We start from the raw sequence: 57,671 nt of genomic DNA on the forward strand, positions 1-57,671 counted from the left end.
CAGGAATAATCAACGCAACAGCATTCAAAAACTGCTATTCGGTGAGCTTGTTTACTAAGCAAAGTGAAATCGAAGCCCTGGTTGATGCCATCCGGCAAGGCACGGCCTTGGTCTGGCAACCCATCGATAGGCAAGGAAAATATAGTTTCAATAAACTACTCAGGAAATAAATTATCCCGCTTCAACCTGGAGGCCATTAGTCTAAAAGTGCCTGTTAAATACGCTGTTTTCATTTTGACCGCGTCCCGGCCGCGCTGGCAGACCGGGAGAATCGCAGGGTGGTCCCGTATTGCCTTACAGACTTACAACGAAGTTTACGAAATTCACAGTTAACTTTGTTGTCTACTTAAACGGCTATTTCTTTCATGATGGGAGAGCTCGACAAACTATATAGCAATATAAATTCCAAAGTCCCTATCAGTCTAGAAGACTTTCAAGACCTAGCAACTTATTTCAAGCCATTAACCGTAAAAAAAAAGAGCACCCTTATTCAGGAAGGCGAGTATAATGATCGATTGTTTTTTGTTGAAAAGGGATTGCTGTATTTGTACAAAGTACTGCAAGATGGCGACATTCAGGTAATTCAATTTGCTAAAGAAGATTACTGGGTTTCGGATTTATGCAGCTTCTTTTCGGGTTCGAGGACCTTATTTTCCGTCCAGGCATTAGAAGATTCCACGCTTTACAGCTTAAGTAAAAACGATTTTGATGCGATATGCCTGGACTTTCCAGGCATGGAAACCTTTTTTCGCTTAAGTTTTCAGTCGGCCTACATTACTACCTTGATTCGTCTGTCTGATGCTTATTCACAGGATACTGAAACCAAGTATAGTAGAATCAGCGATGAAAGTGCGGACTTGCTACAACGCGTTCCTCAGTATTTGATCGCTTCTTATTTGGGTGTTTTACCTTCTTCCCTCAGTAGAATCAGGACTAAAAAATAGCTTGGGTTTATTTGTTTGCATAGGCGAACGAGATTTCTTAGCATAGGCGAATCAGTTGAGGGTAACGAAGCACTGACCTTTGCACGGTCATTCACCTCACGACCACTATAACCCAAGCGCCATGAGCAACAAAGAACTAGTAAAAACCGCCATGACGGCCCTGTTCGCCAACCGCGACCTATCGGCCATCGAGAAGTACTGGGGCACTGAGTACATCCAGCACAATCCCCACATTGCCAGCGGGCACGAAGCGATAAGAAGCATCATCGCCGGCTTAGGGTCCGACTTCAAGTATGAGCCGGGCCTGGTGCTGGAAGACGGTGACTTTGTGGTCATTCACGGCCGTTACACCGGTTGGGCCGCTAAGCCCATGCTGGCCGCCGATTATTTTAAGGTGAAAGACGGCAAGCTGGTGGAACACTGGGACGTGATGCAGGAAGAAGTGCCCCTTGAGCAGACGGCCGCCAAAACGGCTATGTTCCCGATAGCATAGCCTGCCGGGCCTGTGAGCCGCTTGGAAGCCCGTTGCCGACGGCAACGGGCTTCCAAGCGGTAAGCCCCTCCTGCCTGGCCTGAATCAAGCCCGAAAGCCGACTCTGTCGACTGGACTGCGCTCGCCGAATTTTCTACAAAAACCATCCCTTACCGCTGCCATGCTGACCCTTCCTGCTCTAAAAACCCTAGCCGATAGCCTGCCCGAGCAGGACATACAGATGCCCGTCCTCTTCATCGGGCACGGCTCGCCGATGAATGCCATCGAGGACAACGAGTTCTCCGAGCGCTGGCGCCGCCTGGGCCAAGAGATTCCGGCCCCGAAAGCCGTGCTGTGCGTCTCGGCGCACTGGCTCACGCGCGGTACCTTCGTCACGGCCATGAACCGCCCCCGCACCATCCACGACTTCGGGGGCTTTCCACGAGCGTTGTTCGACGTGGAGTACCCGGCCCCCGGAGCGCCCGAGCTGGCCCACGAGCTTCAGGCCGCCCTGGCCCCCGCGCCCGTGGGCCTCGACCACGACTGGGGCCTCGACCACGGCACCTGGAGCGTCGTCCGGCAGATGTACCCGCAGGCCACCATCCCCGTGCTGCAGCTGAGCCTAGACTATACCCGGCCCGCCGCGTGGCACTACGACCTGGGCAAGCAGCTGGCCGGGCTGCGCAAAAAAGGCGTGCTCGTCATCGGCTCGGGCAACATGGTGCACAACCTGCGCCTGTTGGTCCTGCCCCCGGACGGCCACGCCAACGGTGCCTACGGTCACGACTGGGCCCTGGAGATGAACGACATTTTCAAGCGCAACATCCTGGTCGGCGACCACCAGGCGCTAATTCAGTACAAAAGCCTGGGGCCAGCCGCCACGCTCGCTGTGCCGTCGATAGACCATTACTTCCCGCTGCTCTACGCCCTAGCGCTGCAAGAGAAAAACGAAGCGCCCCTGATGTTCAACGACAAAGTCGTGGCCGGCTCGCTGACCATGACATCCGTCAAATTTGGGTAAGATGCTATCCAAATAAGCGGTCATGTTGCGCTTGTCGAAGCATGTCTACCCCGCATGTTGTGGCCCTAGTGAAGCGGTAGTGATGCTTCACTGTGTTCAGCAGGAAATTCTTATATTTTGCCTATTCGGATAGGCTATAGGCTCTAAGCGCCTTATTCTCTCATCCCCTCCGCTCAAAAAAATTTATATAAAAAATGAGCAAAGCAATAATTATTTCAGGTAACAGAGTCGTAAAAACTACTATTGAAAATGCCTATCAAAGCCTGATAGACCCAGCTAAGCAAGTAAAATGGAACACACTTTATTTAGAGGCAACAATTGAGCCCAAAGGCGAAATAAAGGATGGCTCCGTGATGCCAGGAAATTTTAAAGGTTCGGGAAAAGCAAGTGTTACTTTTCAAAATGTGCAACCAACTAAGGAGTTTACGCATTTTTCAAAAATAAAAATGTTTAACTTCTTTAATATTGGTGAGTTTCATCATACTTACAAGGTAGAAGACAAAAGTGGACAGACAGAGATTACGCAAACCGTTTCTTTTGAACCTAAAAGTTTGGGGTTAATTTTGAAAAGTGTGATTGTAAATAACTTCAAGAAAAGATTACCCGAAAGTTTTGACGAATTCCAAAAATATGTGGAAGTTTCTAATTCGTAAAAGAGACACTGCACAGAAAATAAAAAAGGGCAGTAGCTGACAAGTGTTTGGCATAATGTGGGCGTAACCGACCTTCAAGGGCTTTTGTCTTATAAAGTCGAGGCGGCGAAGATACGCGATCGTAGTTTTGTGAGACCAACGAATAAAACATTTTCCTAGCAACTTATTAAGTCTTCGCACCGAAAGTTGGGGTTACGTAGAAACGGTCGTTTTCCGAGATGCCCCGCCCACCAGGAATTCAGGTGAACCTAAACCTGGTCGACCAACTCGCCCTACCGTTGTTTTCCGTTCCTACTATTTTACGACCCCTTTTTCTATTCCCCGATGAACCAGCTAACCACCTTTGCCCAGCAGCTGCAGACTCTAGCTGTGCTTTACCTGCCACGCGTGCTGATTGCGGTCCCGGCCCTGCTAATTGGCTGGTGGCTGATTGGCCGCGCCAGCCAACTGCTGGGCTGGACCACGGCCCACCTCGATGTTTCGCTGAGCTCGTTTCTGCGCAGTCTGGTCAACATCGTGCTCAAGGTATTGCTGCTGGTTTCGGTAGCCGGCATAGTGGGGTTTGAAACTACTTCGTTCGTGGCCGTGCTGGGGGCGGCGGGGCTGGCAGTGGGTCTGGCTTTGCAGGGCACGCTGGCCAATTTCGCTGGCGGGGTACTTATTCTGATGCTCAAGCCTTACGTGGTGGGCGACACCATTGAGGCCCAGGGCAAAAGCGGGGAAGTGGTCGAAATTCTGATTTTCAACACCATCCTCGTTACCCCGCAGGGCGACGCCGTGATTCTGCCCAATGGGGCCACATCGAACAACGTCATCGTAAATAAAACGGTCCAAAACCGCTCGTTGGTCGACATCGCCACCGAGCTCGAAAGTCCCACCGACCTGGCTGCCCTGCGCGCCTGGGCCGGGCCGCTTCTGGCCGCCGATGCCGATGTGCTGCCCGTGCCAGCCCCGCAGGTGGTAGTTACGGCGCTGCGGCCGGGCAGCCTAGCGGTGTCGTTCCGGGCCTATACCATTGCCGGGCGCAGCGTGCCGGCGCAGGATCGCCTCACCGAGGCGCTGCAGCTGGCGTTCGCGCAGCACGACTTGCGCGGACCGGTGCCTGTATCGCACAGCTACGTGGGCCCGCTTCCGGGGTAAGCAATTGATTGTCTTGTCCTAGAAATAAACCGACGTTTTTCTGAACGGTAGTCGGGTAGGGGGGAAGGGCTGGAAATGGCCCTTTTTGCGTTCAATAAATCCGTTCAGTTTAATAGTCCAGCGTTTCGAATAGGATTGAGGTTTTTCTGAACGGTTTTTGATCAAAACACACCATCATTCACTAACCTGTGAATGATGGTGTGTAAAAAAGGACTGCGAAAAATATATTGAAGGTCAATCGCATAAAATGACCTTACTATCCATTTACTCAACTACAATCTTAGTTTTTGAAAGAGCTTTTGCCAAAAGTTTAAAACAGGTTTTTGTTCAACATGTGAAACCTCACTTTTTACAGAAACCTCTGAAAACTCATCTTCATCCCTTAAATGGAGTTGTTTTGTAATTTGGTCTTTTCGCCTTCCTGCCTCAATTTCTTCTTGAGACCACTGTCCAGCCCATTGTATTTTACTACGCTTTATCCAGTAATGCGATCGGCAGTCGAAGCTCCAGTTACCAATCGATGGACTTAGCGAGATTGTCTCCCCATTAAATGAAAGTTCCCAATCCGTAGGCGTGAAGGGCGTAACCACTTTATTGCCACAGCCACACACGCAATTGTGTATGGCTGTGCAATAATCGATGGAGATGTAAATAATGCCGTCCTCCAACGATTCGGGTATGAACTTGACAAAACTAGGCTGCAAGATCCTGGTCTTCATTGAACAGCTCAGCTAAATTGACCGAATACACACTGTGGTACTCTCTTTCAGAATCCTGATAGAAACCACATAGCTTCTTCCATTTAATCACCGCCAGTACGGCATTGAGCATGTTCAATTCAGCAATCTGAATATTCGAAGCATACTCATTGTCGCCCTGCTCTCCAGCTGGTAGCCTAAGTTGCAAGTGATCATATTTGGCCTTTGTCGAAGAGGTTACTCGAATCTGGCCAACTAAACCATCGCCTGATATATTTACCCCTAAGCCAACATCAATAAATGAACGTTGCTCTTTGCGCAGGTAATCCGCAATACTGATTCGAGCGTTATTATTATCGACAGAAACAAAAGCGAAACCCATCTCGCCCAATTCATGGACATTTTCATCAGTTATGTAATACGGATGAGGTATGATTCGCTTATGCATGTTCGAATAAATGGCCGTATAATAGTCAACTTTCATCGGCTGCTGATTCAGTTGGTTAATCGAAGCCGCTCCTGGAGATCGAAAGGCGTTATGTGTTTGTAATACATCACCATCAAATAGGTGGATCTCCTGAACAGGAGTCTTCGCCAAAGCGTCGAGAATATAAGCCCCCGTGCCCCCTAAGCCAATTATAGCGATCTTTTGCCCGGCCAGTTTTGCATTGATCGGATAAATATTCGCCCGACTCGTGTTCGTATCGACATACTGAAAGGTTGATTCGTCAGCTTCAGTTGCAATAACCTTGAAGGTCTTCTCGGTTACATTGTCATAGCGTGATTTCGCAGGTGCCGATATAATGTCGGCATACCTGGAAATCTTATGATAATAATCTGTGTAACCATTAGGGGGCTTGTTCGAGAACGAATAATTCAACGTGACATCAGGAAATAACGCCTGGTTTAAAGTAGCATGTTGAATAGACGTAATCAGTTGGCCTTCCTTGGTACATGGATATTCACCCATGAAATGAATCACATGATAGCTTGGTTTAGCGGTTCTATCTCCGCTCAGGGTGAGATCGGTAATTAATGTACCGAATAGGAGTTCCCCTTTCGCATTCAAGTAGGGGATTTGGTGGATAAGTAAATATCCACCTTTAATCTCTAATGCGTAGCCTTCGTCGGCAAGGCGTTTTAGATCGGAGCTATGATTTATCAGTTGGTGTAGCATCGAATTTCATCTCGTTTTTTACGTGAACACTATCTCCCTTTACCATAACACCCTTTGGCTTCTGCTTTGGTCCATTTGTGAACGTAACCGTATAGGCTCTATTCACATCATCGGAGTAGCTGCCAAAGGCCAGAATAATGACCTGCTCAAACGAAATAGTCGACTGTTTCCACGATTTCAACTGCGCATTGATGATCAAGTTATAAGCCGACGGTGGCTTCGAAATGAAGGCCTCTTTCCCAGGTCTGGCTAAATCAACGGTCGCTCCTTTGGCGATTAACTCGTCTTCAAAAGGCGGTTTGATTTTCAAGTAAACCTCATCGTCCTCATTGATTTTACCCAACGCCTTAATTTCTGGCTCAGTGATATATTGTTTATACCAGATGAAAGGCGCACCATTAATCGTAAAGGGCAGCTTTTTCTTGACATAGAAATATTCAAGACCAGGACGGGCTAGATCAACTTTTGTATGATTTTCAATTAGTTCATCCGTCCAGGGCTGAACAATTGAGAGATACAGATCTGTATCCAACGGAATGCCTGCCTTTTGCTTAAGCTCTTGACCTGTGATATACTGCTGAAAGCTCTGAAGCGTCTGGCCTTCGATAACAAATTCTAAAAATGGAGGTTTTTGGCCCGCTGAGGCAGCAACATTGTGATTTGATAACATTGTGTTAAATTTTAAATTTGACTAATAGAATTCCTTGGGCATACAGTCTGTCACTGAAGCCGTTATGGCACGTAGCCACGTTACTGAAAATTCCTTTTAGCAGTGTTTCGAAAATTTAGTGAACAATGCAGGCCCAGGCATGATAGGACTATCATACTCAGTTTGAAACCACGGGAAGACTTGGAGAATATAAAAGGAGGATGTAACTTTGAAGTGCGAAGTCAATGTTACCCAGGAGCTTGCTACGCTTTTGGTCTCTTTTATAATTCTCTAAGCCAGGTAGTTTCTGCCTGGTTTTTTTATAGCAACTCTTTTACGAGTTCCAAATCAAGTTGTACACCCCGTACACCAATTTCGTGTACGAGATCCGTTAATAACCATTCTTTGTTATGCGCTCGGATTTGAAAATCCTGTGAAGCCACTTCTCTTAATAAGCCATCCTCACTAATTAGTCTAAATCCTGTTTTTTCTGCCAAAACCAGTGCCGATACTGATTTCGCTAGGAATTTGGGCTTGTACTTTACTAGAAGCTCTTGATGACGAATCATTTGAGCTTCGTTCAGTTCTGCTATTATCAGCATGCCCTGCTCGTTCATACGTTTAGCAAATCCCCGATCATGGATATTTCGATCATTTAGTTTATACTTATAATAGTAACAGAAATCAGGTATGTGGAATTGAAGTTCGGTCCGATCAAAGTACCTCAACAAACCACTACGAAGTAGCTTAGTCGGTAGGCTGATCTCAGTTACAATTATATTTTTCATGGTCAACTACAACTGCTGGTAATAAACCTGTCTTAACTCGGTCTCGTCTATATCTGCGAGTTGAGCTGCCTTTTCAAACCCTATTTTCTTCTCACTCAAGCAGCGATAGAGCATCTGCAAAAACTTTTGTGGCTCTTCAGCACCCGCATACTGACCAAAATCTCGATCGGACAGATCCCCCGTTTTCCAGTTTTGAAAAGCATCAAACGAGATTAAATTGGTCATTCTAGCTCGAACCATAATAGCCGCAATCGAAATGCCATACAGTTCTTTGATTCGTCTTAGCTCAGGCATCGATATCATCGTTCGATTTCTACCAAATTCCTGCATTAAAATTTCCGCTGGCAACAAAACGGCACCCGCAAAGGCATCACACAATCGTTCAATCAAATCCATATCGAGATCATCTGGCATCACTAACAGCAGGTGCCCCAGTTCGTGCAGCAGCGTAAATCGTATACGAGAGACATCATGCTGTCTGGCATGGAGAACAATCACCGGTATTTTCCTATTTTCAGCCCAGCCCGAAAGCCCTTCATGGGTGTAATTGAATCCGAAGTCGATCTTTATGATTCGAATACCCTTCTTTTCCAATAAATCGGAAATGTTATGAATTGCTCCGTCTCCCAATTTCCACTTCTTACGAAGTTGCTTAGCCGCTTTTTCAGCATCTGAAGTGTTTGCGATTGGGACATCTTCAATTGGATTGATAAACTCGATGTACTCTTTTGCAATCGTTTCCAGTTCCAAATATTCACTGAGCCTTAAGCTTGTCAGTTCTTCCACATCACTTCGTTGTTTTGAATTTAGAAGCAGACCTTCACGATAGTTTACATTGTGCATACTAAATGCTACGTTACAATCCGTGTAGAAGTAATCCAAATCTTGGCCTACTGCCTCAGCAATGGCTAAAAGGGTTTTACTGTCGGGATGCCTGATTCCATTTTCATAGTGACTAATTGCCTGTTTCGAACAGCTAATCGCACCTGCCAATTCTTCCATTGTTAATCCCCGAAGCTGCCGAGCCCGAGTGATATTGGTGGCAATTGTGGTTGTCATCTGCTACCTCCTCTTTTGATGTATACAAAATTAACAATTTACATTTTGTATACAAGGATTTGCGCATATTTTATTTTAACTTATTATGAAGACCCAGATAAAAGACTGGCCTTAAACGAATTAACCGTGACTTGTTCCCAGGTAGTAAAGGCAGCTGGATCCTGCCAGAAAATCGACCAAGCTTGATTTAACATAACCGCAATTGATCCTTGTTTGCCTGGTTCGGCTAAGCGACAGGGAAGGAGATTGACCGCATTGTAAGCTGATACAGCTATTTGTTCCAACAGTAGATCTGGAACTGCATAATCATATTCCGCTTGCTTAGTGAACTGCATCGTTGTTTTAAATTCGGTCCACTTCTCTTGTATCTGTGCATTATCTTCTGGATAACCTAGCAATTGCAACGCATGAAACAAAACCTGCATTCTAGCTTCGTCCGGCGGATGTGAAGTAACCACATACTGAGGTACGTCATACACATCGGTAGATGTCTTCAGGCATAAGTGTAAATTAGACCAGGCGTAAGCAGGTCCCAGAGTATAAACCCCAAATAGATCGCAAAAAAACTCAACTGACCACTTTTCAATCCAACAGTCCCGCCACAGATAAAGCATTTCGATCATGTCTTTTCGGCTCGTGTTCTGTGTAAAGTGGGCTATCTCATCTCTATAATGTCGTTTTACAAACACATTGAATTTGCCCAATTCTAATTGAAACAGTTCCAGTTTTGGATTGTCTAACTGAATCAATGGATGACATAGCTCATGATAAATGTCAGCGATATGTAACAAAAAATCAGACTCTAATAAGGGCATACATAGTAGCCCATACCCCGAATAGATGTGGTAGTAACTTTGCGATAGACACGACGCGACTGGTTTCTGTATTGGATAGTCGATTTCTCGGCAGATACCCCGCACTAACCGATTCACGTAAGCGTCATCCGAATGGCTTCTGGCAATAGCCGCTACGACTACATTTTCCAAAATTGACAGTGAGCCAACTATTTGCCGATACAATAAAATCTTTTGTTTCAGGTTGGCGGGAATACGATAAACCGGATCTTGATCTAAAGTCATTAATTGACTTATGGCCGCATCTATTTCGCTATTGGCCCGTGTTGCCAGGGCTTCAAAGTCAATTAACAGCGTTGACCCAGGGATTTTCGCTTTTAGTGTACGGGCTTTAATCAATGCTTCAGCAATGGCACCATCTAGGTATTCCAGCATTATTACTCTCCTTTAATTTTAGCTAGGGCTTCGGTGTGTTTAGTATCTAAAGCGCTAACAACTACTTCTAACTCGTGAAGTGTTTCTTCCGAGTTGTCTCCTTTCGCTAAGTCATCTATTAGCTTACGAAAGAATTGCCTGGGTTGCTTACGCTGTTGCCTTAGATCACGTTCGATAATAACAGATAACAATTGAATAGGTGGCTCCATATTCTGGTCGTCGGCAATTCGACTGAAGAGAGAAACAACCTCGTCCTGTTTCCGGGTGTCGATGGGTGCAACCTGACTCCGGCGGCTGACGATGTACTCATTGATAAGATTCATGTATTTCCCCGTCACCTGAAATATATTGGTATTTACGCCGATTTTGCTCATGCTTCATCTAGGTTTAGCTCTTTTAGTAAATTGAAATTTTCGTTATCATACTTCCCACCGAATTCATTAATCCGGCGGTCGGTCATTTTGATTGTTAGCGGGTCACGCGAACAGTCATCAGGTTTAGCATAAGCGAGCGTTGATAGGTAGTAGATGTCCTGCAAAACGACTTGTAATGGCATATTGCCATGAGCTACTTTCACGTAAAGCGGCAGACTCGTTCCCTTATGTTTAAACTCTCGTCCTGTTGTGCAGACAAATCCTTCTCGCTCATTAAATGGTACCCAAGAGCCAACTTGTGGATTCAGTAATAAACGATTTTCCGTTTCCGTTTTCAGCACGTCGTAAGGAGACAATTCCTCAAATATTCGAAAGGTAGTCGTTGACTGTTTGGGTAATTCAACCACTGTGAATGTTACGTCTGAAGGCAAATGCCCTGTACTTTTTAGATCCTCAATAGCCTGCTTGATCCCATCCAGTTCTGGACGAAATAACCGGCCATCTCGATGGATTACGATAGAATGGAAGTCCTGATACTCCGCTAGTTTCCGAATTTGCTTAATCAGTACGGTTTTAATTTGCAGAGTGGAAAGTTGCTCTTTTCGCTTGGTCTCCTCACGAACTGGTTTAATAGTTTTAGCAAACTGGGTTATGAAGGTAAAACCCGCCAGTGAATGTTTTACGTCTATACCGATGTACAAGTCCGCACTCAACAGTGTTTTCAAAATGAATGGCCACCGTTCGTTATTGAGAATGACCTTATTTAAGGCTACACCTTGAATATAGCCGAAGTAAAGCCCTTTCTTATCTTGTCGAATGAAGTAGCCACTTTGTGGTTTATAATCATAGCACTCAGACAATATGTCTGTATGCATAATAGATACTTCTAAGTTGAACATCTTCTGGCCTTCTACTATGCAGAGCGTCGCTAAATCATCCTGTACACGTTTTTTTCGGCCTACTGTCGGAATCATAATGAGAGCATAACCTCCAGTCCTTTGGTTTATTGACTTTTGCAGTTGTTCTATAATTTCAAAACCTAACTGCAAACTATTTTTGTTGTTGCGATCATTATAGGTAATGATCTCTGGCTTCCAGCCACTTCTCGTTGGGTGCATCCGGTCGACCTCTTGCTGAAGATGTTTCAAGAGTTGCGTTCGGCCAAAAGAGTTGGCGATACTTTCAGGAAGTACGAAATACTGTCTTTCAAACGGACGGTTGACAAAGCACCCTCCCTCTGGACTACGAAGAAGTTGTTTGCGAGTCCGCCCAACCTCTGTCATGGCGACAGGTATAATACCCGATTTACCTGTCACTGATAGAATAGACCCATTGCCAAATTCCTGATCAGGGAAATCAAAAACATCTTTTTTGACACGGATTGGCGTTTGTGCTATCTCTAACTCAACCCCACCATTGCGTAGTCGATTTAAGTAATTTCGACGAACAACAAAAGCCTTACGTCTTCGCAAAAAAGGAGGGATTATCGATAGTTCGTGCAACTTACCGACTAATGGGTCATCAGTGTCCAAAACGCGATAGCATAGGCCGGCTGGAATCCTACGTTCCTCATTTCGGTTGTTGCTATACATTAACAAAGCCACATCATCTGGTAGACGTGCCACTTCTGGAGGCATACTATTACCTGATTGTCGATGTAAATCACCAATAACTGTCATCAATTCACCCCCTGTTTCACGCCGAAACTTATAGTTTGCAGCATTTAAATCGCTCCACTCTTGTGGATGCACTTCGTACCATTGGCGGCCATAATGGTAAATGAAATGGCTATCCTTGAGTTGATTAAACTCATCGCGTGTTATATAATTAGGTAAGGGTGTGGTTTCAACGTATTTATTAGTAAGCTCAATTGAAATTCCCCAGCCTCCACCAGGCAATTCGACGACACGAGGAAGAAACCCATTATAAACGGTCACTTGATGATTCCCATCGATAGCTTTTCTACTAAAAAACGGTTGTCCTGCTCGAGGTTGCCAGAGATCTTTATGCCTCTGAATCTCACTATTAAGATCAAATTGTAGGAATCGGCGGCATATTTCCTTCGTGGATTCATCATAATTTAAAAAATCTAATTCAAAAACTTGGTCCGTTGAACGGAAGAATATCGAATCCCGCTTTTTTACCATAAACTCTTCTGGAATTTTGTCTAACACCGCGGAGTCATTCTTGACGACCAAAAATAATTTCTGGCCTACTGGCTGAGTTTTTGAGATAACGGTAATAGGCTGCCCTAACTGATAGCTCAATGTTTTAATGATATACTGAATATTGCTATCATATTCTTCGCTCGTTTCACTCAAACCAATTATTTCATATAATCGGTATTGGGCTTTTAGCTTATCAAGATTTTCAATTTTGAAGATGTTGGTGTCGTAGAAGCTCATAATTCAGTGTTGTTTACAAAGTTTATTGAATGAACAGGTTGTGCAAATCTCTGGGTTATCGGTCGTAGCGTAATCGTCTACACAGCTTTGCGCATAAGGCCGGTGGGCACCAGCTAAATACATGGATAGCAGGCTATCAGCAATAAATGATTCCGTTCCTTCTAACTTAGAAGTGGTAACCGTATACTGGCGTTTATGACCAGTTGTGTGAGTAATCAGCTGTACTTCCGTTAGACGTGTCGATTCAGGTAGGTGACCTACTAGATAGTCGCTAAAGTCAGACTGTGGACTACCTTTAGCGAGTGCCAGTGCATAGACTAAGAGTTGTTGTTCGTAAGTGAGTGTACCATAAAAATGTACCTTCCAATCATATATAATTGGTGGCTTATTACGCCAAAACGCTATTAAATCAGGGAATCCTTGGCCCGAAAAGTTACCTACCTTGAACCACATCGCTCGTTGTTCGACTAAATAATCTGCCGACATAAGCTCAAACAATAAATCTTGATCTTGCAGAAAATTAGTCAGAGCAGTTTCAATTTCATGCCAAGCCTGTTCTAGATCGTCTGAATCAACGAAGCCTTTTGCTTCTATATCTAAAAGGCCAATTTCTAACTTTTGGCCGGAGTAGAGAGGTAAAGAGGCCAATTGTAATTGCTTATCAAAAATAGATCGGGCAACTGTTAGGACCTTACTAAGCACAGGTATCTGCTTCATCCGCAGTTGAGGAATGATGTAAACCGTAATAACCTGGTCAACAACTAAACCTCGCCAAGCTGCCACTGTTACCAGTTTGGATAACCGAGTAGCCTCAATTCGGACTGGATCTTTCTTTACCCGCCCATCGGCCATCACATTTTTGTAGAACCACTGTCTCCGACAGCGTTTAAATTGCTTATGAGCGGATAAGGACCAGATCATTTTTTTCGATTGCGCATAAATTTTAAATACTCTAACAATTCGACCTCTTCAGCTGGGGAAATACGTCCGAATTTGGATGCAAATGCAGGAAGAGCCTGTGTTGCCGAAGGATCAGCTGCTGTTGGGACAGGATACCCTACTTTCTCCATAAGCAGCTCATACCTTACCCCATAGAATTGCGCTAGTTTGTGCAAATTAATGGGAGATGGTTGCTTAATCTTACCGGACTCTAACTGACTCAGGTATGCGTTAGATACATCTGTTTCCTTTTCTACACCCCTCAAAGTGAGCCCTTTGGCTTCTCGTAACGCTTTAAAATACTCTCCGTAATTTTCCATAAAACTATAGCGTTGCTAAAAATATTAAGCAAATATATCTGGCGTTGCTAAGTTTGTCAAGCAAAATGAGAAAAATTTTTCCTTGACAGTAGTCCTTGTAGTAGTTCTTAGGGAAATTATATTCTAAAGCATCAAACTGTTGTGGAAACAAACAACAATAAAATTGCTTAAATAAATGTCACTAGTACGTGTTTGTCTGATAATGTATACTAATGCTATTTGTGAGGTTTAAGTAGATAAGAATATTCTAATTATCTTTAACAGAATCAGAACTTTACTTTTCTGAAAGTCAGAGAGATACGGTCACTTCTGTCAAATTTGAGGTTTTTAAATGTATCGGTTTTGCGCCCCTGAATACCATGTGTCCATTGATAGCGAGCTGCTCCACTTAATATAACAAGACTGCAAGGCTCTAATAAAATAGACACTTTTACTTTACTCTCCTTGTTGATAAGATCCATTACACAAGCGGATCCTAAACTCAACGAAGCAATTGTGTTTCCAAAACATGGTTCACAATCCACATGATTTGCAATACCTTGTCCGGGTTTATATTCATTTACAATCAGCTGATCTGGTTCTTCAACCATAAAACCCGATCTATGTAATCGTTGTGCAACTGTTAAAGACCATTGGGGTAAACAACCAAGTTTCATACTGTAGTCAATAAATCTTGACTTATAATCATACTTATAACCGTAATGCTGAACACGTCTTTTAAGATCATCTAACCATATCTCCTCATTGATAAACTGCCAGATAGAACTGCTCTCAGCTAATGTGATAAAATTTGGAATGTATATGAGCCCATCAACTTTATTCAATTCTTCATAGTCATTTTGACCACCTTTTTGATAAAATGAGGTTAACGGTACAATATTCGTATCAAAAAGACTTAATTGGCTCATTATCAAATTATTTCAATTTCAAAACTTCGAGAAATACCTCTTCATAGGCAGGTTCGAAAGCATTGTAAGGATCGGTTTTATACAATACTTTCTCAGTATGATTATCTATAACTTCAAACGCTAATTGTTCTTTAAAGTTGCAATATTTAATGTTACGATCATCCCGATTTGGATTCTGATATATAAAAAAAACGTTTTGGGTCATATTTAGTAGAGAGCGCACAAAGCTTGCTAAATCATTCTCATTCAATGAAATACTTGAGAACAAATATGAAGCATTAACAAATATAGGATTGTTCTCGCCTATTAAGTCAAGCAAAGTACTATCCTGGATCATACGCCAATTTTCATGAAATTCAAAAAAACAATTAGGTCCAAATAGTTGACTGTTTACAAGTGACTTTGCTTTATCTATCATTGACCCTGCTCGATCTATTCCGATATATGCCATCTGCACTAGTGTTCCTGTTTCTTGGCGATAGAACTCAGCTAAAGCTAGTCCCGATGTTAAAGGGCCACAGCCTAAATCAATAAATATGGGCCTAATGTGTACTTGACTAAATACTTCTAATAAGGAGTCTTTAAGTCTGTTAAAGACACTGTATGAAGTGAAATAGTGCTTTCTCATGTTAAAATAACAGTATAATGACACTTTATCGTCTACGCTTAAATTTTTATAGGGGACATTGAAATCTGTCCGACCTCGCTCAAGAATATCTTGTAATACTTCGTTTTTAGGAAAGCCTAGTAAAATGTTTGGCCATCCATGCGTCGAAGCGACCTTTACCGGCTCTACAATACGTTGATAAAAAAAATTGTAAATTAACTCTGATGGATATAAAACGCCCTTTGATACTGGCTTAACGAGCAGCTCATAACTTGTTCTACCTTGAATTAAGTTTTGTAAAGCAGGGAAGGTAAGAAAAGAGAACTTTACTTGTGTTTCTGGTTCAAGAAATAGAGACTTAAATGCATCATTTTCATCTATATAATTCTTATCTAATAAATTCTTTTTCCCTTTGTTATAATAATATAGAAGAACATCAGCAATTTGAGAAAGATGATCTTCATCTTCAATACTGTAAGCCTTATCGAGTAATGTTAGTACAGTTAGGAAATGTTTTATATAATCTATTCGTATATTATCAATATTATTTATTTTACTAATAGCTTTTAAACGGTATTTAAGAGATGAAGTAGGAGGTAAAATGCTTTGTAAATTCTCTAAATTTCCAGACAGCCCAGTAAGCTTTGTATGTCTTTCATATAATGCTGCTAATATAATTATAAAGCTTAAAAAAAGATCAGTTGGTTTATTAGTTTGGTCAAATTCCCTAAATGGAGCACTAGTAATAAAAACCTTATCATAGAATTGAGATATTTGCAATCCAATAACCTCATCATCGGAAAAAGCATAAATAAGATTACGAATATCCGTAAGATTTTCCTCTAAGAAAGTATCAAAATCTGCGAGAGAAGAACTATTCTGTAAAGAAATGACTAAGGTTTCAAAATGCATAAATAATTATTTTTTCTTTTTTAAGTCTAGTTTTATCACACTTTCTAGTTCGTCCAATGACAATTCTTTTTCTCTTAAACGAATTAACTCTATTAATTTAACCTTATCCATTCCAATATTTTTCAAGAAAAAATGAATTAAATATGAATCAGAGTTTAATTCATTTGCGTATTTCTCTGAAATGACATTCAGGATTGTATCCAATCGGCTAATTTTTTCAAAATTAATAATTTTTGTGTTTAATATAAATGAAGACTTTTCATTATATGAATTTCCAGAAGGGGAATTCTGTAGTTGGTTCAATGAAGTAGAAAAAGGATTCAATTGCATCTCAGTTATATATAGGTAATCATTCAATACGGGAAATCCTTGACAAACAAAATCATAAATTGTTTCTACAGTAAATCTCTCGAAATAGGTATCAAGTTTAAATTTTATGCTTTGAACCGAATTAGCAATTTGATAAAAAAAATCATCATTAACTCGTAAATTAGTATCATTTTTAATCATATTTCTATAGCCATAGTATAACCCCAATATTGCTAAGATATATTCAGCAAAGTTTCGAGAAATAAATTTTTGATTTTCCATTATAGCAATTCTAACGGATTGTTTATCCGTATGATGCTGAGCTTTATTCGGAAATTTAGCGAGGAAAATCAGAATCAAGATAGGCAAGTATTTTTTAATATTCTCAATCTCAAGCAGTGATTGATAAGATATCCGCCGATTTTCCCATTGACGGATGTAATTTATAATATCAATTAATTCTTTCTGTTCATCGGATTTTTCAACTATCTGCTTAACTGCTTTTTCGATTATTGATATTACTAAGTTAATTGAAAAGACTTCATCCTTAAAAATCGCTTCGAGCGTTTGTTTAAATATATACCTTTGACTCTCAATTTTAAAGTGAATACGCTCATCAGGTAAAAAAACAGACCTAAATACTTGATCTTCTCGTTTAGGCAATGATGATGTTGTATTTAGTTCGCATAAAGCACTTATATATGAAAGAGGATATTCACGAAGATTATTTTCTTTATCAGCATACATTATACCTACATTTTTCATAAATGAAAATAAGCCAAGAAGTTTATCAAATAACTTTAATTTACCTCTCCAGGGATTACTTTCAGTTTTCTTTGGAAATTCACTATACGTTAAATCAATTGGTATAGTTTTGAAGTTAGTAGGAATTACTATACAAATATTTTCTGGTATATAAGAATCAGGAAAAGTTTTTACGGAAGCTACAAAAGAATCTCTTGCTGATTGAGTAGCAAAGTATAAGTATTTTACTCGAGATACAGGCAACGGTACTTCGACATACCCAGCATAAGCTTCTTTTATAGGATGATATTCCTCATTTTTAATAAATAAACCAACAAGAACTTGTGTTTCATCAAAACTGCTTGTTATACCTTTACTTACCACTATACGATCAGGATACTTATTAATAATATCAAATTGTCGATTCACATTTTTATAAATCTCACTTTCTTCTAATTCTAATGGATAAATCATGCCAGCATTGAAATAATCAGCAACATTATTTAAATGCAATTGCAAAAAGTAAACTGACGCTTCTAACTCATTATTTTTCTGTTTGAACTGGTATGAGGTACTACTGAAAATATCTGTTGATTCTTTTGTTTGAAATAATGAGCCAGTTCCGTTGGACTCTTTTTCGCGAAGCCGTTTAATGTAAGCATCCCTTTTTGAACCTGCTTTAACAGTTATATTATTAGCCTTACAGGCATTTTTTAATTCCTCTAACGTCCAGTTTTTATATTCATCATTCGCCATTGTAATTGTTGTTAGAAAGGTAAATCTGATTTGCTCATTGTATACTCAGAAGGAATAAACTCGTAAGAATTTTTATCGAAACCTTCCATGTACGCAGGAAATAATGCACCAGTAAATAAAAGAATAAGGTTTTCTTTTGCTCGGGTGCAGCCAATATAATAATGCTCTTGGGTTTTGTATTTAGGAGTCAGAGCCGTTTCCATATCAGGCATTATAACTGTTTGAAATTCTAATCCTTTAGCTGACTTGTATGTAGTAATAAGAATATTCTCAATATTTACAGTTTGTTGGTGTCTATTATGATACTTTGAGCAGGTGAATCCTAATTCTAATACTTTATCATAATAGAAATTAACTTCATTTTGGCTGTAAACAAGTATGGCTACATTCTTAGTACTAGCTTCATCTAACTCCCTTTTTATGATTTTCCACTTCTCTTCTTTTTCCAATACTTGGTAAATAATGGGTTTTTGACCATTTCCTTTTGGCATCTGGCTCAAAATAACAGGATTATTTACGCGTTCAGCGTCTGGAACAAAGTTTCGAGCGAAGTTATATGTTTCGAAGGTGTTACGGTAGTTATGTTCAAGTCTAAAGAGTCTGACTGATTTGGTTTTATTTAGTTCATCCTCAATTTCATCAGAACTCATTCCATATGTATGTACCTTTTGTATAGTATCTGCCCCGACGAACAATCGGTCACACTTTGTTTTAAGAGCACGATAGATCTTCTCCTCAAAGTCTTGTCCCTCATCAATTAAAACTTCCTCAATATTTTTTACCTTATCTAGATTTAAGATCATTTGTTCCGCATTATCATCAGACGCCCACCTTCTAAATTTTTGGGCATACCAACCATAGTACCCATACACTCTAATTCGGTCAGATGAAATGTATTTCAGACTTGCAATCAGTAAGTTCTGATATGAGAATACAGCTACTTCTTTTCCTTCGTTTGCTAAACGCTCTGCCCTCATAAGTGTAACCGTCGTTTTTCCGCTACCAGGACAACCTGTAATTAAAACATTATCGTTTCCAGAGTAATCTATCGCGTTTAACATACGATCGCCACCTACAGAGCGGGATATTTCAGCCCTAGTAACCGTATTAAACTTAAAAGGAGGCATATTGGTAATGGGTGGATTTAACTTCAACAATCAATTTTGCACAGTATATTATCAAATAATCCAAGGTACCTGAACTACTCGAATCTAGTATAAAACATGTTAAAGAATGTCGCTTAGCGAAGACTTGTTAGCCTTCAGTGGCAGTTAATCCATCCTCCTTCTCCTCCCGAATTTCTCGTTCTACCGTTTCGACGAACTCCTCCGTTGAAACGGTATGTACATACGGATCGTCAAGCTCTTCATCCTCATCCGGGACAGTAGTTAATTTATCTATACTCATACACGCAAGCTAATATTTTTGCCTTGCTTGAAGTAGTCCCTACTTAAAGTTTTTTAAAGTCGATAGCTCATTCCCTGTATTCGGTGAAAATCTTGTTATACTGCCAGCCTGTCAGGTAATCTGAACATGAAAAGGTCTAAGTAACAAAGCCATGACGGACGTTGTGCGCTTGATTTACCTACACACCTCTTCCCTCGACGTAGCATAGTAACTAGGTTTACAAATCATTATCGCTGATTCACGTTTAGTCATCCCCTGCTGACGGGCTTTTACTCGCGATATGATTTAACATAGAGAAGTTCGGCGAAAGTCCCAATATTGTCGTTTTTCAACAAATCTCGGAAAGCCGAATTTCCAAGATGTTGAAAATACTTGTACATTGCTTCTTTTAAACCCTTGGCCATGCCTAAGCAATCGTGTACTCTTTCTACTGTTAATACTACAGACGGGGCTATCCAAACAAGTAGTGGTAAGCTGACACTTACCCAGGTGTTGACCTACTTTGCCGCCTGGTTACCCAAACCCGGTAACTATCCAAGGATCGTGCGACCATACTTGGTTTACTGTCTAACCAACAAGTATTCCATTGATCGATTCAGTCTAAGTTTATTTGCCGCTGGTTTGCCTGCTAACCGTATTTCCCCTCTGCGGAAATTTCTGCTGTTTTATCAGATTCAAGGCTTGCCCCAGCTGACCGCCGACCCTCCACCAACTTCTACCAAGATTCCAGCCGCCAATGAATTAATCCTTAGCTTCCTTCATGATTCAATCACTTTACGAGGGGAAGAGTCCAGAGATACGTATACCAAATCGCTGAACGCTTTCTTTCGTTATTTGGCTGATGAGCAAGGCCAGGGCAACCAGGCTTCTTTTAGTGGTCAAACGGTGGGTCGATACGTCGAATGGCTCAAGAAAGAAGGTCTATCTGCATTTACGGTCAATATTCGCCTTTCGGCCATTAAGCAACTAGCCGCCTGGGTGATTAAAAATCGCAGTCAGCTTGGATTAGTTGCGGATCAGGTCGATTCGCTTAGGGATGTCGATGCTGTGCGTGGCCTGACGACCGAACGTAAGTTTTATAAAGATAGTCTGGAACGGGCCGAGCGAGATGAACTCCTGAATTCTATTGAGGATGCTGCCGACCGGGCATTGGTCGCTTTATTGGTTATTGAAGGCTTACGGACTGTAGAAGTGACCCGGTTACGGGTGGGAGACATTGATTTTGAACGTAAACAGTTATGGGTCAAAGGGAAAGGAAAAGATACTCGAAAAGATGTCCACCTGTTTGATTCCTGCGCTCAGGCTCTGATTTCCTACTTACAGGATAAATCGTACTGGCCAATTCCACCACAGGCAGGCAAGGCCTTGTGGACCGATTTAAAAACCTATCAAATCAGGTATCGGGTTGATAAATATCTGCGGCAACTGAACTTGAAACGTCCCAGGCTATCCGCGCACAGTCTACGTCATACAACAGGCCAACTTCTTATTCAAGAAGGCGTTGAGCCAATTCATGTGCAGCGCCACTTGCGCCATGAATTATTTGAAACAACACAATTCTATATAAAGAAACAGACCGAGAAGGACTACTATATTAAAATAACGGATATACCTGTAAAGGATTGATTGTCAAAATTTTGTAATTGTTAACAACGTAACAAATTTACTTTGTATATTATATATTTTATTGCATAGTTAATTTGTTACATGAGATTTATAAGGAAACTGGACAGCGGGGAAAAAAAGTGAAGCGGCATGGTTTACTTTCTTTTTTCAAAAACTACAGTTATTCCATGATTATTTTGGTCGATGTCGATAGCTTTTACGTTAGCGCCGAACGGATTTTTCGACCCGATCTGGAAGGAAAACCCGTTGTGGTGCTTAGCGCGAACGATGGAAATATAATTGCCCGTTCTAAGGAGGCCAAGAAGCTGAAAATAAGAATGGGGCAACCCACGTTTGAATTAGGGGGCGTTGTTAAGCAACATAAAGTAGAGATTATAAGCACCAATTTTACCCCGTACGGCGATGTTTCCGGCCGCTTAATGCGAATCTTAAACCAATTCATTGAGAAGATCGAGATTTATTCAATCGACGAGGCATTTTTAGATGTGACTGGGTACGAGCGGATCTATACCGACTTAGTAGCATTTGGCCATCAGATCCGAAAGACAATTAAGCAGTGGGTGGGTTTGCCGGTTTCGATTGGTATTGTGCCAAAAGAAACCTTAGCAAAAGTGGCGAGCTGGTACGCTAAAAAGCAACCCAACTACAACGGAGTTTTTGAGCTACGGGAAGCGGATCGCATTCAACAGGCACTTGCTGATTTCCCCTGTTTGGAGGTGTGGGATATTGGTCACCAGTACAATCAACTCCTCAAAAAAAACGGAATTGAAACGGCGTATGCGTTAACCCAGTGTCATGATGTGTGGATTCAGAAACACATGACAATTGAAGGCTTACGTTTAGTCGATGAATTGCGAGGAAATACCCGTCGACCCGTCCAGCAATATCCTGCGCCGAAAAAGTCGATTTTAACCTCACCTTGTTTTGGTACGCCTGTTGACGATCTGAAAACACTGCAAGAAGGACTGAATACGCACGTAGTTCGATGTGGAGAAAAACTAAGAAGACAACAGTCGGCTGCCTGTTTAGTAACTGTGTATTTGCAGACCAATCCATTTAGAGCTGACCAGCCGCAGTATTTCAATAGCCAGGCTACAGCACTGCCGCATCCTTCTAGTGCTACCCCTGAATTACTTCAATATGCCATTGGTGTGTTAAATGCGATCTACAAGCCCGGATATAAATTTAAGCGTGTAGGCGTGATGCTATCAGGTTTTGTACCTCATGATTATCAAAAGCCAACCCTCTTTAATGACGTTTCCGATCCTCGACTACGAGCGGTAAGCCAAACCGCTGATAAACTCAACGCGAAGTATGGGCGGGACAAAATACGATTTGCCAGTCAGGGATACAGCGTACATTGGAAACCGCGCAGCAAGTTTTTAAGCAGACGGTATACGACTCGATGGAGTGAGATTTTGAGAGCACAGTAAACTAAAAACGACCGTATAAAATTAAAGGGTAAAGATTAGTTGAAGAGTAAATAAGCGTTTTGTCCAGAGTGTAGTATGTCAAAAATTATTTTAATAACTGGTGCCTCAACGGGCTTAGGAGAAACTATCGCCACCTATTTGGCGCAGAAGGGCTTTACCGTATACGGAACATCCCGATCAATTGAGCAGAAGTCAAAACCTTTTTTGACCATGGATTTGGATGTCTGTAATGAAGCAAGTATTCAAAAAGGGGTGAACCGAATTATTGAGAAGCATGGCCGAATTGATGTATTAATTAACAATGCTGGGTTGGCTATTGCGGGGCCGGTTGAGGCTTTACCGCTTGCCGAAGTACAGCGGGTATTCGATACAAATGTCTTTGGTACGATCCGAACGATTCAAGCCGTTTTACCTACGATGCGTCAGCAAAAGTCTGGTTTAATTATTAATATTAGTTCCATTGCGGCAGAAGCAGGGTTACCGTTTCGAGGAGGTTATTGCGCTAGTAAAGCCGCCGTTGACCGGCTGACTGAAGCACTCCGATTAGAGCTGGCCTCATTTGGAATTCAGGCTTGTTATATCCAACCAGGTGGTACGAAAACGGATATTAACAAGAATCGGCTTCGGGTATCTTTACCTGCCAACAGTGCCTATAAAGAAACGTTTGACCGCACGTATGCATTAATCGACGAAAGTGTTAGTGAGGGAATAGAACCCGACGTGTTTGGGCCACTGGTCGAAAAAATCATTCAGTCGCCCCAAGTTGATCGATTGTACCGGGTTGGTAAATCCCTGGAGAAATTTTCCGTTTTGTTAAAAAGTATTTTACCAACGGGTATCTACGAACGTATGATTCGAAACCACTATAAAATGTGAGGCAATAAATCAATGAATAAGCTATGCCCTGGCAGATTTGTCAGGGCTTTTATGTAAACAATAATCAGTGAATACAAATGCCTAATTCTAACAGTACATCGGGAAAAAAAGCAGATAATCAATTTCTAATTACATTTTTCTAATTAGAAATTTGCAATTAGAGAATTAATAGTTATTTTAGTACACGAAAGGTAATTGAACAGGCAAACACTATTTTGTATGGCATCCGTAAGCACAACCCCTTTAAAAACAGACAGTTGGAGCGAGATTTGTTTCCCTGTGGAATCGGTAAGATTAATTGATATGTTACCAGGCTACCAGATTGTGCCATCGGACCGTCAGAACTCGATTGTTGGCTATCCAACTGGTAGTAACCCAGTGGTCTATGCGATTCAATCTGAGCAGTATTCAATCGTGCCTAACACCCTTTTGCGAGAAGTTGTGACTAAGTACATACCTCAGCATGAAATCAACATACGGTATACGGACCGAGGAGAATTTACTATAAACGTAATTACACCGAACGAGATCAGTATCGGCGACGAACGGTTGTACCGCAATCTGATAATTAACAATAGTTACACGGGTAAATCACCTTTTACGGTTCAGGGAACGATTGTTAATGAACGAACTGTGACAGAAACGGGCGTACGGGTTAGCTACTATCGACAGATATGTAGCAATGGTTTAATGGGTTGGGCAGATGAATGGTTGGAAATGGATGCTTACTTAAACTGGCTATTAGCTGGGAAGCCCAAGAAGCACAAAAAAGCTTTGGATATAAAGGAAAGTGGTATTGAAACCAAAACCTACACGAAGCAAGAAGTCGATGAAGTCGTTCATAAAAAACTGCATCATATTCGGTTAGATATAGATTCCCTAAGCTCCTATTTAGGAAAGGTTCTTACGCAATTTATGGCACATAAAGGCTCCCTAACCGCCCAAGTTTATCAGCGATTATATAATAAACCTGTCCAAGAAGCCACAGTCGAAAAATTAGCCAAAGAAGTTAAAATCCCGGTACAACTGGTAAAGCAAGCCCAGGAACGTATGAAAGTAGAAGAACGGATATTAAAGTCAGAGCCCACGATGTGGCTGTTGTATAACGCTTTTAATTACTCGCTGATGAATAGCCGCGTCAGCCTTTCTCTTTCAGATCGGTATGCTATGGATGAAAAGGTTTTTCATGAGTTAACCCACCAAGCGTTGAATGTGAATTAAACTAATATCAGGGCTGCTATTTCTTGCAGCCTTTTTATACTAACCTATTTTTTCTAATTAGAAATTTCTAATTAGAAAAAATATAGCCAAATCGATAGTTTAAAACTCATTAGGGATTGAAGCACGTATTGTAAGATGAATTTTGACTATATAATCAATTGGCACTATAAAAACTTTAAAGACTGTTATTTCATCAGTCTTGGTATAGTGATTGAAGCTAGTGCGCGCACTTGTGGAGACGGTATCGCAGTATCAATTTACAGATAACTATCAATGGATACCAAGGCGAATGAATTTAGAAGACCAGTCTATTGTGTATTACGGAGATGCTGACCCAGGTATTTCGGAGCAAACTGACCCACCCCGTTTTTGGGTAGGAATCACTCAAAGTTAGTGATCATTGTTTATCTGCAACAACCCGCTGTTTACGACGCATCGATTCTCCTTTCAAGTCCAGTCGATGGGCTTTATGAGTGATCCGATCCAGAATGGCATCAGCCAGGGTAGGGTCACCGATGTACTCGTGCCATTTGCTGACCGGCAGTTGCGAGGTGATTATGGTGGCGGCTTTCCCATGCCGATCTTCCATGATCTGCAACAGAGCCAGTTGAGCATGTTGGTCCAGCGGCTGAAGACCCCAGTCATCCAGGATCAATAAGTGTTGGCGCTCAAGCCGATTCATCTCCTTCTGATAAGAGCCATCAGCCTTAGCCAGTTGTAGACGTTGCAACAGCTTGATCAGATTGTGATAGCCAACCCGGTAGCCTAACTGACAGGCCTGATACCCCAAGGCCGAGGCTATATAACTTTTCCCACAGCCGGTGGCACCCGTCAGGAAGATGTTTTCCGAACGATCAATGAAGCGACAATCGGCTAAGCGTAGGATAGCTGTCTTATCCAGATTCCGCCCCTCCCCGTAATGAAGTTCTTCCAAGGAAGCCGTATAGCGGAAGCGAGCCGCCCGGATGGCCATTTGCGTCTTGCGTTGCTGACGGTATTCGTGCTCGGCATCGGTGAGTTGAGCCAACAACTCGTCAGCCGGTGGCTGTTGATGAACCGGTAGTTGTAACAGAGCTTCAAAGGCCTGGAACATGCCCGTCAGTTTGAGTTCACGTAATCGATCTAGGGTCGCCTGGTTATTCATAGTTCGTTTGGTTTTATGGTCTTTTCTTTTTCCCCTTTGTTATTTTATCATTGGTAGGCGGCCGCGCCCCGTATATTCTCATGAGTGGTCGTGATCAGGGCAGGTGTTGATTCGGGCAAGGTATCTAGCCCTCGTTCCAGAATGGAGCGGATGACTTTGTAACTGACACTTTGGTAGCAAAGGGCGCGCTCACAAGCCCGCTCCCGGCGATCAACGCCGACTTTCTTTTCCAGACTCAGGATGCCCTGACAGGATTTATAGGCCTGTTCGGGATGCGCCCGGCTAGATAAAACCACTTCTACAGCGCGTTGGGTTTGAGAACCAATACGCCCCGCCCATCGAATAAAGGAGGCTGGATTCCAATCGCTCACCCATTGCTGGGTGCTGGGCAAATGGTCTTTGGTCGTCGAGTAGTGATACTTGTTCCTGTCTCGTTGATGGACAGCCACGCGTTCATAGTGAGCATAGATCTCAACGGTGTTTTGCGTGTAGATGAGTCGAACGCGCTTGCCAACGTAGCGATAGGGAACACTGTAATAGTGTTTATCTTCCGAGAGTAATACGTGACAGTTTTTCTGCACACGAGCTACCAAATGGTGTTTGATCTGATAGATACTGGTGGGTAGTGGTTTGAGATGCCCTTGCTCATAGGCTTCGAAACGAGTTCTTCGGCTGTACTCTTTGCCACTAAACAGCATCTGATTATGAGCATCGACCCGTTGCAGGATGGCGGCATTGAGTTCATCCAACCGGTGAAAGACGCGGTTGCGAAGCGGAGCGTACACCCGGTTGTAAAGGATATTGACGGCTCCTTCCACTAGTGCTTTATCACGGGGTTTGCCGCTGCGCGCCGGTAGGATCGTCGTCTGGTAGTGAAGCGCAAAATCGCTCAGCATCTCATTGATCTGAGGTTCGTAGCGATCGGCTCGGATAACGGCCGCTTTGAGATTATCGGGTACAATGGCCGCTGGCACTCCGCCAAAGTAGCATAGGGCATTTTGCAAGGCCTCGATAAAGTCCTCCGTGCGTTGACTAGCCACCGCCTGGGCATAGGTCAACTGACTGCAGCCTAGCACAGCGACGAAAAACTCAACCGACTTTACTTCCCCACTTAACTCATCAACCAGCGACAGGCGTTTACCGGCAAAATCGACAAACATTTTGTCTGCTGCCTTGTGCTCGAAGTGCATGGAGAGCTGTTGCGTCTGGCGCCACTGCCGATAATGGTAGCAGAACTGGGTATATTGATAGCCCTTAGGTTGCTCTCCCCTGTAATCTAACCACAGGTCATAGCGAGTTACGCCGGTGCAGACTAGTTGTCGATCAATAACGGGCAACCGCTTTTGTAACTCAGCCAGTCGACTACCAACCGATGGGGCAACGGTTGGCGGTTGAACGAGCAGATTGAGCTGGGCATCGGTCTGGCTCAATAGACCTGTTAGATCGGTTTGGGGCAAAAGGCGTAAATAGCCCCGAATGGTATTACGGGCGATTGCCAGTGATCGGGCAATGTCACGGATGGATTTGCCCTGTTGTTTGAGCAGCAGGATTTGGCGCAGCAAGTGCATAGGAACTCGGTGGTTAGCCATAGTCGGGGTGGGTCGATTACCTCCGAAAACTACAGCAGTGACGCGATTCCTACTTCAAAACGAGGTGGGTCAGTTTGCACCGGAATGCCTGGGTCGGCATGCTCCGTGTTAAGTGGGTCAGGTTACTCCGAAATACTCAGTCTATAAAGCAGAATATTAATAGAATTTCTCTACACCAATTCATTTACCATCTTTTCGAACGACTTTTCTATCAATCAGTTGATATAAGGATTTCCGGTATGATTCTCCTACAGGTAATTCCTTCAATTCTCCTTGTCGAAGAATACTGACGGTGTTTTTATCCTTATTAACCACTCGTATTTTAGTCCTGGCAGCAATGAAGGATTTATGAATTCTAGAAAAGAAAGTATGAGGTAATTGGGACTCAATGTCACTAAGTGATAAATGGGAGGTTAGACGGTCATTTTGCGTAAAAATATGAATGTAGTTGCGCTCTGGAGCTGTTTCAATCCAACAGATTTCGTCAAAGTACACGGCGATCAAGTTACCTTCTGACTTCACATAAATAAAAGATTCTCTAGGCAGAGCCGGACTCGGTTTCGCTGAAGGCTCTAGGCTAGTTTGGGCTTTTTGTACAGCTTTTAAAAAACGATCAAAGCCAAATGGTTTGTGCAGAAAATCAATGACATCTAAATCGTAGCCTTGTAGTGCGTATTGAGGGTATGCTGTCGTCAGGACATATTTCTGAAATTGTCCAACGATTTTAATAAAATCAATTCCATTAATAGCATGATTTGGCATTTCGGCATCGACGAAGATGAGATCTACTGGATTTGCCTTCAAATAGACAATGGCTTCGGAAGGGTCAGAAAATGAGCCTTTTAACTCAAGGTACGGCACTTTATGGATCAAATCCTCAAGATACTGGATAGCAAATTCCTCGTCATCAATTACGATACAGGTCATGGCAATAAAAATTAGGTACTTACGCTAGGATCGATAACCAACAAGAAAAGGAATCCTCATCTTGTTCGATTTTAAAGGTATAGGAGGAAGGGTACGTCAAATCAAGTCGGCGCTGAATGTTCGCTAAACCTACATGCGTTGAATCTACAGTCGGCTTATGACCTTTCTGATTCCGCATATAAAACTCGATTCGGTCTGTATAGCAGTTCAGATTAATAGTAAGCGGGAAATCCATATTTGTCATCCGTCCATGTTTAAACGCGTTTTCGACTAAACTGATTAATATAAAGGGAATTATGAACTTCTGATCGGTAGGGCCTTGGACGTTAAATTCTATTTGAAGCTTATTTTTATATCGCATCTGGTGTAAGGCGATGAAATCTTTTAAATACGTGATTTCTTCCTGAACCAGCACGAATTTTGAATCCTCCCGCAAACTATAACGCATAATGTCAGACACCTTTAAAAGTGAATCAGCTAAATCGTCAGAGTATTCGCGGCTCTTTACATACAAATAGTATAAGGTGTTATAGAGAAAATGGGGATTCAACTGAGATTTTAAAAAGTTAAGCTCAGCATGCAGGGTTTCCTGTTCAAGACGCATTTTCTGCTCTTCTTGTAAATTCTTTTCCCGCTCCCGTTCCAGCTCCTGCTCTTTAACCGTATCGATGGCATTTGCTAACCGTTGGGTAACGGACGGAATGATTTTTATCATATCCAGCGAAATACCCGTAAAGAAATAAGCCGTGAAGAAGGCAATCAAGATAAAGACAATCCATTCATTCAGATACCGGACTACTTTGGGTGGGTTTAAGCCTTCCCGTTGCAAAGTAGCTTTTCGTTGTAAAGCCCAGTTTTCATTCCGTTCAAGGGCTTTTTCGTAACGAGTTGATTCGGCCTTAGTCAAGTAATTATATTGATAAGTAAAGCCTATACTATACGCTTTTAGAAAAAGAGTACCTAGGACAATCAAAAACCAGACAAAGGCAGCTTTGCGGCCAAGAAGGATAGCAGCTAGAACAATTAAAGAATGGCCAAAGGCAAAATCGACCAAGATTGAATCATTAGAAGGGTTTTCGAATCCGATCATGTTTAGGAAAGCCAGAAACATAATGGAAACGATACTTACCCAACGGGAGGCAATATCAAACTTACTTTCAGGGTCTAAATCAATCTGTTGACCCACTAGGGTAATTTTAGTTTTTCCAGCTAAAATCCAATAGTTGTAAAGGGCAGAAAAGAAATTCGCAGCACCGACGAATAAATAAACATAGGCCAGTGCGACATGAGGGACAAAGTTTCCAGTTTCTATTTTTTCAAAGGACAGAAAAAATATGGCCAGTGTGATATAAGCAATATTGAGATAGGTAAGCAATTTGCGTTGCTTATGCGCAAAAGGTTGGGACAAGTGTTGCCTTGCTTGTTCCAATAATTCTGTTAGCTGCGTTGAGTTCGAAGTTTCCACTAATTACGTAAAGTCGAAAGAAGAGCAATAAACCGGAGATACCTGTAGCTGAGCTAATTGGTTAGCGGATAAGCCGCAGGCTTTAACCATGGCATGTGTGGTAACATCGGCCTGATAGCCGCTGAGTAAGCCCATCCGGGCGAGCATGGCTGTTAATCGCTTATCCTGACAGTCAACCTCGAAAAGAGCGCTGTTTAAGTTGAAAAAAGCTAGTACACTTTCGATGAGAATTGGGAACAAACCCTCTTGCCCGGTAGCCAGGTAAATACCTTCCAGTGCTAAAAACGAATAGTCTGGTTGAAATAGTTTTTTTAGGTAGGGTATTCTTGGTAGGATATTCATGAGGAACCAGCCGGTCCAGTTGGGCATTTGTAAAAAATTCCAAGTAACGGGATTGGCTTGTACCCCTCCTACAACTTGCTCCCCTACTGTCAGTGTAAAGTAATTTCCTTGGTAGCCTATTTTATCAAAGTTTACCAATCCATAACCAGCGTAATAGGTCGCCAGAAAAGATTTGATTTTGGGAAGTTCTGCTGATGAGGCCCTTTTCAGTCGCACATCTGCTTTTGGATTTAGGCTACGGAAGACAAACGTTTTAAGTTGTGCAACACTTGCAAAATTTGTTTGGTTTGACAAGGAGAGGGAACGTGTGTTTTTCTCTTCGATGAACGAGTACAACAGATAAGGTGCATGAATTGTCTCCGTAATGTAATTGACAGCCGAAGTTTTTAAAAATCGACCATATCCCTTTCCCTGGGCTGATTCATGGATGGCAAAATAGCGCCCATAAAAGGCATTCATACTACCAAATGGATAGGTAACAAGCCGATGATCGAGGCAATAAAAACCTTGAAGGATGTCAGAAATATATAGATGAAAGAAAAAAGGGTTGGACAGTTGGTTTAGTTTTTGGTCTTGGCCAGTTTGTTGATAACGAATACCGCTTGTGCCGTAAACAGCATTTTTTAATAAGACAATAGACTCTGCATCAGCCTCTGATTTTACGACCAGCTTAACTGATCCTATTTGGCTAAGAATCGTTTCTTGTGGAGCATATACTGGTTCTTTGGAAATCGACATTGAGTAATCAAATAAGTTGAAATTTCGAGTTTTAACTGATCTTCCTGACCGGTTGATTTATGAGTAATCAAGGAGATTAAACACTGTAGAGCCAGCTAAGAAATGGATGTAGTGTTCACTCCGCAACTAAAACGACTCATAATTAAATCATTTATATGTAGCCTATTTGAGTGTACAGGATTCATCACGCATCTAGACCTGTATAGCACAAGTTTATACCTGTTTAGCCATCCTCCCATTCATAATTGGGGTTTTATGTAGATCTTGGTTTAGTTCTTTATCTAACCATAACGATCATGAATCAGATTTCAACCATGCTCTCCGTTACAGATGTAGAAAAATTGATTGTGCACCCTGAAACCTTCACTGTTCAAGATATTATTGGTATAGCCAAGTTGCTTAGGAAATCGCCAACAGAAGTTTTTGAATTAATACTTAATGAACTAGAAGTGGGGAACATTTGTGAATTCGAAAGATAATATAACAAAAGGCCGCTTAATCAAAAGTGGCCTTTTGGCTAACCATTCTACAGCCACAAGTACATAATACTTGACTGAAAACTTTGAATGAATAAAAAAGCTTAATAGTTGACAGAGGTTTGCGTTGTTTTCAAAACTCAGTCTTCAATTAATCCTTATCCTTTTACATGTCACTGAACCATTTAATTAAACGGATTTATTGAACGCACAAAGGGCCGTTTCCAGCCCCTCTACCCTCCTACCCGACCACCGTTCAGAAAAAACTTCCGATTTACTCAATCCACTGGGAGGAGTAGTCTTGCCATTGTTCAAGTAAGAAATCAGCTAAGTCCGCTCCGGCAACTCGTTCATCATCCGTCGCATTATCTTCCAAATAAGTCGAAACGGTGATATCAAACCCCTGAGCCAATAGTTCACCCGCTACCCGATTCCAGCGATCAAATGCACTTCCATCTTTGGACAGGTCAGGGTATAAAACGATTCGCCGTCCACGCAGTGGAGCCAATCGTTCAGTATTCAAATACGATAAAGCTCCCACGGCCATCCAGATAAATCCCGGGAAATAAGGAGTACAGATGACTGCGGTTTTGGGTGCTTCAACAATTGCAATTGGTTGACTTATATCGGCGTTTAAAAGTTGCGGTAAACCAAATAGGCAGGGGGATTTTTGCACGTCATTTTCCTCATCTAGATAAGCCGTCAGCCAGGCTGGATAGGGCTTATTTAATTCATCACAACGACGTGCATACGATGAATGGACCCAGGTGGTTCGGCTACGTTTTTCGCCCGCTTTAATGACGTATTTGACCGTGTGAAATGTATCATCAAACAGTTTGATCTGCCCTCCACGTATTCGATGCCACTCATCGATATACCAAAACACACAGGCACCTGGCCAACGTCCAGATGTGCCAATATTAAAACGCTTTAACAGTTCATCGGCAACTATATTTCCAAAATGACGACTTAATAGTTGGGCAAACTGATTGCGTTCATAATGATCCAGTGACTGTTTAAATACATCCTCCGGAATAGTGCAAAGCTGACTGGCTTGAGCTGTCGAGATAGATTTTTTTGGTTCAATGGGTCGGTTAAAGGTCGAAGATTTTTCAAAAAGGAAATCCGCAACTCTTTCTGCTTGCTCGAGCCTGGCACCTTCCAGTTGCAAAAGATGAGCAATGATATCCTGTTTCAATACGCCAGCATGCTTCTGACGAGCTGCAAAGGTAAACCAAGATTTAGGGATTGGCCCAACCTGAGTCTGGGCCTTCATCTCCTCAAAATAGGACGTTCCAGACTCTCCTTTGTGGTATGGATTTAGATGATAACCACAATTGCTTTCCCTATCGCACCGGCCATACATTTCAGGTAAGGGTTCGCCGGTTTGCGTGTCTATATACCGACTTAACGTTTTGTGGTGTTTAGGACCGCAACTCGGACAATCGGATTTGATTGCTTTTTTTGGTAGCTGATAACGGAATATATTGGCAGGCATGGAAGTATATTACTAATAGCCTTAATTCATTTAAAATGATAGCCCCCGTATTCAAGACGCAAGTATTTCTTTTAAATTGTCGTACTTGGGCATGGCCAGAATGCCATATTAACGCAGTTGTTTAAAGCCCTTGAAAAATTGATTTACAAGTTTTTAATTGTTTCTACAATTTGTGTGATTTTTTCAACCTCCTCTTTACTCCACAAGCGAGGGTCTTTCTGCTTTCGATAAAAACTTGAAGGATCCGTGTCTAACTTTTTGCAGATGAACGTAATAGTCAAATCAGCCTCTTTTATATATTCGGCAATTACCTCGGAAAGTTGTTGAGCTAATGCCTGAGTCTTGTCATAAAGTTGAATCAGGGTATCGTCGTTAAGCAGCTTTGAGAAGGCAGCAATTTCGTTGGCGGGAATATTCTGCGGGTAATTCAATCGCTGGTAGTACATATTACCTGTTAAGCCTAGCTCCTCTTTTAAGGCCTTCAGCGATGAACTCGCTTTCACGCGACTCTTTAAAGTACTAGCTAGTTCAGTTAACGCACCTTTATAAACATTAAAGGCAGTTATTATTTTAGATTCCATGCTATTCGTTGTTTACCTGCGAAGCTTCTGACCAAGCCATATTATTCAATCGACAAGGTAATTTATGTTTCATCGGACAGTGGTTTACCACATTCTACATGAAACGCATAGTCTTCTTCGCTCAGATTTTGCCGCAGAAACTCGTCCATACCCAGGTCGTGTCGTTCCAGAACGTAACGACGGAACGGATAGCTATTTTTCGCTTTATCAAGACCACCCTCCTTTTCTATTCGTCGGAGTCCATCGTGAGGCAATCCTGCCAAGTATTCTTCAAAATAGACATTCAGCAATTCACGGGCCGATCGACTTTCCGTCTGTACTCGGTCTCCCTCAGATACACCGAGATGCTGTTCCAACCAATCCAATAAATCACCCTTTGGCTGATCACTTTCACTCTCCTTACCAAATACCGTGAGCTCTTTAACTTGATTATAATAGGCATAGGACGCATTCCCAATTCTAAACATTCGTGCCATATAGTCTCGCTGGTCCTCGGGTAAACTTGCTAGAGCTTCAGCTTGTTGCTGATTGTATTTTTCAATTGGGTGTCGCATGTTAAATCCTACCAAAATAAGGAGTGAATAAACCCCTTTGAAAATCACGTTTAAGTTTACCTACATTTTCAAAACTATACGCTAAATCAGTTGACTGATTAAATTCCAGAAATTTCCAGGTTTCAGGCTCCCAGCCCCCTAGATTACGACCATCTTCCGCAAGCAGACTAATTCCGTAAGTATCTTCAGGCCGGTCATAAACCTCATACACTAAGGCTCTTATACCTTCTTCACTTGGGTGAATGATGGTTACTAAATCACCCACCTGCCAAAATCGTAAAGACTGCACTTGCTCAACTCTAATCGGATGTAAAGCCAAATCAGGCCTTTTTTCATCAACTGAATCTTTCACCATTGGGAACATGATTTCCTCAATCTCTGCTTCCAACCATTGCTGATCATTCTGTTCCCTTTCTAGAGCAATTTGCAACCGATCCCGGTGATCGATGAGGAAATCCGTTATATCGATTTCTTTCTGAAAAGGCGCTCCAACGGGTTGCCAGCGGCTGACAAACGTTTCTTTAAAGGATTGGTAGAGCCCTTCTGCTACGTGCTGGTTCTTAAAAATCGCTAAACAAATCGCCAGCGCGCTCTGAGCAGGTCCGGAACCGCTGTACCCCCAACTAAAGCCATCGGGGCTGTGATTATATAGTTTCTGGCTTTTTTCTGGCAGAATTTCGACGCCATCCACAAACAACCTTTGGTTTCCTCCGATGGTACTGACACCATTGATTACAAAGGTCGTTTTCTCCAGATAAAAAACAGGTGCTTCCTTTTTCATGAGTTTCTAAACAATCCGGCGTAGCCGGACAATTTTACAGGTTTTTACGGATAAGCCCGCAATTCAGATGATTGCGGGCTCGTTTAATGCTGCTTATTCTTCCTCAGTAGGTTGCCAGTCAGTCAAGTTTGGGGCAATGAATTGAACGGCCTTCTGCGCTTCCTTAGCGGCCCAAAAGATAAATTTCTTATCCTCTTTCAGGGGGCGTAACCACCCCTTTAGGTAAGCCGCTGCATTATCTAACAGCTCCGGCGATGCAATCCCGGTAAAGGTGGATAGAAACGATGCGCCCAGCTCCGCCACTAATTCCTCTTTACTGTAGTTGGTCGATCCAAAGCGACAAAGCTGGGTAACTCCCTCCCGGTTTAATCGGCTTTGATGACCAGTTGCATGGGTCAGTTCATGAAATAATACTTTATAGTATTCAGCCGAACAAGTAAACTGCTCCAGGTCTGGCATATTCACGTAATCTGCAGAAGGTACGTAATAGGCAGCGTTTTTATTCGTATGGCGGATCAGTGGTGCCTTCGGCATAGAAGCGACCAAGTTTTCACAAACGGCAATGGTCCGATTCTTCTGCTGAGCCACTGTAAGCTGAGGAATCACAAAGTCTATTCCCTCTACATCACGGACATTAAAGACGTTATAGTATTTAATAAACGAGTTTTTCTTTGGTTCCTCCTTCCCATCGCGGGTCACGGTTTCGGTTTTACTGTCTACGACATTCCAATATACAACCGGCAAACTTTTAGCCCCTGCACGAATCTTACCGCCCTGCGCTTTGACCTGATTAAACGTACAGAAAAAAGGAACGTCATACGGGGTCAATGCCAGCAAGAATAAATTAATCCCCTGATAGGTAGTTTTGGTAAAATAGTTTTGTGGAGCGAGACCCGCTGTTGACCACGTTTTGTTCCAGGGATTAACACCTTCTTCAATTTTTTCAATAAACAGATTGGTGATTTTCTGGTAGATATCTACACTTTCTGACGAATTAGCAGTGGTTGAAACGGTCGATTTAGGGGTGAATTTCGTTTTCATAAGATTAAGTATTTAGCCCTTTAACTGATTGACTATGAAGTAAATTTACTCATTTATTTCATATTTTACAATTTAAATAAACTCATATTATGAAATATGTAAACATAATCCCCTTTTTTTCCCCGTCGTTCTTTTCTTGTTTTAACTGATTAATAAAAAACCCACGTTTCCGTGGGTCTACAATTTTTTGGTACAATTAGCTTATGGTTTAACTTGCTGATTTCTGGCTTGATAAAAATGGTTATACGTCAGCTCAAAGGCTTTATAAGGCGATATTTTCAAGAAACGGGCTAATTTGGAAATTTCCTCGATGGATACATTTTTGCAGCAGACCTGACGGTTTTTATACCAGGTTGTTGCTTTCATGTCCATTGATTCAGCAACTATTTTGTGCTTTAGCCCTTTGCGCCTTACATAATTTACTATGGTTTCATTGGTGGTTTTCATGGAGCTATGATGAATGGATTTACATTGACAGACCGCGTTTGGCTTCCTGCTCCTGGCTTATATCCTGCTTTGTATCCTTTAAATCGGCTCCATCCAAATTCCCTTTACCCGCTCCTGTGGCACTAGCGACTTCTTTATTCATAGCCGTTTGCAATTCTTTACCTGAGGTGCCCTCCCTGGTTAATTCATCCTGATCATACTGTGATTCTTTTCGCAGTTTTGTCTGACCATTAGTCGATACTTCAACTGTGTATTCTGTCCTAGCTACTGTATTGCCATCACCATCAACCACTTTAATATCACCAGTATTCGCTTTTGCTGAGGCTAGGGTTATTTGTTGAGTACGGTCTTGAATTTCTTGTTGTTTCTGCTGCTCTTCCACTCGCCTGCCAAATTCCGGCGTAGCAACCACTTTTTGACTCTCCTGATCATAATGGGCTAATTCTACTTTTTTGGCCCCCTCTGGTGTTTTGATTTCCATATAGGCTGACACCTGAGTTTGCGGCTTTTCCTGGGCTTTTTCAGCAACTGCGGCATAAGCTTCTACTTCTTTCTTATAGCGCCCGGCAATATTCTCCCGTCCATTAGGTTCCTGGTAGGCTACAATGAATGGGGTAGCCCGCTTTAAATCTTCATTATAGTCCTTTTCAGTAGGCCGCTGGACTTGCATGTAATTGGTAAGACCACGTTCCTGAAGTAAGGCCTTTTCCACTCGAATTAGATTTTCACGGTTGGCAGTAAAAGCTATCTCCAGCTCGGAGGAACGTGTACCATTTTGAATGATTGTGGCTTTGGCTTCTTTCTCAGCACCCTCTGGAATCGTTTTATTAATGGCCGTTGTGAACCGTTCCGCCAGTTGGGTGAGTCGCTGCTGTCCTTCCTGCTGATTCTGATGAACAAGCGTGATCAGCAATCGGCCGTCTGTTCGTTCATGCACATTTAGCTGAGCATGGATGCTTTCGCTTTCCGGTGACATATTCAATCGACCGGCCAGGTTTATATTCTGTCTGATCCCCCCCGGATCATTATCATTCGCCAGAATCAGTTTGTCGGCTTGGCTTTCCTTCACCAGCTTTTCAATGAGCACCGGTTGCTCTCTGGAAATATTACCGGCGGTAGCGATATACAATCGTTTTTCATCTGCTGCGGGTGGATTTAGTTGGTGGTAAGACAGTGAATCTATTGGGCTTTCATGAATGACTACTGTGTTAACCGGTCTTTTGTCATAATCTGTCCTGGATGACCACACTGCGTTTTCTTTCGACTGCTCAATACGGTTATATTCACTGTTTCGATTGATGGCCGCAATAACATGCTCTTCATTCCGTAAGGGGAACGATGTATTCACGATTACTCGGTCAGTAGCACCTTCCGGTGCTTTATAACCATACGTATTCCGCAACGATTCTAAATAGTTGTCGGGCAACTGGCCGGTGTCTTTTACGTGGCCCTGGATCGTTTTAAGCTGGTCAAAAAATGGTTTTGAATAGTATTTCTCCAGGCCAATTTCTTGAATGGCTTTTTTCTCAGCCTCTGGTATTGGTGTCAACTTACTTAGCTGATTGACGCCCCGCTCCAAAAACTCTTTGTAACTAAATTCCTTGTTAAAAATCCGGTCCTTAAACTCCTCAGCATAAATAGTGGCTTTACTTATCCCTCGACTTTCCAGATAGTCCGTCTCCGTGATCGTCTGGAACTTGAAGTTATGCTGAAAAGCCTGGTTATGCGAATGCGTATTCACTACTTGAGGTACTATGCGCTGCTGATCGACATCTCCCACATAGCGGGCTAATTTGTCATTTATTTCCTTCCAATCCGTTCCATTTTTAATCCGCTCAAAGCTAATAACGTCTCCTTTCTCCCGGTCGTGGTTGGGTGTATAAAAGTAATCATGATCTTTTCCTTTATACACAACAATCGTATCCTGCGTCTCGCCGAGAACCTTTTTATCCAGGACCGTTGCCGAGTTCGTTGATTTATCACGGTCAATCTCCCATCCCTGACGCTGGGCATATTCGCTCAGGTCTATTCGCTTCTTATACTCATCAAAGGTCGTCATACAGCTTACTTAGGATTAATGTAGGAACATTTAATAATGCTACTTTTTTCTACCATTTTTAAAGTAAAAAAATATTTTTATTATGGTATAAAAAAGTAGCATACAATTCTAAGGAAGTTTTTGCTATACTTGCTAAAGAATGGGCTAAATATGTCAAAAATTTCAGTTTAATTGTATTAATATAATATTTAATATGACTATAAAGAATAAAATAGGAGTTTATTGGCCTGTTGCCATCGCAACTATACCAGTCATTTTCTATTTTTATTTTGGTATAAATTTCTTCCACAATCTTTATAGTTTTTCAATTGGAGATCCTTACGACGGGTTTGGTGTTTTTTGGGCTATACTCTGGTTCACAGGCATCGCCTGGGCTCTTCTTAAAGGAAATCAGACAAGCTATTTACAGGCAACCAGCCAGCGTGGTAGCCTATACCAAATTACCGGCTTGCGTGAAAAGCAGTTACTGCACGTTTCCGCGCTGGCCTACAATGAAGGCAGTAAACGAGTGATTAACCGCTTTCAACCCGATAAAAATAACGAACATGACCCAAGCGCGAAAACCCAGGCTTTATCAAAGCAGGAACCTGTAGCCACGTCAATCACCGGCAAGTTCCAAAACGGCGGGGTAAAAAAAGAAGAACCGCAGTCCAATTCACACGCCCACGACGCTGGATATACTGGAGTCAATCAACCCGCAAAGTCCATTGAATCAGGCCCGCTGGCAACCATCAATACGGCCCTAAAAGGGGTAAGTCAGTTTGACGAAGAGAAAGCAAAAAAACTTAGGGCCAACCTAAAAAACTTTGGCCCCAAGCGTAAGGAGACAACGCAATCCTAACTCTAAACCATAGCTAAACGCATGATGCTCCGTTTATTTATCCTGAATGCTAAAAGGCTAACAAGCTGCCCCCTACTCAATCGATTCCTATGGCAAAGCACCTATATAGATGTGCTAGAATCAATGGGTGATGCTTTGATCGACAGCGTATGTACAGTGCTGTTTACCGCCCTTTTCCTTTCAGTTTCCGGCCACTTACTCAGCTATATCTCATCGAAAAATTCAAGGGCTTTTATCACTCGTCTAGGGATAACAAAAAAGCCAGTTCGGCCCTAACCATTGATGCAGATCCTTACTATTAATCACTGAATATCAGCCAAATAAAAATTTCATTCGATTTCTTAATCAATTAATTCACCTGAAACACAACACGTTATGTTACTCTCAGAACAAAGAAGTACGCAGCAAGTAACGCGATCGGTAGCCTTTTTTATCATTGCCTTTGGGCTGATTATCCTGGGTCCCGAGGCTTACGCACAGTCAGGAGTATCGGGTTCGGTAAAAAACATTGCCAAGATTATCCAAACGGCAGCCAATGCACTTTTTATCATACTCATGGTAGTCGGCCTGATTCGAACCGTAGCGGGTTTTATTTCCAACTCCCCCAATGCGGCCCGAAACTTACTAATGCTTGTCGTAGGAGCAATTCTCTGGTACGGCTTTAACACCATTGTAGAAGATATCACCTCATCGGTTGGGGGCAGTTCAGCAGGTGGTTTTGAGCCTAGATAAGCTAGCGATGGAAGTACGGAAATCACTGGAACAAAAGACGCTGATTCTTGGCATTGAAATCCGCGATTTAGGCGTCACACTGGCCTTATTTTTTGGGATCATGATCTTTATTGGCATCCTCCGCATGTTTATTCCCATATCGGTCTGGTATAACATTGCGGGCATTGTAGCTATGGGCATATACATAGGAATTGTCCGCTATGGGCTAAAAAACAAGCACCCTTCATACATCGTCAGTTTGCTCTCCTATCACTTCTTTCAGCCCAGACGGATTTGGATGAAAAAGTTAAGTTTCCTTGATAAACGCAACCAACCCCATGTTCAGCGTCGACAACAACACAAAAACAGTTGATGAGATTATACCCATCTTTTCGGTAGAATCGAACCAACTTATTTTAAAAGATGGCCGGGTGGCAGTTGGATTTTCAGTCAATGGTATTGAGGCCGAAAAGCTGTCCGCTAAGCAGTACGATTATTTGAATACCCTTCTTTTCGGCGCATTGAAAGTACTACCAGAAGGAACTATTGTTCAAAAGCTTGACGCCTATTATTTCAAGGAGTATCAGGTTTCAACCCGTGACAAAACCTACTTTCAGCGCCGAACCATCGAGCATTTTTCCGAACGACAACTATTACTCCATGATGGCTATCTGCTGATCAGCATAGGACCCGAACTCGAACGGGATCGCAATGCAGCCAACACCTTATTTGCCCTAGGTCGGAGTTTAACGAAAAATCCGTTTGACCGAATTGAGGACCGACAAGCTGCAATTGAGCAGGTAGCGGCCGATTTTACGACCACGCTGGCTTCGTTTGATGGTATTTCGTTCAATCGCCTGGATGATGAAGGTTTGCAAAACCTCTATCTGCAATATTATAACCTGGAGTTTGACAAGGATTATCAGCCAACCGATGCGTTAAGAACGTTCTCCCCTTCTTCAACCCATGCGGCCATTGGTGAAAAGCGGGTGAATGTGATCACGATGTCTGGTCAGGGTAGTCCGCTGGAGCCCTTCGCGCGCAATGCCAGAAACATAATGTCGCCCTGGTTGTATCCACTGACCAATTACCTCTACTTCCCGCATGTACTAAGCGTGTCGATAAAGATCATGAATAAAGAAAAGATCTTATCCGACATGGACACAACGGCAAAGGTCATTCAGAACCTCGACTTTATGATGACGCAGGATAATCGAATCAAGCGGGAAGAAATCCTTGACTTTACTGAAGAAGTCCGTAGTGAAAATAAAAACATTGTTTCGACTTCCGTTAGCGTCATTCTCTATGGGGGAAACACCTCAGAGCTGGAACGTCATATCCAGCGTACCGTGGCTGCTTTCCGGGAAATGGGTTCATCGGACTGTTTTATTGAAAGCATGGATACGGCTAATCTATTCATTGCCAACGCACCCGGCAACTCCGACCAAAACTACCGGTGGCTGACGATGACGGGCGATAATGGGGCCGCCTATCTAAATTTTTTGACCAAATACACTTCGGATGTGAAAGGTGATTTACTGTGTGATCGCTTTGGGGTTCCAGTTTTAGTCAATCTGTTTAATACCGAATTAGAGAATCAAAATGCCCTGGTAATCGGGCCGACGGGGAGTGGTAAATCCTTTACGATGGCCTGGTTTATCCTGCAACGATTTGACCGGGGCGAACCACAAATCATCATTGATGTGGGCGGCACCTACCTCAGTGCATCTATTGCGCTCGGCGGCAAATATTTTGAGTACGACCCCGAGCGACCGCTAAAATTCAACCCCTTTTTAGTGGAGCGAAATCCAGATGGAACGTTCGTTCTGAATGGCGATAAAAATAATTTTCTAACGAATTTATTAACTGTTATTTGGAAAGGGCAGAACGGCACCGTTCGGCAGTCAGAACGGTCTGTCCTAAACGAGTTGCTTTTACTCTATTACGTACACTACAACAAGCAGTCCTTAGCTACAGATTCAGCGATTACGGTACCTTCTTTAGCAGGCTTTTATGAATACATAATAGACTATATGGATTCAAGCAGTGCGGATCGGGAGTATCAGAAGCAGGCCGGATCTTTTCATTTTGACGAGTTCTTATTGTGCCTAAAACCCTTCGCCATCGGGCACTATAAGGAGGTCTTAAACTCGGATGAGTACGAGGATTTAGCGGAACAGAAGCTGATTATTTTCGACATGAAAAAAATCAAAACGAACCCTATTCTTTACCCCGTTGTGGGCATGCTCATTACCGAATTAGCTGCCGATCAGCTAGCACGCTATCCCAAAATCAATAAATGGATCTATATGGACGAAGCTTGGTCAATGCTTTCGGACACCATGACCGACTTTATTGAATTGATGTACCGCACGATTCGGAAGAACAACGGCAGTATGACCATTATTACCCAGGGTATTAATGAAATCATCACCTCTCCGATCGGTAAGGCCATCAAAGTAAATGCATCGACCAAATACATTCTACGCCACACCGATACGGAAGAAATTGATGTGCTTTCCAAAGAGCTGGCCTTCACCCAGCACGAAAAAGATAAAGTGCTCTCGCTACAACTTGACAAGCACTACCGGGAAATCTTTTTAAAGCAAGGTGAATACGGTAAGGTATTCCGCTTAGAAGCTCCATTTGCCGTCCAGGCCGTTTCCACCTCAAAGCCCCAGGAACGAGAAACATTGCGACAGCTCACAGCTGAATACGGGGACATTTACGCGGCTATCCAACAATTTGTCGAACTTAAAAAAACGGGAAAACTATGAACATGGCCGGATTAATTCTGCTTCAGGCTTCCTACAACATAGGCGAAATTTTCTTTCGCGCGGCTCAGAAAATTATTGACGGGATGGCTACGAAATGCCTTACGTTCATTCCACTCATGCTCTTTCTACACGTGGTGATTTCGCTGGCCAAAATGTATTTTGGCGATATGCGGTTTGATCCATCAGCTATCATCAAAGTGATAGCCATATGGATTTGCCTGGCCGCTTACTCCCCTTTAGTTTATGCCATTTATGACGCTACCCTGTGGTTCACAAGCTTAACAGGAATTGATAGCAGTACAGATATTTTAAAGTCTTTAAACACACTCTCAGAGACGGGTTATTTAAAGAAACATACGTCTGAATTTTCCTTTCCGAACGTCAAAGTGCCCTTCGACGATGCCACGTCGTTTTTTACCTGGTTGATTCTGGCCGTTGAAAATGGCTTAGCGATGATAGTCCGGCTGTTTGTTGAGCGGATAAAAAGTATGCTCTTGGCCTTTACCTTAGCCTGTGGGCCGGTTGCCTTTACCATAGCCACTATTCCAGGCTTTGGTGGAACCATTGGCCACTGGCTGCGCATCTTTATCTCTACATCACTTTGGGGTTTAACCCTGTCCATTCTGGATGCCATCATGGCCGGTTTTATTCAGGAATTCGATATTCCAACAGGAACAACGCTCTCCGAAGCCTCAGCCGTCCTTGACGTCTTAGTCATTAATGGAGCTGTTATTCTCATGTACTTAAGTGTCCCCCTGTTAACCTCCTTCTTTATTGGCAGTGCGGCATCAGCGTCATTTCTACGTGCAGCACAGGGTGCTGCGGGTTCAGCGGCCATGATGGCGGGTGGAGCGGCCAACAAAGCTCTGAATGATTATCGTCAGGATCGTGACAAACGAAAACAGCAGCAGCGTGAACGCCAAAAAATGCTAGAAAGCAGTGATCAAACAGCCTAAACGAGCAATCATGGTAACAGAAACGAATAAACTCGGTGTGGCCGTCAATTTTAGTAAGGCATTTACGGCTCTGAAATGGATTACAATCGTTACAGTCTTACTTTTATTTATTTCCAATGCCTTTTGGGGATGGACCTATTCGACTAGTTTAAAGGAAGCTCGCCAAACAGTATACGTCGTTTCAGATAAAGGTACGACGGCTGCGGTTGAATCGCCCACCGCTACTCCTTCGGTGTATGAAGCCCGAAATCACATAAAAAACTTTATGCGCCTGATGTTCAGCCATGATGCGGAAACCTTTAAAGACCGCATCGATCTGGCCTTTAAGCTAATTAACCGGCAGGATGGATTAGCCATTTATCAGACGTTTCGGGAAGGCAAAGTCCTGGAGAATTATAACCGTTATTCGATTCGAACGGAACTGCAAATTGATAGCGTCACAGTCAATGTGTCCTCCCAACCGTATACGGGTATTGTCTACACGCAGCAGAAGGTACTTTATCCCGACGAAGTTCAATACGTCCCGATCGCAGCCAAGTTCAATCTGATTCAGACGTACCGCTCCGAGGATAATCCATTCGGATTACAGATTAAAGAGTTCAATTTCATTGAATACAACCCAAAACGAGAACCCTGATGAATATCCTATGGACACTGGCGTTTTGGTCCATCCTGCTTCCGGCCACAGCGCAGCATTTAGACACGATCACTGTCTCTGTCGAAGGAACGAGCTACGTCATTTTTGACGAGCCAATTAGCTTGGTAAACCTGGGAACGAAAGCCTACGTGGGTAAGGTGGAAAACGAACGTATGCTTTTTTTAAAAGCGTTAGCGCCCAATGCGACACCGACTACCTTATTAATTCAAGCGGGGTCCAAGCTGTTTACCGGTTACATTCGATACGAGCGAAACCCATCAAAAAGCTTTTATGATTACCGGGTATTGGATGAGGGAAATACCAGGTCTAATCAGCTTTCATCAACGGTAGCTCCGGCGAGTTCGAAGCTTACCCGGATGAAGGTAATCAAGCCAAATACCCATATTCGGGAAGAGAAGGACGGGATTGATCTGGAATGTGTACAGCTTTTTAACGATGCCGAACGCACCTATTTAAAGATTGCTTTTCACAATACGACCACAGTTGCCTACGTACTGGACATCGTTTCGTTCACCTACAAGGAAAAATTACCCCGTCGACTGCGCAACAAGGTCGCTCCACAATTTGAGGAAATGAAACCGGATGATCGGCTAGAACCCGCCCGAATTGAAGCGGGGCGGACGGAAGCGTTTTATTATTCCCTTCCGCTCTACTCCACCACGGAAGATGGCTATCTGGAAATCATCTTCCGGGAAAAAGTAGGTGCCAGGGTCGTCACTCTGGAAGTACCTGCTCAAAAAATCATGAAAGCCCCCTTGTTGTAACTCCAACCTGTTTCCAATATGACACTCCAAGCCAAACTATTAGGCATTCTGGGGATTCGAAAACGACCCGAGATGAAACCGAATCCTCCAACGGCAGATAGCTCGTTAGGGGATTATCCGGACCAACGGGTTCAAAAGGCCCGCGCAATAGCGGCAAAAAACAAGATGACCTTGCTTATCCTGTTGGCACTCGTTTTAATCGCCGGTGCTTTGTTCGGTTTACGAACGGTCAGTTTGGGGCTAAGAGGACTGCGAGTAACTCCAGATGACCCAAATCTGTATAAAACCGTAAAAACCAGTACAGGAAAATCGAGTATGGTTAGTTCCGTTGAGGCTGAAATCAATAACAACAACCTGAATGGGCAATCAGCAAATCCTGATGTAAACTATATAGCCCGTAAATGGAATTACAAACCGGTCGGTCAACTCCCGTCGAAAAAACTCCTTGATACAGCTCAACTAAAGACAACTCTGCCCATCCCTGTTCAGGCAATCAAAAAAGATTCATCAGTAGCCACTCCTTCTAAAGTAAGAATAGCTGCTCGAAAACATTATCCTAAGCGCCAACAGTCAAGGGATGTTGCCCTGAATGACGATCCGTTTAATACAGTTCATGTCACCTCGGCAGAATCAGTTACTGCTTCTGAATCGCGTCCTTCAGCTACACCATCGGTGGTCAGCTCCAGCAAAGAGGTTGACGGAGTACGCTATATTCCTGCGGCTGTTTACGGCAAGCAAATGATACGAACGGGCGGAAAAGTTCGCTTTCGTACCACGGAAGCTGTAACCTTTCAAAGTGTATATATACCCCGTAATACCATTTTAACGGCGGTGGCTTACTTAGGCTCCGGGCGAATTCAATTTCAGGTACCGGCCCGTATGATAGCGGGTCAGAAGTTACCCGTTGATTTGATGTGTGTTGATACCGATTATCAGACAGGTATTACCTACAATTATGATTATGTCAATGACAATATGCGTCAGGTCGGCGGCTCAACTGTTAACGATGCTGTCAGTAGCGCTTCGACGTATATACCCTATAGTTCGGCGTTGGGTGTAGTAGGTTCGCTTGGGTCTTCAGCAGCTCGTGGAATTGCCAACGCCGTTACATCTGGCAGCCGCCAACGCTCAATACAACAGGTAGAAATTCAGGATGGCTACCAGGTTTTTTTCAAATCAACTAAATAGAAATCAAGATCATGAAACGGAAAATCATTTTAGCAGGTGTACTTTCTTTCTGCATGTTGATCACCAGATCCGTCAACGCGCAAATCGCCATCGACGTGACAGCCATTCAACGATTAATTGAACTTAAGAATCTGGTTGATAAGGCAAAAAAACAACTTGGTGAATTACAAAAAGGGAATACCATTAACAATGGTACCCGACAGAATACCAGTGCCTTGCTTGAAACAGAGATTGAAATTGAAAACCTGTTACGGACAGCAGACGAGTTTCTCAACATTGCTGCCCGATTCAATAAATTTTCGGACGTTGGCAAACTGGATACCTTCGGTGGGTATTCAAAGGTTCCTTACAATGAATACATCCAGCCGCTTTTATGGGATCAGGCCTATATTTTCAGTATTGTTCAAAGTAATCAGGACTTGAAGGAAACAGATGGCATGAAATTGTACGATTACATCCAAACGGGTAGAACCGCCGAAAGTCAGGCTGAGGTCGCGGATTTGGGGGAATATTTTGAAGTAAAGCGTAATACGCTGAATCGGACCTATGGCCTACAGACCGTTATGCAGAAACGCAAGATCCAGCAGGCGCTCGTCTATTATAAAATGGCCGAGGAGATCGAGAAAAAAGCTTTCGCTATGAATCTGGCCGTAAAAGGTGACATCAAAGGTACGCCCCTGATGGTCGCCAATAAAGGCCTTTTTAGCACCGGCTCCTTAGCGAATGGCGATGTCTTCAATGATCCTTTTTCATTTGACAATACCTGGAATGATGGTGCGATGCAGAATATGCTACAACTTCAATCAGGAGGGACAGGAACGGGGGGGCTTCTACAGGCGATTGGCGATTTGTTTAAAGGACCTGACCAAAAAATGATGGAACTCCAGGTCCAGAATATGATTGCCCGTGCGCAGGCTGATGCTCTTAAAACGGCGATGGCTTCCTTTCAAGGAAGTTCAGGCGTGAATTATGGAGCTTTTTCGCAAGATCCATCGACCGGCGCTGCGGCCTTTGGTACATCTTCGGCCGCAACCAGTCTTCGCATGACGACCGGTGAACGGATCGCCAATCAAAAAGGGGCCATCGATCTTTACGTAAAAGCGGCTGAGCTCCGTCAGAAGGGCGACGAATTAATGTTTGAAGCGGTTCAGCGGACTGCTGAACAAAAATATGTCGATGGGGCGCGAGAACGAAGTTTCCAACGGTATGCCTTAGCAGCCATTAAGTTATGAAACCCTGTCTGTCTATTCTGCTCATCAGTTTAATGAGTATGGGGTGCTCGTCTAATCCGAATACACCTGAGCATATTTGTGAAGTTTACCTGAGCTGCATTAATGCGCAAAAATGGGAGCTGGCGTCCAGGTATGTATTCGATGCGACGCCTTCACTTCTGCAACTGTCACCCCTGCTGACCAAAAATTATCAGTACAGGAAGTTCAACTTTTACCGGGCTGACTACGGAAAAGATTCGAGTCGGGTACGAGTTAAGGGTGTGCTCATCTATGCCGATGAGACGTATTTAGATTCTGTTTTTTTGTTAGAAAAAGACTCAACCCAAACACCAAATGCATGGAAAATAAAATCACTCTAAAGAGCAGGTTACCCCTCATTACGTTTATTGCATTGGCATTACTGGGGTTTTCGGTCATGGTGGCTGAACTCATCGTACATGTTTCAGCTAAGAAACATAAAGCCATGTTGCCTACCTTAAGCCCAACCTCAATGGAGCCAAAGCAGGTGTTACTGACGGTTTACCAGGAGGCTAATAAATACTTTCTTGGCGATAAAACAGTATTGAATCAGGCTGTCTTTAAATACTGTTCTAAACCGCTTATCCATGAATTCAGTAAAACGCCGGGTATTATGGAACAGACGTTTGCCAGGGAAACGCGCATTGGAAGATTAAAAAAGGTCGAGGTGATATCGCAGCACAATCAAGGTGTCGATTCAGCGATGGTCAGTGCAAGAGCATTCTATAGCGATGGCTTTTCCAAGACATTTAATCAGCTATTCGTCAAAGAGAATGGCCAGTGGAAATTAGGCCTGTCATACGGACGTGACATTAACTGACCCATTTAGGATCTGTCCCTGTAAATCGCCATTCAGGTAATCTTATTACAGACTAGTTTACATTTCCCTCCGGTTATGCATATTAATCAACTTAAAATTGGAGTCTGGAGTCTAACTCTTCTACTACTGGCTTTGCTTGGCCTGGAGGGGATGGTTCAATATAACCCGCTCCTATTTATCCCTTTTGTATTGCAACAGGTTTTTAAAACTGGCTTTGTTCTCCGTGTAGGGTTTATTTTCCTGTACGCCTGCTGCTTCTTACTGCCTGAAACCTCTTTACAGGCCGAACTAGATCGAAAAAAGCAAAAGAGCTTATTTAGTGTAGGCCGGATTGTCTTACTGCTTTTAGGAGGTTGTTTTTTATTAGGTTGTCTACTGCTGTTTACATTTGAGCTCTTTCACTATAGCTATTACGCGGAATTGGTGGGGCTGCTTTTGGTGATTCTCTCAACCCCATTTTTAACTCACTCCATAAAAGGTGATCAAACGAAGTATAAAATACCAACGGATAAAAAGCAGATCGATAACCCAGATTCATTCAGTTTTCGGGGAGGCAATGGAACATGGGTAAACATTCCGAATCCGGCTCGGGGCGTGGGAATTATTGGTTCCAATGGCTCAGGCAAAACGGCTTCGGTCGCACACCAGATTATCGCTCAAGCTGCCTATAAGAATTACACGGGTGTGCTTTTTGATTTTAAGTTTCCCTCTCTCACCGAGTATGCCTATAATCACTACAGCCGTTCTGAATGTCAGGTCGATCTAGCCATCGTCAATTTTGTCGACCTTTCCAGAAGCCACCGGATTAATCCACTCCTACCCGAACTGTTATACTTTCAGGCGTACGCCTATGAATTTGCAGCTGCGTTCTATTGTACACTTAACCGAAAAGCTATTCGAGAAAAAGACTTTTGGGATACTTCTGCTATTTCCATACTTGCGGGCGTCATCTGGTACATGAAGATTCATTATCCGAATTACTGCACACTCCCGCACGTACTCAATATGATCCTGGGTCATGATGTATACCAGTTGATCGGGTTATTAGAAACCAACTATGAGACCAAAACGATTGTGGCTAGCGTCAGTACAGCCATTCGAACTAAAGCAGAACCTCAGTTAGCGGGTCAATATGGTACCTTACAAAATGCGCTGGGGCGAATGAATACCAAGGAAATAGCCTGGGTACTGTCGGGCGATGATTTTGACATCAACTTGAATGATCCCCAATACCCTAAGCTGCTTTGCATCGGTACCAAACAGGATATTATTGAAGCTCTTTCACCGGTTGTTTCCTTACTCATTACGGCTTCGCTAAAACAGCTAAATAATCCGGATAAATTACATAGTATGGTTCTGCTGGATGAGGGGCCTCAGTGCTACATACCGAATTTATCCGATCTACCCGCAACGGCGAGAAGCAATAAAGTAGCTACTATTTATATGGCACAGGATATAAGTCAAATGATTAAAGCATACGGGAAGGAAGAAGCTTATGCGATTATATCCAACTTAAACACCCAGTTATTTGGTAAGAATCCCAATATCGAAACGGGCGAGTATGTGAGTAAGCTGTTTGGGAAAGAGGAAATGCTTCAACGGAATGAAAGCCAGAACCGAAGTAATCCCAACGGTATAGATTCAAAGTCTGGCTCCCACAGCCAAGGCGTAAGTTTTTCTCTTCAGGACAAAGCATTGTTTAAACCTCATGAAGTTAACCGAATGGAAACCGGCGAATTTGTGGGCATTACAGCCGAAGCGGTTGAGCCCGTTTTTCATACTCGGTTAAAGCTGCCTACTTATACCTTTGCCGAAGGGACGAACCGTAAGCTACCCGTTTTTTATACGGACGTCGATGCTGATTTAAATTTTGAACGCATACGGGTTGAGTGCGAAGCCATTGTAAAAGGACTAATTCAGCCAGAGAACGAACATAATTTGATAGGCGGTAATCTGCGCTAGTCTATTACTTAACTTTAACCGGGATTCTTATCGCACCGGGGCGTAAATTATCGATTCCAAACTAGATTTACAGTTTACAACTACTGGTTCTTCGTCTCAATTAGGAGCATTTTATGAGATAAGATAGGTTAGATCTGTTACAATATAGATGACCGTTTATATTGTAATAAGAGCACCAAAATAGTTAGTTGACAGGGTAACATTCTCATTCTCCATCACGCAAAAGCGCTTGTTGCTTTTCAAAATACGTTTGCGGCAGCGTGGCTGTTTCGTACCAAAACAACCGAAGATTAATCATAAAGCGTTTCCAGTCTTGAAACGAAAACGGCTTGATAAAGTAGGAAGCAGCCCCTAATTGATAGGCTTCTTTGACATGCTTAGGGTATTCGCTCTGGGACAACACAATAGCGGGTAAACGGTTACCCAGCGGATGGGCTTTAAGTAGTTTCAGAAAATCTAATCCCGTTCGTTGGCCAGGTAAGAAAACATCCAATAAGAGTAATCGGGGCCCTTTGCCCTCTAAACTATACAGATAAACGATCGCTTCTTCAAAGGTAGTAATGGCTATTATATTGGCTTCAGGAAAACAGATCCTGGCTGCGCGTTGGAGCACATCAATAATGGCCAGATCATCCTCTACCAATAGGATTGGAAACAATAACCTATGGTTTTGAGAAAATGTGTTCATAGCAGCAGCTTTCCTCAAAGGTAAACTAATTAACTGTATTGCTGATTAGAACGCAATTAGAGCATTCATAAAGCGGCTTTTTATTCAATAATGAGAATTTAGAACACCGCTTTCATTCAAGTTTGATAAAATAATTGGCTCGTTAATATCCCCACTAATGGGGAAAGAAAGCCCCGTGCTTGAAAACGCTTCTGCATGAAAAATGGCCTTGTTTAACCCTTAGAGCTATTTTAATAAACATGGCACGGTTTTTTAGGAAATTACATCAATATACGTTCATGCCAAACTAGCCAGCTACTGGGGACTTGCGGCCTTCCTTTTTCACTACCTACAATGAGACCCATTGCCTTTAATGAAGCCCAATTAGTTTGTGATTTGCAAGCTGGCCATTCTTCAGCCTTCACAACCTTGTATGATGCGTATTCACCAGCCTTATTTGGCGTTTTATTACGGATGGTGAAAGATCAGCAACAAGCTGAAGACTTACTTCAAGATGCGTTTATTAAAATCTGGACCAATATTCAACGGTACGACCCTAAGCAGGCGCGCCTTTTTACCTGGTTGTTGACTGTGACGCGTAACGTTGCCTTAGACACCATACGGTCTCGCAAACTACAGGCCACTCTTGAAACGTATATGTATGAGGGTAGAACCGACGATATGGCTTCAACATCGGAAACTATGCCGCATCAGTCAGTCTTGACTGTTTTGTCGCCAAAGTATAGTCAAATTCTCGAACTAACTTATCAAGGCTATACAAAGGAAGAAATTGCGACCACCTTCAATTTACCATTAGGCACCGTAAAGACCCGTTTTCGAACAGCCATTCAACTTTTAAAAGGCATATTCCGACAAGATATTCATCTCTACAATTTATCGTGAGCTAATTTTACAAACGTACTACCAACGTCGTATGCTTGTAAAAGTGGGGCTTGGTAATCTCAAAACGCCCCATTTTTACAAGCAGATACATGAATGTTTCGTCGTCTCAAGCAGGAGCGTTTTTGTGAGACTGTTGGGTATAACCAAACAAAGAGGTGGCTAGACACTATCGGCAAATTTCCGACCACAGCGGTGGGCCGCATGTATCTAAAAGATAAATGATGTTATTTAACACAAGAAAGGTGTGCTGAAATAATCACTCAATTATCGATTTACACAGAGCGGGCAATCTTCTCCAACACCCGGTAGCTATCACCAAATTTGCATAGCGCATCACAATGGGTCCGAAGCTCAGACATGAGCATGTAGCGAATAGGGGTATTCGTTTGCTTAATTGATGGACGGGTTAACTGAATTTCAACTTCTTTCCGACGGCTGTCAGGGACAACTAAATAGAGCGTAGTGGCATGATCGGGTAGCGAGCAGACTAAATCCGTCAATCGTAAAATGCCAGAGTAAATAGAGGTACTTTTCTCTACTTCGAAGGCACAAATAATTCGACCGGTGCCTTTTTCTAACCAGACAATGTCAATTAGGCCGATCGTCTGGCTCGTTTCAGCCGAGACAGGTAGGGGAGGAAGAGCAGGTAAACTCAGGAAGGAAAACGAATGTCCGTTATAGTGACGGGACATGTCATTTCGGGCAGCGGCCACGTCGTACCCCAGAGCTCGACCAATGGTTAGCAGGTGATACTGCATCTCGCTATGCGTATGTTCTTCCTGTTGTTCATCTACCACACCTTTGTGGCGTTTTTCTATTTGTTTCTGAAGCTTTTCCCGATCAACGGCCGGTTGATCGGCCAGTCCCGGCACCAGCAGGTTACCCGCTCCCACCTCGAATAACAAACCCGCCAGGGCACCCAGGTCGTTTGACAGCACAGACCGGTACTCGTTGTTTACTGTCAGCATCTTTTCGCGGATGGCTAGGTATTCCGACCACGATCCTAGTTTCCGACGCTCATTAAAGAGTCGGTTATAGCCATTAATGATCGCCGTATTAAAAGGGGGGACCCAGGTTGGGTGCAAGAAATAAAGAATACTGGCTACGGCCGGCCCTAGGCCTTTGATCTTGTGCGCATCCAGTTTGTGAATTTCGTTGACGATGGTTTCGGGTTTGGTGGCTTTCAGGCAGCATTCCAGAAACTGGCCGAAGTATCGCTTGTGGTCCTGATTCTCATAAATATCTGGAATACGCAGCTTTGGTTTCCAATAGAAAGGATGCGACGCGCCTTCAAATACCTGTTTCTGCTCGGTGATGCAGGTAAGCACGAACTCAAGAGAACTGCCTTTGAAATCGTTGGGAAACGAACCGTCTTTAATGTCACTGATGACTTGTAAGACGCCACGCCGAATCGAGCGAAAGGCTTTCAGGCGGTCTTCATTGTGCAGAAACCAACTTTGGTAAATCAGATTCGGGTTTTGTCTGTAGTCGTCAATCAGGCGGGTAAAGGAGTCAGCAAGCATGATAGGGGGTAAAGCAACAAGTCAGGTGACTAAGTTGATGGATGAAAGGCAGATAAACAAGTGACTGCAACTAAATCGAATGACAATATGCTATTTGGATCCGTAAATTCTATAAGTCTAAAGGGGTAATCTTGTAAAAACTCAGGTCAATAACCACAAGTTATGTAGAGGAACAAACGCATATCTCAACGCAATGAAAAGTAACGTATTTAAACTAGCCGGCTTCTTCGTACTGATAGTGGGAGCTATGACCGCCTGTACTAAAAATAGTGAGGGTATAACACCACAGGAACATGATGCCAATGTTTATCAGCAGATCATGCATGCGAACATGACGCAGATGAATGCTATGAAAATGACAGGAGATGCCGATCATGACTTCGCGATGATGATGCAAATGCACCACCAGGGTGCCATTGACATGGCTAATCAGGAACTCAAGAGTGGTACTGATCAACCTATAAAAACGATGGCACAAAACATTGTTACTTCCCAGACGGCAGAAAAAGCCCAATTTGCCCAGTTTCTTAGCAGCCACCAGCCAATGGCATCAGCGGCTGGTCAGTCCTTCGATATGATGGCTATGCAGGATATGGATAAAATGATGAAAGCGCAGGATACCCGTATCCTGACGGGCCGGTCCGATGTAGACTTTGTTGCGCTCATGATCGATCACCATCAGAGTGCTCTCGATATGGCACAGACTGAATTAAACTACGGTACGGTTGAGAGCATGCGTCAGATGGCTCAGAAAATCATTGCTGAGCAAAAGGCCGAAATTAGTCAGTTTCAGGATTGGCTTATCACCAACAAGCCCTATTGAGGTGTTGTGATGTATCATTTATCTCTAACTAACGAAAACGGATGAAAACGAATAAATTCATTGCAGCGGGACTGGGTGTGGCACTCCTGCTCACTCAACCAACGCTGGCTCAGAATCCTGGCAATGCCATGATGAAGTCCATGCAATCGGGCATGAATCAGATGATGAGCATGAAAATGACCGGCGATCCCGATCATGACTTCGCCATGATGCTTAAGATGCATCATCAATCAGCCGTAGAAATGGCTGATTTAGAGATTAAGCAGGGTAAAAATGCTCAGGTAAGAAAAATGGCTACCCAGATTAAAGCAGCTAATCAAAAAGAGATAGGAGAATTGACGCAGTTTATGAGTAGCCACAAACCTCAATCATCTTCGTCCAAGTTAGGACAAGAAGGAATGAAAATGATGCATAGCGGCACCCACTCCATGAACGGCAATATTGACCACGACTTTGCCAGTATGATGGCCCAGCATCACCAGCAGGGCGTTGATATGGCCCGTGCATTTTTGAAGGAAGGAAAGACGGAGAGAATGAAGGCAATGGCCAATAACGTTATCAAGGTGCAGACTAAAGAGATTGGCGAATTAAAGCGGCTTGAAGCAAGTCTGAAGGGTTGATCAACGCGATTAAGCCACTACCAATAAATGTATAATAATAATTCTGATTATCAGTGTAATAAATGGTATTACGAACATGATTGGAGTTAGGTTAACCATTTCAGTAAGGGAGTTAATAGTGAAGTAAAAAGGGTTTGCCGACCGGCAAACCCTTTTTATAATCAGAAGTTATACCCCAGCCCGCCCCCAACAGTGCGGTAACGTGTGTCATAATCGGTGTGTAGAAAGAGGTTCTTGCTGACTGTGTATTGCAACTCAACGTGCGCGCGCAGGTAGCCTCCAATCAACCACTGAGTCTGATACTGGAAATCTAAGCGGGGAAACAACATCTGCTGCCCATTGAGTTGAAAACGGACGTTGCCACGTGTGTCGAGTTTAACCTCTGACTGAATCAAAAACGGCAACATATACCGAATACCCGCCACCGCCCGGATGATGCGTTGATCCCCAGTTGGCTGTCCTTCTTCGGGCCGTATCCGGCGCAGGAATTCCTCGTTACCTCCATCTATTCCAGCAAATACCCGAAACCAATCGCCGAGGTAGCGTTCATAATCCAAATCGAACTCGAACCGATTTGTGCGCCAGTCGTGGTCACCCCCGGCAACGATGGCGTTTTTGTTAGTAGAGACATTTAGATTAAAGTAGTTGATCGGATAACCAGGTTGCAGGAAGCCCCAGACAAACGGCTGATTGTCGCGCATGTCGCGCAGGTGAAGTTTTTGAATAGCAGCGATGGATGAGTCCGGTTTGTCGCCATAGCTAACCACGCGGGCCATTCCGCTGAGCATATGATACAGCAGATGACAGTGAAAAAACCAGTCTTTCTCGTCATCAGCCATAAACTCAATCGTGACGTTTTCCATGGGCGATACGTTCACCGTATGCTTCAGGGGTGAATACTGACCCTGCCCGTTCAGTACGCGGAAGTAATGACCATGCAGGTGAATCGGGTGCATCATCATGGTATTGTTCGTCATACGGACACGCACAATTTCGCCCCGACGGATTTGAATCATGTCGGCTCGCGAGAGTGGCTGTCCGTTAAAGCCCCAGATGTAGCGGAACATATTGCCCGACAGGGTGAGCGGTATTTCGCGGATAGGGCGATTCGCCGGAAAGACAATCGGTTCGGAAGACCTGAGAATGCTGTAGTCGATGGTATTCTGCTCGTCCATCATGTTCATCCCTTCCATACCCCCGCCCCCACTGCTCATTCCTTTCATCCCGGCCTTATCGCCAGTTTTATTGTCCATGTTCATTTTACTGTGATCCATGCCAACCATGTCATCCGGCTTTTTGCCGTCCGTTTTCGTAGTGGGCATCGAATCCATTTTCATGGCCATGTTACTATGGTCCATGCCCCGGTCCACCGACGCGGGCATGGAGGAGTGGCCCATCTGTCCATGGTCCATCCCCGTCATGTCCATCTTACCATCTTTGGCCGTTTTCATGCCACCCATGTTCATGGCACTATGATCCATCCCAGCCATTGATCCAACCGCTTTTGACGGCTTTGAGGCTTTTTTTGCCGGAATCGCCTGCTTGGCAGACGGCTTATCACCCATATCCATCTGGCTGTGGTCCATCCCAGCCATCGGATCCTGCTTTTTCGGTTTGCCGGGTACGGCCTGTGCTGGCTTAGTCTGTCCCGTCTGCATCTGACTATGGTCCATGTTCCCCATGATTGGTTCTTTGGTGCCCGGTTTTGCTGGATTTACGGGTTGTTGGCTAGCCCCATGATTCATCCCGGCCATATCGTGCAGCATGGGGCCGTTCATGTCGGAGTTAGTCTGAGCAGTTGTGTCGGTTTTGCCCATGTTCATCGTACCCATGCCCATCCCCCCCATTCGACTCATGTTGGCGGTTAATTTATACAGATCGGGGCGGGGGACAGTGGGGGCGTACTTCGCCTTACCCTTTCCCAGCAAAGCCGTTGCGTAACCAGAACCGTCTTGTGCCGTCGCCCGTACTTCAAAAGCGCCACCGTTTGGGACAGTGACAATAAAGTCGTAGGTCTCAGCAATGGCAATTAGCCGCCTGTCAACGTCCACCGGTTGCACATCCAGACCATCGGCAGCGATCAACTTCATGGGACCACCGGCATAATTAACGTGAAAATAGGTGGACGCACTGGCGTTGATAACCCGAAGCCGAACGGTTTGACCTGCTTTGATTTCCGGGTATCGAACCGTGTCTTTTCCATTTACCAGGAACCGGTCGTAGTAAACGTCGGAAATATCCATCGGTGCCATTTTCATCATCGACTGCCGCAGGTACGCCCCCACGGCCTTGTGCTGAATAATGCGGTTGAGCGATTGGACATTGTTTTTTTTGATCGAGTACCATTCGTTGCGCCGTTTCAGGTTTTTCAGGATATGGGCCGGATTTTCATCCGTCCAATCCGACAGTAGTAACACCAAATCATGATCTACTTTGTGAGTGGGCTGCTGAGGTTGAATGGCAATCGAGCCGTATACGCCAATCTGCTCCTGATAGCGCGTGTGGGAGTGAAACCAGTACGTACCTGACTGAACGAGGGGGTACTCAAACGTGTAGGTGTCGCCCGCATGAATAGGGGGGGTATTCAAATACGAAACACCATCCTGTTTGTTGGGGAGCAGGATGCCGTGCCAGTGCAGCGAGGTTTCTGTTTTCAGTTTGTTATGAACCCGAATAACGGCTACATCACCTTCTGTAAACCGCATGGTGGGTCCGGGAATCCCACCGTTTATGGTCATGGCCTTTTTGGGTTTGCCCGTAATATTAACCATCTGCTCATCAATGACCAGATCATACGGTACCCGTTTCCCTGTCGGCTTTACGTTCGCCAACGCCTGTGGCCGCGACACGGGCAAACTTGTTTTGACAGCTGGGAAGTTAGACTTGTCAGGATTGTGAG

The 57,671-nt window shown here is 43.3% G+C and carries 55 protein-coding genes (1 of these 55 running past the window's edge); 25 read left to right on the forward strand and 30 right to left on the reverse strand.

The window, feature by feature from the left end; genetic code table 11:
• Nucleotides 1–365 precede the first annotated feature (365 nt).
• The 5 genes from ACYVFD_RS31815 to ACYVFD_RS31835 all read left to right on the forward strand — a co-directional run bounded on the left by ACYVFD_RS31815 (nt 366) and on the right by ACYVFD_RS31835 (nt 4,230).
• The gene (locus ACYVFD_RS31815) at nt 366–944 is read left to right on the forward strand and encodes a Crp/Fnr family transcriptional regulator (protein ID WP_338877505.1); all 579 of its coding nucleotides are present in this window, start codon (nt 366–368) and stop codon (nt 942–944) included.
• A gap of 79 nt (nt 945–1,023) precedes the next feature.
• Nucleotides 1,024–1,437 (forward strand): nuclear transport factor 2 family protein, encoded by a 414-nt coding sequence (locus tag ACYVFD_RS31820; RefSeq protein WP_461094654.1) that lies wholly within the window; start codon nt 1,024–1,026, stop codon nt 1,435–1,437.
• A gap of 160 nt (nt 1,438–1,597) precedes the next feature.
• The gene (gene ygiD, locus ACYVFD_RS31825; protein ID WP_461094655.1) at nt 1,598–2,437 is read left to right on the forward strand and encodes a 4,5-DOPA-extradiol-dioxygenase; all 840 of its coding nucleotides are present in this window, start codon (nt 1,598–1,600) and stop codon (nt 2,435–2,437) included.
• A 194-nt stretch (nt 2,438–2,631) separates the two neighbouring features.
• Nucleotides 2,632–3,090 (forward strand): SRPBCC family protein, encoded by a 459-nt coding sequence (locus tag ACYVFD_RS31830; RefSeq protein ID WP_338877508.1) that lies wholly within the window; start codon nt 2,632–2,634, stop codon nt 3,088–3,090.
• Nucleotides 3,091–3,414: 324 nt separating this feature from the next.
• Nucleotides 3,415–4,230 (forward strand): mechanosensitive ion channel family protein, encoded by an 816-nt coding sequence (locus tag ACYVFD_RS31835; protein ID WP_338877509.1) that lies wholly within the window; start codon nt 3,415–3,417, stop codon nt 4,228–4,230.
• Nucleotides 4,231–4,502: 272 nt separating this feature from the next.
• Here ACYVFD_RS31835 and ACYVFD_RS31840 read toward each other — a convergent pair whose 3' ends face one another.
• The 15 genes from ACYVFD_RS31840 to ACYVFD_RS31910 form a co-directional block, all read right to left on the reverse strand.
• The gene (locus ACYVFD_RS31840) at nt 4,503–4,949 is read right to left on the reverse strand and encodes a DUF6527 family protein (RefSeq protein ID WP_461094656.1); all 447 of its coding nucleotides are present in this window, start codon (nt 4,947–4,949) and stop codon (nt 4,503–4,505) included.
• The gene (locus ACYVFD_RS31845; RefSeq protein WP_461094657.1) at nt 4,924–6,105 is read right to left on the reverse strand and encodes a ThiF family adenylyltransferase; all 1,182 of its coding nucleotides are present in this window, start codon (nt 6,103–6,105) and stop codon (nt 4,924–4,926) included. The genes ACYVFD_RS31840 and ACYVFD_RS31845 overlap by 26 nt, the downstream gene beginning before the upstream one ends.
• Entirely contained in the window at nt 6,080–6,775 is a 696-nt protein-coding gene (locus ACYVFD_RS31850; protein WP_461094658.1) for a multiubiquitin domain-containing protein, read from the reverse strand. The genes ACYVFD_RS31845 and ACYVFD_RS31850 overlap by 26 nt, the downstream gene beginning before the upstream one ends.
• Nucleotides 6,776–7,074: 299 nt before the next feature.
• The gene (locus ACYVFD_RS31855; RefSeq protein WP_461094659.1) at nt 7,075–7,371 is read right to left on the reverse strand and encodes a hypothetical protein; all 297 of its coding nucleotides are present in this window, start codon (nt 7,369–7,371) and stop codon (nt 7,075–7,077) included.
• A 177-nt stretch (nt 7,372–7,548) separates the two neighbouring features.
• Nucleotides 7,549–8,601 (reverse strand): helix-turn-helix domain-containing protein, encoded by a 1,053-nt coding sequence (locus ACYVFD_RS31860; RefSeq protein ID WP_461094660.1) that lies wholly within the window; start codon nt 8,599–8,601, stop codon nt 7,549–7,551.
• Between the two features lie 83 nt (nt 8,602–8,684).
• A complete protein-coding gene (locus ACYVFD_RS31865; RefSeq protein WP_461094661.1) occupies nt 8,685–9,830 on the reverse strand; it encodes a hypothetical protein in 1,146 nt (381 codons plus the stop codon).
• 2 nt (nt 9,831–9,832) lie between these two features.
• Nucleotides 9,833–10,204, reverse strand: coding sequence for a hypothetical protein (locus ACYVFD_RS31870; RefSeq protein ID WP_461094662.1), 372 nt, complete (start codon nt 10,202–10,204; stop codon nt 9,833–9,835).
• Nucleotides 10,201–12,609 carry an argonaute/piwi family protein gene (locus tag ACYVFD_RS31875; RefSeq protein ID WP_461094663.1) on the reverse strand — a complete coding sequence of 803 codons (2,409 nt, stop codon included), beginning with the start codon at nt 12,607–12,609 and terminating at the stop codon, nt 10,201–10,203. Before ACYVFD_RS31875 ends, ACYVFD_RS31870 begins: the two co-directional genes overlap by 4 nt.
• A 3-nt stretch (nt 12,610–12,612) precedes the next feature.
• Nucleotides 12,613–13,530 (reverse strand): PD-(D/E)XK nuclease family protein, encoded by a 918-nt coding sequence (locus tag ACYVFD_RS31880; RefSeq protein WP_461094664.1) that lies wholly within the window; start codon nt 13,528–13,530, stop codon nt 12,613–12,615.
• On the reverse strand, nt 13,527–13,868 hold the full coding sequence (locus ACYVFD_RS31885; protein WP_461094665.1) for a helix-turn-helix domain-containing protein: 342 nt from the start codon (nt 13,866–13,868) through the stop codon (nt 13,527–13,529). The genes ACYVFD_RS31880 and ACYVFD_RS31885 overlap by 4 nt, the downstream gene beginning before the upstream one ends.
• A gap of 266 nt (nt 13,869–14,134) precedes the next feature.
• Nucleotides 14,135–14,776: an alpha-ketoglutarate-dependent dioxygenase AlkB gene (locus ACYVFD_RS31890; RefSeq protein ID WP_461094666.1), complete on the reverse strand. Its 642-nt coding sequence runs from the start codon at nt 14,774–14,776 to the stop codon at nt 14,135–14,137.
• Nucleotides 14,777–14,783: 7 nt separating this feature from the next.
• On the reverse strand, nt 14,784–16,295 hold the full coding sequence (locus ACYVFD_RS31895) for a hypothetical protein (protein ID WP_461094667.1): 1,512 nt from the start codon (nt 16,293–16,295) through the stop codon (nt 14,784–14,786).
• 6 nt (nt 16,296–16,301) lie between these two features.
• Entirely contained in the window at nt 16,302–18,104 is a 1,803-nt protein-coding gene (locus ACYVFD_RS31900; RefSeq protein ID WP_461094668.1) for a hypothetical protein, read from the reverse strand.
• Between the two features lie 11 nt (nt 18,105–18,115).
• Nucleotides 18,116–19,231 (reverse strand): 3'-5' exonuclease, encoded by a 1,116-nt coding sequence (locus ACYVFD_RS31905; RefSeq protein ID WP_461094669.1) that lies wholly within the window; start codon nt 19,229–19,231, stop codon nt 18,116–18,118.
• Nucleotides 19,232–19,358: 127 nt separating this feature from the next.
• The gene (locus tag ACYVFD_RS31910) at nt 19,359–19,511 is read right to left on the reverse strand and encodes a hypothetical protein (RefSeq protein WP_461094670.1); all 153 of its coding nucleotides are present in this window, start codon (nt 19,509–19,511) and stop codon (nt 19,359–19,361) included.
• A 402-nt stretch (nt 19,512–19,913) separates the two neighbouring features.
• Here ACYVFD_RS31910 and ACYVFD_RS31915 point away from each other — a divergent pair, with 402 nt between their 5' ends.
• The 4 genes from ACYVFD_RS31915 (at nt 19,914) to ACYVFD_RS31930 (ending at nt 24,667) form a co-directional block, all read left to right on the forward strand.
• Nucleotides 19,914–21,137 carry a tyrosine-type recombinase/integrase gene (locus tag ACYVFD_RS31915; protein WP_293692219.1) on the forward strand — a complete coding sequence of 408 codons (1,224 nt, stop codon included), beginning with the start codon at nt 19,914–19,916 and terminating at the stop codon, nt 21,135–21,137.
• 167 nt (nt 21,138–21,304) lie between these two features.
• Entirely contained in the window at nt 21,305–22,570 is a 1,266-nt protein-coding gene (locus ACYVFD_RS31920; protein WP_461094671.1) for a Y-family DNA polymerase, read from the forward strand.
• Nucleotides 22,571–22,645: 75 nt separating this feature from the next.
• A complete protein-coding gene (locus ACYVFD_RS31925; RefSeq protein WP_293692216.1) occupies nt 22,646–23,446 on the forward strand; it encodes an SDR family oxidoreductase in 801 nt (266 codons plus the stop codon).
• 219 nt (nt 23,447–23,665) lie between these two features.
• Nucleotides 23,666–24,667, forward strand: a complete 1,002-nt coding sequence (locus ACYVFD_RS31930) for a hypothetical protein (protein WP_461086671.1) — start codon at nt 23,666–23,668, stop codon at nt 24,665–24,667.
• 397 nt (nt 24,668–25,064) lie between these two features.
• On the opposite strand, the gene istB is transcribed toward ACYVFD_RS31930, so the two are convergent.
• From istB to ACYVFD_RS31955, 5 genes are all read right to left on the reverse strand, one after another.
• Nucleotides 25,065–25,811 (reverse strand): IS21-like element helper ATPase IstB, encoded by a 747-nt coding sequence (istB, locus tag ACYVFD_RS31935; RefSeq protein WP_461094672.1) that lies wholly within the window; start codon nt 25,809–25,811, stop codon nt 25,065–25,067.
• Between the two features lie 47 nt (nt 25,812–25,858).
• Nucleotides 25,859–27,400 carry an IS21 family transposase gene (gene istA / locus ACYVFD_RS31940; RefSeq protein WP_461094673.1) on the reverse strand — a complete coding sequence of 514 codons (1,542 nt, stop codon included), beginning with the start codon at nt 27,398–27,400 and terminating at the stop codon, nt 25,859–25,861.
• 180 nt (nt 27,401–27,580) lie between these two features.
• On the reverse strand, nt 27,581–28,327 hold the full coding sequence (locus tag ACYVFD_RS31945) for a LytR/AlgR family response regulator transcription factor (protein WP_020597350.1): 747 nt from the start codon (nt 28,325–28,327) through the stop codon (nt 27,581–27,583).
• A gap of 19 nt (nt 28,328–28,346) precedes the next feature.
• Nucleotides 28,347–29,792, reverse strand: coding sequence for a sensor histidine kinase (locus tag ACYVFD_RS31950; protein WP_211221678.1), 1,446 nt, complete (start codon nt 29,790–29,792; stop codon nt 28,347–28,349).
• Nucleotides 29,793–29,795: 3 nt separating this feature from the next.
• Nucleotides 29,796–30,872: a hypothetical protein gene (locus ACYVFD_RS31955; protein WP_461094674.1), complete on the reverse strand. Its 1,077-nt coding sequence runs from the start codon at nt 30,870–30,872 to the stop codon at nt 29,796–29,798.
• A gap of 296 nt (nt 30,873–31,168) precedes the next feature.
• Between ACYVFD_RS31955 and ACYVFD_RS31960 the strand changes: the two genes are divergently transcribed.
• The gene (locus ACYVFD_RS31960; protein WP_020597347.1) at nt 31,169–31,351 is read left to right on the forward strand and encodes a hypothetical protein; all 183 of its coding nucleotides are present in this window, start codon (nt 31,169–31,171) and stop codon (nt 31,349–31,351) included.
• A 271-nt stretch (nt 31,352–31,622) separates the two neighbouring features.
• Here ACYVFD_RS31960 and ACYVFD_RS31965 read toward each other — a convergent pair whose 3' ends face one another.
• The 7 genes from ACYVFD_RS31965 to ACYVFD_RS31995 form a co-directional block, all read right to left on the reverse strand.
• Nucleotides 31,623–32,846, reverse strand: coding sequence for a DUF6371 domain-containing protein (locus tag ACYVFD_RS31965; protein WP_026262144.1), 1,224 nt, complete (start codon nt 32,844–32,846; stop codon nt 31,623–31,625).
• A 143-nt stretch (nt 32,847–32,989) separates the two neighbouring features.
• The gene (locus ACYVFD_RS31970; protein WP_020597343.1) at nt 32,990–33,427 is read right to left on the reverse strand and encodes a hypothetical protein; all 438 of its coding nucleotides are present in this window, start codon (nt 33,425–33,427) and stop codon (nt 32,990–32,992) included.
• A gap of 62 nt (nt 33,428–33,489) precedes the next feature.
• Entirely contained in the window at nt 33,490–33,894 is a 405-nt protein-coding gene (locus tag ACYVFD_RS31975; protein ID WP_461094675.1) for a hypothetical protein, read from the reverse strand.
• A gap of 88 nt (nt 33,895–33,982) precedes the next feature.
• Nucleotides 33,983–34,762: a DUF6166 domain-containing protein gene (locus tag ACYVFD_RS31980; protein WP_020597341.1), complete on the reverse strand. Its 780-nt coding sequence runs from the start codon at nt 34,760–34,762 to the stop codon at nt 33,983–33,985.
• 93 nt (nt 34,763–34,855) lie between these two features.
• On the reverse strand, nt 34,856–35,803 hold the full coding sequence (locus ACYVFD_RS31985; protein ID WP_020597340.1) for an ArdC family protein: 948 nt from the start codon (nt 35,801–35,803) through the stop codon (nt 34,856–34,858).
• A 201-nt stretch (nt 35,804–36,004) separates the two neighbouring features.
• Nucleotides 36,005–36,250: a hypothetical protein gene (locus ACYVFD_RS31990; protein ID WP_020597339.1), complete on the reverse strand. Its 246-nt coding sequence runs from the start codon at nt 36,248–36,250 to the stop codon at nt 36,005–36,007.
• A 19-nt stretch (nt 36,251–36,269) separates the two neighbouring features.
• Nucleotides 36,270–38,309 (reverse strand): toprim domain-containing protein, encoded by a 2,040-nt coding sequence (locus ACYVFD_RS31995; RefSeq protein WP_461094676.1) that lies wholly within the window; start codon nt 38,307–38,309, stop codon nt 36,270–36,272.
• Nucleotides 38,310–38,502: 193 nt separating this feature from the next.
• On the opposite strand from ACYVFD_RS31995, the gene ACYVFD_RS32000 reads away from it, so the two are divergent.
• The 12 genes from ACYVFD_RS32000 to ACYVFD_RS32055 all read left to right on the forward strand — a co-directional run bounded on the left by ACYVFD_RS32000 (nt 38,503) and on the right by ACYVFD_RS32055 (nt 50,236).
• Entirely contained in the window at nt 38,503–39,150 is a 648-nt protein-coding gene (locus tag ACYVFD_RS32000) for a hypothetical protein (RefSeq protein WP_461094677.1), read from the forward strand.
• Nucleotides 39,151–39,525: 375 nt separating this feature from the next.
• Nucleotides 39,526–39,882 (forward strand): hypothetical protein, encoded by a 357-nt coding sequence (locus ACYVFD_RS32005; RefSeq protein WP_020597335.1) that lies wholly within the window; start codon nt 39,526–39,528, stop codon nt 39,880–39,882.
• Between the two features lie 7 nt (nt 39,883–39,889).
• Entirely contained in the window at nt 39,890–40,234 is a 345-nt protein-coding gene (locus tag ACYVFD_RS32010) for a hypothetical protein (protein ID WP_020597334.1), read from the forward strand.
• A complete protein-coding gene (locus ACYVFD_RS32015; protein WP_020597333.1) occupies nt 40,200–42,638 on the forward strand; it encodes a VirB4 family type IV secretion system protein in 2,439 nt (812 codons plus the stop codon). The genes ACYVFD_RS32010 and ACYVFD_RS32015 overlap by 35 nt, the downstream gene beginning before the upstream one ends.
• 2 nt (nt 42,639–42,640) lie before the next feature.
• Nucleotides 42,641–43,594: a hypothetical protein gene (locus ACYVFD_RS32020; protein ID WP_157634686.1), complete on the forward strand. Its 954-nt coding sequence runs from the start codon at nt 42,641–42,643 to the stop codon at nt 43,592–43,594.
• A gap of 10 nt (nt 43,595–43,604) precedes the next feature.
• Nucleotides 43,605–44,231 (forward strand): hypothetical protein, encoded by a 627-nt coding sequence (locus tag ACYVFD_RS32025; RefSeq protein ID WP_020597331.1) that lies wholly within the window; start codon nt 43,605–43,607, stop codon nt 44,229–44,231.
• On the forward strand, nt 44,231–45,016 hold the full coding sequence (locus ACYVFD_RS32030) for a DUF4138 domain-containing protein (protein WP_293691148.1): 786 nt from the start codon (nt 44,231–44,233) through the stop codon (nt 45,014–45,016). The genes ACYVFD_RS32025 and ACYVFD_RS32030 overlap by 1 nt, the downstream gene beginning before the upstream one ends.
• Nucleotides 45,017–45,034: 18 nt before the next feature.
• On the forward strand, nt 45,035–46,204 hold the full coding sequence (gene traM / locus ACYVFD_RS32035) for a conjugative transposon protein TraM (protein ID WP_020597329.1): 1,170 nt from the start codon (nt 45,035–45,037) through the stop codon (nt 46,202–46,204).
• A gap of 11 nt (nt 46,205–46,215) precedes the next feature.
• Nucleotides 46,216–47,436: a hypothetical protein gene (locus ACYVFD_RS32040; RefSeq protein WP_293691145.1), complete on the forward strand. Its 1,221-nt coding sequence runs from the start codon at nt 46,216–46,218 to the stop codon at nt 47,434–47,436.
• On the forward strand, nt 47,433–47,795 hold the full coding sequence (locus tag ACYVFD_RS32045; RefSeq protein ID WP_020597327.1) for a hypothetical protein: 363 nt from the start codon (nt 47,433–47,435) through the stop codon (nt 47,793–47,795). The genes ACYVFD_RS32040 and ACYVFD_RS32045 overlap by 4 nt, the downstream gene beginning before the upstream one ends.
• Entirely contained in the window at nt 47,774–48,274 is a 501-nt protein-coding gene (locus ACYVFD_RS32050) for a hypothetical protein (protein ID WP_020597326.1), read from the forward strand. The genes ACYVFD_RS32045 and ACYVFD_RS32050 overlap by 22 nt, the downstream gene beginning before the upstream one ends.
• A 75-nt stretch (nt 48,275–48,349) precedes the next feature.
• Nucleotides 48,350–50,236: a type IV secretory system conjugative DNA transfer family protein gene (locus ACYVFD_RS32055; protein ID WP_461094678.1), complete on the forward strand. Its 1,887-nt coding sequence runs from the start codon at nt 48,350–48,352 to the stop codon at nt 50,234–50,236.
• Nucleotides 50,237–50,441: 205 nt separating this feature from the next.
• Here ACYVFD_RS32055 and ACYVFD_RS32060 read toward each other — a convergent pair whose 3' ends face one another.
• The gene (locus tag ACYVFD_RS32060; protein WP_461094679.1) at nt 50,442–50,924 is read right to left on the reverse strand and encodes a response regulator; all 483 of its coding nucleotides are present in this window, start codon (nt 50,922–50,924) and stop codon (nt 50,442–50,444) included.
• A gap of 333 nt (nt 50,925–51,257) precedes the next feature.
• Here ACYVFD_RS32060 and ACYVFD_RS32065 point away from each other — a divergent pair, with 333 nt between their 5' ends.
• A complete protein-coding gene (locus tag ACYVFD_RS32065) occupies nt 51,258–51,806 on the forward strand; it encodes an RNA polymerase sigma factor (RefSeq protein ID WP_461094680.1) in 549 nt (182 codons plus the stop codon).
• Between the two features lie 272 nt (nt 51,807–52,078).
• Here ACYVFD_RS32065 and ACYVFD_RS32070 read toward each other — a convergent pair whose 3' ends face one another.
• The gene (locus tag ACYVFD_RS32070; protein WP_297369536.1) at nt 52,079–53,329 is read right to left on the reverse strand and encodes a hypothetical protein; all 1,251 of its coding nucleotides are present in this window, start codon (nt 53,327–53,329) and stop codon (nt 52,079–52,081) included.
• Nucleotides 53,330–53,522: 193 nt separating this feature from the next.
• Between ACYVFD_RS32070 and ACYVFD_RS32075 the strand changes: the two genes are divergently transcribed.
• Nucleotides 53,523–54,152, forward strand: coding sequence for a DUF305 domain-containing protein (locus ACYVFD_RS32075; protein WP_293691132.1), 630 nt, complete (start codon nt 53,523–53,525; stop codon nt 54,150–54,152).
• Nucleotides 54,153–54,193: 41 nt separating this feature from the next.
• Nucleotides 54,194–54,772, forward strand: a complete 579-nt coding sequence (locus ACYVFD_RS32080) for a DUF305 domain-containing protein (RefSeq protein WP_293871684.1) — start codon at nt 54,194–54,196, stop codon at nt 54,770–54,772.
• Nucleotides 54,773–54,933: 161 nt separating this feature from the next.
• Here ACYVFD_RS32080 and ACYVFD_RS32085 read toward each other — a convergent pair whose 3' ends face one another.
• Nucleotides 54,934–57,671: the 3' portion of a multicopper oxidase domain-containing protein gene (locus tag ACYVFD_RS32085; RefSeq protein WP_293691128.1), read on the reverse strand. 106 nt of this gene lie beyond the right edge of the window; 2,738 of the gene's 2,844 nt are visible here — the last part of the coding sequence; its start codon lies off the right edge, out of view; the stop codon is at nt 54,934–54,936.

It is taken from the genome of Spirosoma gilvum (assembly GCF_054776815.1).

Excerpts from the sequence above, each read along its gene's own strand:
- ACYVFD_RS31900 (WP_461094668.1), bottom strand. The coding sequence starts at position 18,104 with ATGGCGAATGATGAATATAAAAACTGGACGTTAGAGGAATTAAAAAAT.
- istB (WP_461094672.1), bottom strand. The coding sequence starts at position 25,811 with ATGAATAACCAGGCGACCCTAGATCGATTACGTGAACTCAAACTGACG.
- ACYVFD_RS31970 (WP_020597343.1), bottom strand. The coding sequence starts at position 33,427 with ATGGAATCTAAAATAATAACTGCCTTTAATGTTTATAAAGGTGCGTTA.
- ACYVFD_RS31845 (WP_461094657.1), bottom strand. The coding sequence starts at position 6,105 with ATGCTACACCAACTGATAAATCATAGCTCCGATCTAAAACGCCTTGCC.
- ACYVFD_RS32080 (WP_293871684.1), top strand. The coding sequence starts at position 54,194 with ATGAAAACGAATAAATTCATTGCAGCGGGACTGGGTGTGGCACTCCTG.
- ACYVFD_RS31885 (WP_461094665.1), bottom strand. The coding sequence starts at position 13,868 with ATGGAAAATTACGGAGAGTATTTTAAAGCGTTACGAGAAGCCAAAGGG.
- traM (WP_020597329.1), top strand. The coding sequence starts at position 45,035 with ATGACACTCCAAGCCAAACTATTAGGCATTCTGGGGATTCGAAAACGA.
- istA (WP_461094673.1), bottom strand. The coding sequence starts at position 27,400 with ATGGCTAACCACCGAGTTCCTATGCACTTGCTGCGCCAAATCCTGCTG.
- ACYVFD_RS31830 (WP_338877508.1), top strand. The coding sequence starts at position 2,632 with ATGAGCAAAGCAATAATTATTTCAGGTAACAGAGTCGTAAAAACTACT.
- ACYVFD_RS31880 (WP_461094664.1), bottom strand. The coding sequence starts at position 13,530 with ATGATCTGGTCCTTATCCGCTCATAAGCAATTTAAACGCTGTCGGAGA.
- ACYVFD_RS31815 (WP_338877505.1), top strand. The coding sequence starts at position 366 with ATGATGGGAGAGCTCGACAAACTATATAGCAATATAAATTCCAAAGTC.
- ACYVFD_RS32070 (WP_297369536.1), bottom strand. The coding sequence starts at position 53,329 with ATGCTTGCTGACTCCTTTACCCGCCTGATTGACGACTACAGACAAAAC.
- ACYVFD_RS32020 (WP_157634686.1), top strand. The coding sequence starts at position 42,641 with ATGGCCGGATTAATTCTGCTTCAGGCTTCCTACAACATAGGCGAAATT.
- ACYVFD_RS31835 (WP_338877509.1), top strand. The coding sequence starts at position 3,415 with ATGAACCAGCTAACCACCTTTGCCCAGCAGCTGCAGACTCTAGCTGTG.
- ACYVFD_RS32045 (WP_020597327.1), top strand. The coding sequence starts at position 47,433 with ATGAAACCCTGTCTGTCTATTCTGCTCATCAGTTTAATGAGTATGGGG.
- ygiD (WP_461094655.1), top strand. The coding sequence starts at position 1,598 with ATGCTGACCCTTCCTGCTCTAAAAACCCTAGCCGATAGCCTGCCCGAG.
- ACYVFD_RS31850 (WP_461094658.1), bottom strand. The coding sequence starts at position 6,775 with ATGTTATCAAATCACAATGTTGCTGCCTCAGCGGGCCAAAAACCTCCA.
- ACYVFD_RS31910 (WP_461094670.1), bottom strand. The coding sequence starts at position 19,511 with ATGAGTATAGATAAATTAACTACTGTCCCGGATGAGGATGAAGAGCTT.
- ACYVFD_RS31870 (WP_461094662.1), bottom strand. The coding sequence starts at position 10,204 with ATGAGCAAAATCGGCGTAAATACCAATATATTTCAGGTGACGGGGAAA.
- ACYVFD_RS31890 (WP_461094666.1), bottom strand. The coding sequence starts at position 14,776 with ATGAGCCAATTAAGTCTTTTTGATACGAATATTGTACCGTTAACCTCA.
- ACYVFD_RS32000 (WP_461094677.1), top strand. The coding sequence starts at position 38,503 with ATGACTATAAAGAATAAAATAGGAGTTTATTGGCCTGTTGCCATCGCA.
- ACYVFD_RS32060 (WP_461094679.1), bottom strand. The coding sequence starts at position 50,924 with ATGAACACATTTTCTCAAAACCATAGGTTATTGTTTCCAATCCTATTG.
- ACYVFD_RS32075 (WP_293691132.1), top strand. The coding sequence starts at position 53,523 with ATGAAAAGTAACGTATTTAAACTAGCCGGCTTCTTCGTACTGATAGTG.
- ACYVFD_RS31915 (WP_293692219.1), top strand. The coding sequence starts at position 19,914 with ATGCCTAAGCAATCGTGTACTCTTTCTACTGTTAATACTACAGACGGG.
- ACYVFD_RS31920 (WP_461094671.1), top strand. The coding sequence starts at position 21,305 with ATGATTATTTTGGTCGATGTCGATAGCTTTTACGTTAGCGCCGAACGG.
- ACYVFD_RS31995 (WP_461094676.1), bottom strand. The coding sequence starts at position 38,309 with ATGACGACCTTTGATGAGTATAAGAAGCGAATAGACCTGAGCGAATAT.
- ACYVFD_RS31955 (WP_461094674.1), bottom strand. The coding sequence starts at position 30,872 with ATGTCGATTTCCAAAGAACCAGTATATGCTCCACAAGAAACGATTCTT.
- ACYVFD_RS32030 (WP_293691148.1), top strand. The coding sequence starts at position 44,231 with ATGAATATCCTATGGACACTGGCGTTTTGGTCCATCCTGCTTCCGGCC.
- ACYVFD_RS32065 (WP_461094680.1), top strand. The coding sequence starts at position 51,258 with ATGAGACCCATTGCCTTTAATGAAGCCCAATTAGTTTGTGATTTGCAA.
- ACYVFD_RS31855 (WP_461094659.1), bottom strand. The coding sequence starts at position 7,371 with ATGAACGAGCAGGGCATGCTGATAATAGCAGAACTGAACGAAGCTCAA.
- ACYVFD_RS31945 (WP_020597350.1), bottom strand. The coding sequence starts at position 28,327 with ATGACCTGTATCGTAATTGATGACGAGGAATTTGCTATCCAGTATCTT.
- ACYVFD_RS32040 (WP_293691145.1), top strand. The coding sequence starts at position 46,216 with ATGAAACGGAAAATCATTTTAGCAGGTGTACTTTCTTTCTGCATGTTG.
- ACYVFD_RS31840 (WP_461094656.1), bottom strand. The coding sequence starts at position 4,949 with ATGAAGACCAGGATCTTGCAGCCTAGTTTTGTCAAGTTCATACCCGAA.
- ACYVFD_RS31905 (WP_461094669.1), bottom strand. The coding sequence starts at position 19,231 with ATGCCTCCTTTTAAGTTTAATACGGTTACTAGGGCTGAAATATCCCGC.
- ACYVFD_RS31860 (WP_461094660.1), bottom strand. The coding sequence starts at position 8,601 with ATGACAACCACAATTGCCACCAATATCACTCGGGCTCGGCAGCTTCGG.
- ACYVFD_RS31875 (WP_461094663.1), bottom strand. The coding sequence starts at position 12,609 with ATGAGCTTCTACGACACCAACATCTTCAAAATTGAAAATCTTGATAAG.
- ACYVFD_RS31990 (WP_020597339.1), bottom strand. The coding sequence starts at position 36,250 with ATGAAAACCACCAATGAAACCATAGTAAATTATGTAAGGCGCAAAGGG.
- ACYVFD_RS31960 (WP_020597347.1), top strand. The coding sequence starts at position 31,169 with ATGAATCAGATTTCAACCATGCTCTCCGTTACAGATGTAGAAAAATTG.
- ACYVFD_RS31925 (WP_293692216.1), top strand. The coding sequence starts at position 22,646 with ATGTCAAAAATTATTTTAATAACTGGTGCCTCAACGGGCTTAGGAGAA.
- ACYVFD_RS31895 (WP_461094667.1), bottom strand. The coding sequence starts at position 16,295 with ATGCATTTTGAAACCTTAGTCATTTCTTTACAGAATAGTTCTTCTCTC.
- ACYVFD_RS31980 (WP_020597341.1), bottom strand. The coding sequence starts at position 34,762 with ATGAAAAAGGAAGCACCTGTTTTTTATCTGGAGAAAACGACCTTTGTA.
- ACYVFD_RS31930 (WP_461086671.1), top strand. The coding sequence starts at position 23,666 with ATGGCATCCGTAAGCACAACCCCTTTAAAAACAGACAGTTGGAGCGAG.
- ACYVFD_RS32050 (WP_020597326.1), top strand. The coding sequence starts at position 47,774 with ATGGAAAATAAAATCACTCTAAAGAGCAGGTTACCCCTCATTACGTTT.
- ACYVFD_RS31965 (WP_026262144.1), bottom strand. The coding sequence starts at position 32,846 with ATGCCTGCCAATATATTCCGTTATCAGCTACCAAAAAAAGCAATCAAA.
- ACYVFD_RS32025 (WP_020597331.1), top strand. The coding sequence starts at position 43,605 with ATGGTAACAGAAACGAATAAACTCGGTGTGGCCGTCAATTTTAGTAAG.
- ACYVFD_RS32015 (WP_020597333.1), top strand. The coding sequence starts at position 40,200 with ATGTTCAGCGTCGACAACAACACAAAAACAGTTGATGAGATTATACCC.
- ACYVFD_RS31985 (WP_020597340.1), bottom strand. The coding sequence starts at position 35,803 with ATGAAAACGAAATTCACCCCTAAATCGACCGTTTCAACCACTGCTAAT.
- ACYVFD_RS32005 (WP_020597335.1), top strand. The coding sequence starts at position 39,526 with ATGTTACTCTCAGAACAAAGAAGTACGCAGCAAGTAACGCGATCGGTA.
- ACYVFD_RS31975 (WP_461094675.1), bottom strand. The coding sequence starts at position 33,894 with ATGTTTAGAATTGGGAATGCGTCCTATGCCTATTATAATCAAGTTAAA.
- ACYVFD_RS32055 (WP_461094678.1), top strand. The coding sequence starts at position 48,350 with ATGCATATTAATCAACTTAAAATTGGAGTCTGGAGTCTAACTCTTCTA.
- ACYVFD_RS32010 (WP_020597334.1), top strand. The coding sequence starts at position 39,890 with ATGGAAGTACGGAAATCACTGGAACAAAAGACGCTGATTCTTGGCATT.
- ACYVFD_RS31865 (WP_461094661.1), bottom strand. The coding sequence starts at position 9,830 with ATGCTGGAATACCTAGATGGTGCCATTGCTGAAGCATTGATTAAAGCC.